At 72.9% G+C, this 57,324-nt stretch carries 54 protein-coding genes and 1 pseudogene (1 of these 55 only partly in view); 32 read left to right on the top strand and 23 right to left on the bottom strand.

What is annotated here, in order from left to right; translation table 11 throughout:
- A protein-coding gene (locus tag OP04_RS49190) for a GNAT family N-acetyltransferase (RefSeq protein WP_085066239.1) crosses the window boundary here: on the top strand, positions 1-81 show its 3' portion. The gene continues 480 nt to the left of window position 1, outside the view; only the last 81 of its 561 coding nucleotides appear in the window; its start codon lies beyond the left edge, outside the window; it ends in the stop codon at positions 79-81.
- Here the strand turns inward: OP04_RS49190 and OP04_RS05540 are convergent.
- Entirely contained in the window at positions 71-652 is a 582-nt protein-coding gene (locus OP04_RS05540; protein ID WP_051797131.1) for a DUF6000 family protein, read from the bottom strand. The genes OP04_RS49190 and OP04_RS05540 overlap by 11 nt on opposite strands.
- 625 nt (positions 653-1,277) lie before the next feature.
- Between OP04_RS05540 and OP04_RS05535 the strand changes: the two genes are divergently transcribed.
- On the top strand, positions 1,278-2,315 hold the full coding sequence (locus OP04_RS05535) for a tyrosine-type recombinase/integrase (protein ID WP_051797130.1): 1,038 nt from the start codon (positions 1,278-1,280) through the stop codon (positions 2,313-2,315).
- A gap of 58 nt (positions 2,316-2,373) precedes the next feature.
- The gene (locus OP04_RS49185) at positions 2,374-2,925 is read left to right on the top strand and encodes a hypothetical protein (RefSeq protein ID WP_157239320.1); all 552 of its coding nucleotides are present in this window, start codon (positions 2,374-2,376) and stop codon (positions 2,923-2,925) included.
- On the opposite strand, the gene OP04_RS05525 is transcribed toward OP04_RS49185, so the two are convergent.
- Entirely contained in the window at positions 2,919-3,902 is a 984-nt protein-coding gene (locus OP04_RS05525) for a tyrosine-type recombinase/integrase (RefSeq protein ID WP_051797128.1), read from the bottom strand. The genes OP04_RS49185 and OP04_RS05525 overlap by 7 nt on opposite strands.
- A gap of 63 nt (positions 3,903-3,965) precedes the next feature.
- On the opposite strand from OP04_RS05525, the gene OP04_RS05520 reads away from it, so the two are divergent.
- Positions 3,966-4,457, top strand: coding sequence for a DUF6624 domain-containing protein (locus OP04_RS05520; RefSeq protein ID WP_198153725.1), 492 nt, complete (start codon positions 3,966-3,968; stop codon positions 4,455-4,457).
- On the opposite strand, the gene OP04_RS05515 is transcribed toward OP04_RS05520, so the two are convergent.
- Entirely contained in the window at positions 4,452-5,177 is a 726-nt protein-coding gene (locus OP04_RS05515; protein ID WP_198153724.1) for a PP2C family protein-serine/threonine phosphatase, read from the bottom strand. The genes OP04_RS05520 and OP04_RS05515 overlap by 6 nt on opposite strands.
- Positions 5,178-5,314: 137 nt before the next feature.
- Entirely contained in the window at positions 5,315-5,869 is a 555-nt protein-coding gene (locus tag OP04_RS05510; protein ID WP_033338347.1) for a GNAT family N-acetyltransferase, read from the bottom strand.
- A 24-nt stretch (positions 5,870-5,893) separates the two neighbouring features.
- On the opposite strand from OP04_RS05510, the gene OP04_RS05505 reads away from it, so the two are divergent.
- Entirely contained in the window at positions 5,894-6,502 is a 609-nt protein-coding gene (locus OP04_RS05505) for a pentapeptide repeat-containing protein (protein ID WP_033338346.1), read from the top strand.
- A 5-nt stretch (positions 6,503-6,507) separates the two neighbouring features.
- On the opposite strand, the gene cydB is transcribed toward OP04_RS05505, so the two are convergent.
- Both cydB and OP04_RS05495 read right to left on the bottom strand, forming a co-directional pair.
- Complete coding sequence (gene cydB / locus OP04_RS05500) at positions 6,508-7,524, bottom strand: cytochrome d ubiquinol oxidase subunit II (RefSeq protein ID WP_033338345.1); 1,017 nt, start codon at positions 7,522-7,524, stop codon at positions 6,508-6,510.
- Positions 7,525-7,538: 14 nt separating this feature from the next.
- Positions 7,539-8,951, bottom strand: a complete 1,413-nt coding sequence (locus tag OP04_RS05495; protein WP_033338344.1) for a cytochrome ubiquinol oxidase subunit I — start codon at positions 8,949-8,951, stop codon at positions 7,539-7,541.
- A gap of 472 nt (positions 8,952-9,423) precedes the next feature.
- On the opposite strand from OP04_RS05495, the gene OP04_RS05490 reads away from it, so the two are divergent.
- A complete protein-coding gene (locus OP04_RS05490; RefSeq protein ID WP_051797127.1) occupies positions 9,424-9,699 on the top strand; it encodes a hypothetical protein in 276 nt (91 codons plus the stop codon).
- 33 nt (positions 9,700-9,732) lie between these two features.
- Positions 9,733-10,188, top strand: coding sequence for a MerR family transcriptional regulator (locus OP04_RS05485; protein WP_033338343.1), 456 nt, complete (start codon positions 9,733-9,735; stop codon positions 10,186-10,188).
- On the opposite strand, the gene OP04_RS05480 is transcribed toward OP04_RS05485, so the two are convergent.
- Positions 10,165-10,926: a lysophospholipid acyltransferase family protein gene (locus tag OP04_RS05480; RefSeq protein ID WP_033338472.1), complete on the bottom strand. Its 762-nt coding sequence runs from the start codon at positions 10,924-10,926 to the stop codon at positions 10,165-10,167. The genes OP04_RS05485 and OP04_RS05480 overlap by 24 nt on opposite strands.
- A gap of 108 nt (positions 10,927-11,034) precedes the next feature.
- Between OP04_RS05480 and OP04_RS05475 the strand changes: the two genes are divergently transcribed.
- Together OP04_RS05475 and OP04_RS05470 are read left to right on the top strand one after the other, a co-directional pair.
- The gene (locus OP04_RS05475) at positions 11,035-11,415 is read left to right on the top strand and encodes a VOC family protein (RefSeq protein ID WP_033338342.1); all 381 of its coding nucleotides are present in this window, start codon (positions 11,035-11,037) and stop codon (positions 11,413-11,415) included.
- A 28-nt stretch (positions 11,416-11,443) separates the two neighbouring features.
- Positions 11,444-12,373 (top strand): helix-turn-helix transcriptional regulator, encoded by a 930-nt coding sequence (locus OP04_RS05470; protein WP_033338341.1) that lies wholly within the window; start codon positions 11,444-11,446, stop codon positions 12,371-12,373.
- Here OP04_RS05470 and OP04_RS05465 read toward each other — a convergent pair.
- Positions 12,370-13,032, bottom strand: a complete 663-nt coding sequence (locus OP04_RS05465) for a response regulator (protein ID WP_033338340.1) — start codon at positions 13,030-13,032, stop codon at positions 12,370-12,372. The two genes, OP04_RS05470 and OP04_RS05465, sit on opposite strands and share 4 nt — an antisense overlap.
- Positions 13,017-15,548, bottom strand: coding sequence for a sensor histidine kinase (locus OP04_RS49180; protein ID WP_051797126.1), 2,532 nt, complete (start codon positions 15,546-15,548; stop codon positions 13,017-13,019). Before OP04_RS49180 ends, OP04_RS05465 begins: the two co-directional genes overlap by 16 nt.
- A gap of 96 nt (positions 15,549-15,644) precedes the next feature.
- On the opposite strand from OP04_RS49180, the gene OP04_RS05455 reads away from it, so the two are divergent.
- Positions 15,645-16,571, top strand: a complete 927-nt coding sequence (locus OP04_RS05455; protein ID WP_085066251.1) for a CPBP family intramembrane glutamic endopeptidase — start codon at positions 15,645-15,647, stop codon at positions 16,569-16,571.
- Here OP04_RS05455 and OP04_RS05450 read toward each other — a convergent pair.
- Together OP04_RS05450 and OP04_RS05445 are read right to left on the bottom strand one after the other, a co-directional pair.
- Entirely contained in the window at positions 16,550-17,077 is a 528-nt protein-coding gene (locus tag OP04_RS05450; RefSeq protein WP_033338339.1) for a helix-turn-helix transcriptional regulator, read from the bottom strand. The genes OP04_RS05455 and OP04_RS05450 overlap by 22 nt on opposite strands.
- A complete protein-coding gene (locus OP04_RS05445; protein ID WP_051797124.1) occupies positions 17,074-19,803 on the bottom strand; it encodes a helix-turn-helix transcriptional regulator in 2,730 nt (909 codons plus the stop codon). The genes OP04_RS05450 and OP04_RS05445 overlap by 4 nt, the downstream gene beginning before the upstream one ends.
- A gap of 318 nt (positions 19,804-20,121) precedes the next feature.
- Here OP04_RS05445 and OP04_RS05440 point away from each other — a divergent pair, with 318 nt between their 5' ends.
- The 5 genes from OP04_RS05440 to OP04_RS05420 all read left to right on the top strand — a co-directional run bounded on the left by OP04_RS05440 (position 20,122) and on the right by OP04_RS05420 (position 27,905).
- Positions 20,122-21,774 carry a dynamin family protein gene (locus OP04_RS05440; protein ID WP_063746545.1) on the top strand — a complete coding sequence of 551 codons (1,653 nt, stop codon included), beginning with the start codon at positions 20,122-20,124 and terminating at the stop codon, positions 21,772-21,774.
- Positions 21,771-23,696, top strand: coding sequence for a dynamin family protein (locus OP04_RS05435; protein ID WP_051797123.1), 1,926 nt, complete (start codon positions 21,771-21,773; stop codon positions 23,694-23,696). Before OP04_RS05440 ends, OP04_RS05435 begins: the two co-directional genes overlap by 4 nt.
- The gene (locus tag OP04_RS05430) at positions 23,693-25,657 is read left to right on the top strand and encodes a hypothetical protein (protein ID WP_033338338.1); all 1,965 of its coding nucleotides are present in this window, start codon (positions 23,693-23,695) and stop codon (positions 25,655-25,657) included. Before OP04_RS05435 ends, OP04_RS05430 begins: the two co-directional genes overlap by 4 nt.
- Before the next feature lie 94 nt (positions 25,658-25,751).
- Positions 25,752-26,378, top strand: coding sequence for an acyl-CoA-like ligand-binding transcription factor (locus tag OP04_RS05425; RefSeq protein WP_033338337.1), 627 nt, complete (start codon positions 25,752-25,754; stop codon positions 26,376-26,378).
- 99 nt (positions 26,379-26,477) lie between these two features.
- Positions 26,478-27,905 (top strand): FAD-dependent monooxygenase, encoded by a 1,428-nt coding sequence (locus OP04_RS05420; protein ID WP_033338336.1) that lies wholly within the window; start codon positions 26,478-26,480, stop codon positions 27,903-27,905.
- Between the two features lie 261 nt (positions 27,906-28,166).
- On the opposite strand, the gene OP04_RS05415 is transcribed toward OP04_RS05420, so the two are convergent.
- Both OP04_RS05415 and OP04_RS05410 read right to left on the bottom strand, forming a co-directional pair.
- A complete protein-coding gene (locus tag OP04_RS05415) occupies positions 28,167-28,880 on the bottom strand; it encodes a VOC family protein (RefSeq protein ID WP_033338335.1) in 714 nt (237 codons plus the stop codon).
- A gap of 88 nt (positions 28,881-28,968) precedes the next feature.
- Positions 28,969-29,325 carry a GntR family transcriptional regulator gene (locus OP04_RS05410; protein WP_051797121.1) on the bottom strand — a complete coding sequence of 119 codons (357 nt, stop codon included), beginning with the start codon at positions 29,323-29,325 and terminating at the stop codon, positions 28,969-28,971.
- A gap of 618 nt (positions 29,326-29,943) precedes the next feature.
- Here OP04_RS05410 and OP04_RS05405 point away from each other — a divergent pair.
- From OP04_RS05405 to OP04_RS52980, 3 genes are all read left to right on the top strand, one after another.
- Positions 29,944-32,232: a transglycosylase domain-containing protein gene (locus tag OP04_RS05405; RefSeq protein ID WP_051797120.1), complete on the top strand. Its 2,289-nt coding sequence runs from the start codon at positions 29,944-29,946 to the stop codon at positions 32,230-32,232.
- 283 nt (positions 32,233-32,515) lie between these two features.
- Entirely contained in the window at positions 32,516-33,130 is a 615-nt protein-coding gene (locus OP04_RS05400; protein WP_157239315.1) for a hypothetical protein, read from the top strand.
- Positions 33,127-33,264, top strand: a complete 138-nt coding sequence (locus tag OP04_RS52980; protein ID WP_157239313.1) for a hypothetical protein — start codon at positions 33,127-33,129, stop codon at positions 33,262-33,264. The genes OP04_RS05400 and OP04_RS52980 overlap by 4 nt, the downstream gene beginning before the upstream one ends.
- 41 nt (positions 33,265-33,305) lie before the next feature.
- Here the strand turns inward: OP04_RS52980 and OP04_RS49175 are convergent, their stop codons facing one another.
- Both OP04_RS49175 and OP04_RS05390 read right to left on the bottom strand, forming a co-directional pair.
- A complete protein-coding gene (locus tag OP04_RS49175) occupies positions 33,306-33,908 on the bottom strand; it encodes a glycine-rich domain-containing protein (RefSeq protein ID WP_157239311.1) in 603 nt (200 codons plus the stop codon).
- 61 nt (positions 33,909-33,969) lie between these two features.
- Entirely contained in the window at positions 33,970-34,824 is an 855-nt protein-coding gene (locus OP04_RS05390) for an EamA family transporter (RefSeq protein ID WP_033338333.1), read from the bottom strand.
- A gap of 90 nt (positions 34,825-34,914) precedes the next feature.
- Here OP04_RS05390 and OP04_RS05385 point away from each other — a divergent pair, with 90 nt between their 5' ends.
- Complete coding sequence (locus OP04_RS05385; RefSeq protein ID WP_232323487.1) at positions 34,915-35,778, top strand: LysR family transcriptional regulator; 864 nt, start codon at positions 34,915-34,917, stop codon at positions 35,776-35,778.
- Here the strand turns inward: OP04_RS05385 and OP04_RS05380 are convergent.
- Entirely contained in the window at positions 35,758-36,546 is a 789-nt protein-coding gene (locus OP04_RS05380; RefSeq protein WP_033338332.1) for an endonuclease/exonuclease/phosphatase family protein, read from the bottom strand. The genes OP04_RS05385 and OP04_RS05380 overlap by 21 nt on opposite strands.
- A 162-nt stretch (positions 36,547-36,708) precedes the next feature.
- Here OP04_RS05380 and OP04_RS05375 point away from each other — a divergent pair, with 162 nt between their 5' ends.
- Genes OP04_RS05375 through OP04_RS05355 form a run of 5 tightly spaced genes read left to right on the top strand, consistent with a single transcriptional unit; the run spans position 36,709 to position 40,237 of the window.
- The gene (locus OP04_RS05375) at positions 36,709-37,482 is read left to right on the top strand and encodes a TSUP family transporter (RefSeq protein ID WP_033338331.1); all 774 of its coding nucleotides are present in this window, start codon (positions 36,709-36,711) and stop codon (positions 37,480-37,482) included.
- A 24-nt stretch (positions 37,483-37,506) separates the two neighbouring features.
- Entirely contained in the window at positions 37,507-38,418 is a 912-nt protein-coding gene (locus tag OP04_RS05370) for a nucleoside hydrolase (RefSeq protein ID WP_033338330.1), read from the top strand.
- Positions 38,419-38,432: 14 nt separating this feature from the next.
- Positions 38,433-39,293 (top strand): oxidoreductase, encoded by an 861-nt coding sequence (locus OP04_RS05365; protein WP_033338329.1) that lies wholly within the window; start codon positions 38,433-38,435, stop codon positions 39,291-39,293.
- Between the two features lie 27 nt (positions 39,294-39,320).
- The gene (locus OP04_RS05360) at positions 39,321-39,758 is read left to right on the top strand and encodes a hypothetical protein (protein ID WP_033338328.1); all 438 of its coding nucleotides are present in this window, start codon (positions 39,321-39,323) and stop codon (positions 39,756-39,758) included.
- Entirely contained in the window at positions 39,749-40,237 is a 489-nt protein-coding gene (locus tag OP04_RS05355; RefSeq protein ID WP_232323486.1) for a GNAT family N-acetyltransferase, read from the top strand. Before OP04_RS05360 ends, OP04_RS05355 begins: the two co-directional genes overlap by 10 nt.
- Here the strand turns inward: OP04_RS05355 and OP04_RS05350 are convergent.
- Together OP04_RS05350 and OP04_RS05345 are read right to left on the bottom strand one after the other, a co-directional pair.
- Positions 40,194-41,204 (bottom strand): S66 peptidase family protein, encoded by a 1,011-nt coding sequence (locus OP04_RS05350; RefSeq protein WP_033338327.1) that lies wholly within the window; start codon positions 41,202-41,204, stop codon positions 40,194-40,196. The genes OP04_RS05355 and OP04_RS05350 overlap by 44 nt on opposite strands.
- 2 nt (positions 41,205-41,206) lie before the next feature.
- Positions 41,207-42,655: an Hsp70 family protein gene (locus OP04_RS05345; RefSeq protein WP_051797118.1), complete on the bottom strand. Its 1,449-nt coding sequence runs from the start codon at positions 42,653-42,655 to the stop codon at positions 41,207-41,209.
- Positions 42,656-42,800: 145 nt separating this feature from the next.
- Here OP04_RS05345 and OP04_RS05340 point away from each other — a divergent pair, with 145 nt between their 5' ends.
- Positions 42,801-43,562 (top strand): glycerophosphodiester phosphodiesterase, encoded by a 762-nt coding sequence (locus tag OP04_RS05340; protein ID WP_033338326.1) that lies wholly within the window; start codon positions 42,801-42,803, stop codon positions 43,560-43,562.
- Positions 43,519-44,935, top strand: a pseudogene (locus tag OP04_RS05335) (MFS transporter); the annotation flags it as partial. The gene OP04_RS05340 and the pseudogene OP04_RS05335, both read left to right, overlap by 44 nt.
- Positions 44,936-45,219: 284 nt before the next feature.
- Here OP04_RS05335 and OP04_RS05330 read toward each other — a convergent pair.
- A complete protein-coding gene (locus tag OP04_RS05330; protein ID WP_033338324.1) occupies positions 45,220-46,458 on the bottom strand; it encodes an MFS transporter in 1,239 nt (412 codons plus the stop codon).
- A gap of 231 nt (positions 46,459-46,689) precedes the next feature.
- Here OP04_RS05330 and OP04_RS05325 point away from each other — a divergent pair, with 231 nt between their 5' ends.
- The 4 genes from OP04_RS05325 (at position 46,690) to OP04_RS05310 (ending at position 52,094) form a co-directional block, all read left to right on the top strand.
- Entirely contained in the window at positions 46,690-48,312 is a 1,623-nt protein-coding gene (locus OP04_RS05325) for an IucA/IucC family protein (protein WP_033338323.1), read from the top strand.
- On the top strand, positions 48,309-49,964 hold the full coding sequence (locus tag OP04_RS05320) for an IucA/IucC family protein (protein WP_085066236.1): 1,656 nt from the start codon (positions 48,309-48,311) through the stop codon (positions 49,962-49,964). Before OP04_RS05325 ends, OP04_RS05320 begins: the two co-directional genes overlap by 4 nt.
- Positions 49,957-51,096 (top strand): type III PLP-dependent enzyme domain-containing protein, encoded by a 1,140-nt coding sequence (locus OP04_RS05315; RefSeq protein ID WP_033338322.1) that lies wholly within the window; start codon positions 49,957-49,959, stop codon positions 51,094-51,096. The genes OP04_RS05320 and OP04_RS05315 overlap by 8 nt, the downstream gene beginning before the upstream one ends.
- 278 nt (positions 51,097-51,374) lie before the next feature.
- On the top strand, positions 51,375-52,094 hold the full coding sequence (locus OP04_RS05310; protein ID WP_051797116.1) for an alpha/beta fold hydrolase: 720 nt from the start codon (positions 51,375-51,377) through the stop codon (positions 52,092-52,094).
- Between the two features lie 334 nt (positions 52,095-52,428).
- Here OP04_RS05310 and OP04_RS05305 read toward each other — a convergent pair whose 3' ends face one another.
- Positions 52,429-53,205, bottom strand: coding sequence for an SAM-dependent methyltransferase (locus OP04_RS05305; protein ID WP_033338321.1), 777 nt, complete (start codon positions 53,203-53,205; stop codon positions 52,429-52,431).
- Positions 53,206-53,321: 116 nt separating this feature from the next.
- On the opposite strand from OP04_RS05305, the gene OP04_RS05300 reads away from it, so the two are divergent.
- The gene (locus tag OP04_RS05300) at positions 53,322-54,323 is read left to right on the top strand and encodes an FAD-dependent monooxygenase (RefSeq protein WP_033338320.1); all 1,002 of its coding nucleotides are present in this window, start codon (positions 53,322-53,324) and stop codon (positions 54,321-54,323) included.
- Here the strand turns inward: OP04_RS05300 and OP04_RS05295 are convergent.
- From OP04_RS05295 to OP04_RS05285, 3 genes are all read right to left on the bottom strand, one after another.
- On the bottom strand, positions 54,307-54,606 hold the full coding sequence (locus tag OP04_RS05295; RefSeq protein ID WP_033338319.1) for a GlsB/YeaQ/YmgE family stress response membrane protein: 300 nt from the start codon (positions 54,604-54,606) through the stop codon (positions 54,307-54,309). The genes OP04_RS05300 and OP04_RS05295 overlap by 17 nt on opposite strands.
- Positions 54,607-54,636: 30 nt before the next feature.
- Positions 54,637-55,380: an MBL fold metallo-hydrolase gene (locus tag OP04_RS05290; RefSeq protein ID WP_033338458.1), complete on the bottom strand. Its 744-nt coding sequence runs from the start codon at positions 55,378-55,380 to the stop codon at positions 54,637-54,639.
- A 764-nt stretch (positions 55,381-56,144) separates the two neighbouring features.
- A complete protein-coding gene (locus OP04_RS05285) occupies positions 56,145-56,645 on the bottom strand; it encodes a peptide deformylase (RefSeq protein ID WP_033338318.1) in 501 nt (166 codons plus the stop codon).
- Between the two features lie 304 nt (positions 56,646-56,949).
- Here OP04_RS05285 and OP04_RS05280 point away from each other — a divergent pair, with 304 nt between their 5' ends.
- On the top strand, positions 56,950-57,150 hold the full coding sequence (locus tag OP04_RS05280; RefSeq protein WP_033338317.1) for a DUF5999 family protein: 201 nt from the start codon (positions 56,950-56,952) through the stop codon (positions 57,148-57,150).
- The last annotated feature ends 174 nt before the right edge of the window (positions 57,151-57,324 follow it).

Here is a 57,324-nt window from a genome sequence, read left to right as displayed (position 1 = left end):
TGGGACGGCCGCACCGCCCACGACCTCGCCGCCTTCTCCATGATCACCACGGATCTCCCGGACCTCGGCGTCACGCGGTAGGCGGCGGGGGAGTCAGGCACTCGTCGGCGAATTCGCACAAGCGTTCGATACGGGTGCGGAGGGCATCGGGGGAGTTGCGCGACGCCATGACGGATCGGTCCCACAGGCCGCCGGGCGCGGTCAGCCGGGCCGCGCGTCGCGGGTCGATCGCCAGGAGGGCGCCGAGGGCCCAGTGCTGGTCGTAGTGCAGGTTCTGCGGCAGGTAGCGCTCCAGGTAGGCGACCAGCACGTCCGCGTCGACCGGCTCGCCGAAGCGGGCGAACGCCAGGCAGTAACCCTGGCCGGCGAAGGTGCGCTCACTGGCCAGCAGCAGTCCGGCCAGCCGGTCACGGAATTGCACGCGCCGGTCCAGGGCGATCAGCCAGGCCGCGGTGAGACTCTCGCGCCAGTCGCCGGTGCGCAGCAACGCGACGAGATCATCGTCGGGCACGGTCCGCGCCTCGTCGCCCAGCGCCGCGCCGAACCGGGCACGCTCGGGCGGGTCGAGCCTGAGCAGGTTGCCGTGCAGCAGCGTCATGTAGCGCGCCTTCGGCCCGAGGCCGCCGCCCAGCACGATCTCCCTGAGACTCACGCGCCCGATTATCGCCGTTCCCGCCGCTCTCCCACATGTTCGATAAGTGACATTATGTCAACTAACTAGGTGGGCGACCGCACGGACCCGCCCCCGAAAGACCCGCGAAACCCCCAAGACCCAAAACCATGATCATCTGGGGGTACGCCGGGCCGCGCGCATCCTCCGAGGACACGGCTCCGCCGTGGATCGGGCCGCGGGACGACTAGGTGGCCCGGTGGCGCCTGCGGCGTGACCGATCGCGCGGCGGCGGTACACAACTGCACAGGGAGACCGCACGATCGGTCACGTTCGGGCCGAGGCGGGCTCGCGTGCGGAAAGGCGTGGACCGCCCAACAGGTCGCCGATGGCCGTGCGGTCGGATCGGGCACGTCACGCCCGGCCGGCCGAACGTGGCCGGATGTCGTCGGCGACCGGGCGCGACGTGCCGGCCGGCAGCAGCCGGCGCGCACACCCCCACCCCCACCGGGCGCGCGACGCCGGTGGCTCCGGAGGGCGGCCACGCACTGGGCCGGCCGGCGCCCGGGATCCGGCGGAGCCGGGAAGAAGGTCGTGGCGCGGCGGACGCGCGTACCGGTGAAAGGATTTTCTGGTATTTGTGGGTTTTTGCTGCATAATATTCCTTATGCAGCACATAGCGGACGAAACGCCCACGCGGGACGAGAAGCTCATCGTTCTCTTCGAGGACTTCCTCGGGGCGCGGGCGATCCGGAAGCCGTCGGCGCACACGCTGGCCGCCTACCGGCGGGACCTGACGGCGATCGCGCGCCTGCTCACGGACGGTGACCTCGCGCCGGATGGTGCCACTCCCCTCCCCCTGGCTACGCTGCCGATCTCCGCGGTGACCACGCGGCGGCTGCGCTACGCGTTCGGACACTTCGCGGCGCCCCGGGCGGCCGCCTCGGTGTATCGCGCCTGGTCGACCTGGAACAGCTTCTTCGCGTTCCTGGTGGCGGACGGGCGGGTGCCGGGGAACCCGATGTCCGCGGTCGACAAGCCAAAGGTCCTCGCCCCGGCGCCGAAGCCGCTGCGGGGCGAGGAGACACCGGAGCGACTGCTGGAGGCGGTTGCGGAGGGTAACGACGGGCGGCAGCGGCATCCGTGGCCGGAGCGGGATCTGGTGGTGCTGGCGCTGGCGTTGTGTGCCGGCTTGCGCCTGGCCGAGCTGCTGGATCTGCGGGTCGGATCGGTCGTGGGGCGTCCGGGCGAGCGGCGGGTGGAGGTGATCGGCAAGGGCGGGCGACCGCGGTCGGTGCCGATCGAGCCGGAGCTGGATGCGCTGGTGGAGCGCTATCTGGAGTCGCGGCGGCGCCGGTTCGGGCTGCGGACCGTGGGGCGGGAGTCCGCGTTGCTGGTGGACCGTTTTTCCGCGCCGATGCGTCGTGGTGGCCTGCAGTACCTGGTGGAGTCGTGCTATCGGCGGGCCGGGATCGTGGACCGGGTGCCGGCGGGCGCGCAGTTGCACGCGTTGCGGCACACGTTCGCGACGCGGCTGGCGGAGGACGGGGCGAGCGCATCGGAGATCATGCGGCTGCTGGGGCATGCGACGTTGACGACGAGCCAGAACTACATCGACGTGACCGCGGGTCAGCAGCGTGCGGCGATCAAGGCGAACCGGACGAATCGCGCGTTGGCGAAGCTGGCGGCGAATGATGGCGATTAGGCGTCAGGTGGGTGGGGAGCGACGCGGGGTGTGACGGGTCCGGTGCACACTGGTGGGTGTGAGTTATGACCAGGAGCCGCATGATCCCTATGCGGATACGGCGCGCCTCTCCCCCGCGACGCCGGGCGTGCCGCGCACGCCGGCCGCACCGACCGCGCAGTGGCGCGAGCCTGACCCGACGAAGCACGACCTGGAGGCGGTGAGCGCGCCGCCCGCGCCCCCGCAGCACTACCACCCGCCGGCGCCGCCGTCCTACAGCCCGCCTGCGCCGGCTCCGCACGCGTATCAGCAGGTCCAGCCGTACCAGCAGCCGTTTCAGCAGCCCTATCCCCCACGTGCCCGCCCGTTGAAGTCGACGAGCGCCGCGGTGATGCTCGAGTTGATCCTGGGCCTGTTCGGGTTGTTCGGCGTGGGGGCGCTCTACGCGGAGCGGACCGGTCTCGGTGTGACGCTGATGGTGAGCTACTGGCTGCTGTTCTGGGTGAACGTGGCGTTGGCGTTCGTGTTGATCGGCCTGGTGACCGGCCCGATCACCTGGCTGTTCTACATGATCCTGTCGCCGGTGCTGGCCGCCCGTGCGGTGGATCAGAACAACGCCACGGCCTACTGACGACCGCCTCCTCGCCGGGCCCGTGCGGCCCAGATCGCGTACGCCGGGTCCCGGTCGAGGTTGTGCCGGTCCCGGTCGTAGCGGCGGGTGGTGCGCGGGTCCGCGTGTCCCATGGCGTCCTGCACGTCCTCCAGCGGCACTCCTTCGGCGCGCGCGGTGGTGGCGAACGCGTGCCGCAGGGAGTGTGGTGAGAGCTGTTCCCAGGCCGGGATGCCGGCGTCCCGGGCGAGTTGGCGGACGAGGCGGAACACCGCGTGCCGGTCGAGGCGTCCGCCGCCGGCGGTGACGAGCAGTGGTCCGTCGAGCGGCGTGCCCCGGGACTGCAGGTAGGCGTCGACGGCTGCGGCCGTGCCCGGTGCGAGCGCGCGGCGTCGTGCCTTGCCGCCCTTGCCGGTGAACCGGACCGCCCGGTGCCCGCGTTCGTAGCCGAGGTCGGTCACGTCGAGCCCGCAGAGTTCGCTGACGCGTAGTCCGAGGTCGGCGAGGAGCGCGATCACGGCGCGGGTGCGGTCGGCCGTGGGTCCGGTGGCGGATTCTGCCGCCGCGATCAATGCGTCCACCTCGGCCGGTGTCAGTCCGACGGTGCCGGAGTGGTCGCGGTCGACGTGTGGGCGGTCCGCGCCGGAGACCGGGTTGGCCGGGACGGCCTGGAGGCGGGTGAGGAAGTCGTACCAGCTGGACATCGCGGAGAGTTTGCGTGCGACCGTGGTGTCGGCCAGCGTGGTCTCCAGCTCGCGTGCATATGCGTTGACCTGCAGGAATGTGACCGTGAGCGGTGAGATGGCGTGGGTGTCGCACCAGGCGAGCCAGCCGGTGATGTCGCGTTTGTAGGCGGCGCGGGTGTGGTCGGAGAGCCTGCGGTTGGCCAGCCAGGCGTCGGTGAACTCGGTGGCGGCGCCGCCACCGGCTTCGAGGGCGCGACGGGCGGCGGGTACGACGGTGCCGATCTCCACGTTGGTCAGACTATCGGGTGACATGGGGCGGATCGCTCCTACCTGAGGGCGATCTCTGCGCGGGTTGCAGGGCCTACCGTGGCGGTCGTGACGGACACGGAACTGCAGGCGGAGTTGATGGAGATGGGCCGCGTCGATCTGGAGGTGACGACGGCCGCGCTGGATCAGGAGGATTTCGAGGCGCAGCTGGCGTGGCGCCGGGTGACGGCGGCGCACGCGGAGCGGCTGGCGGAGATCCTGGACGCGCACGGGTGGCCGGGTGACGATCTGGTCGGGCGGCCGGCGTCGCAGGCGGCGTGGAAGGTCGCGCAGCACGCGGATCACCGGTTGGACGTGCAGCGGCTGGCGTTGGTGTTGTTGTCGGAGGCGGTGGCGGAGGGCCGGGCCGGGGCGCGGGATCTGGTCTTCCTGACCGATCGGGTCCGGGTCAACGAGGGGCGTCGGCAGGTCTACGGCACCCAGATCGCGGGGGTACGGGACGGGGTGCCGGTCCCGTGGCCGTGTGAGGAGCCGGAGCGGGTGGAGGAGTTGCGGGCGGAGGCGGGCGTGGAGTCGTTCGCCGCGCAGACCGGTCTATAGGACGCGTAGCAGGGCGGCCGTGGCGTTGTCATGGCCGCCCGCGTGCAGTGAGTCGTCGACGAGCGCGGTCGCGATCTCGGTCAGGGGTGCCGTGGACGCGAGGTGTGCGTCGATGCGGTGGTAGTCGACCTGTTCGGCGATCCCGTCCGTGCAGACGAGGTAGGTGTCGCCGGGCCGGAGTGTGACCGCGATCAGGTCGGCTTCGGGTGCGTCCGGGTGTCCGGCGTAGCGGAAGAGCTGGTATCGGGCCGAGTGTGCCTGGGGTGAGTCGTGCGGGTACCAGCCGTTGACGGCGCCGAGCCAGGCCGCGGTGTGGTCGGTGGTGAGCAGTTCGAGCAGTGTGCCGCGTCGGCGGTAGACGCGTGAGTCTCCCAGCTGGACGATCCAGGCGAGGTCGGTGCCGGTCGGCAGCAGTGCGGTGAGGGTGCAGCCGGTGAGCTCCCCGCCGAGTCGTCGTCCGGCTTCCCGCACGTCGCGTTGCACGTCCGCGACCGCGGCCCGCAGCAGTTCCGGGGTGGTCTCTCCCCCGAGCGCGGCCGTGAACGTGGCCATCGCGGTGCGGCCGGCGGCGGCGCTCCCCTCGCTCGTGCCCATGCCGTCCGCGACCGCGAGTGCCCGGTCGTCGAGGTGAAGCACGTCGAAGTTGGCCGGGTAGCGGTTGCCGACCGCGGTGGCGCCGGCGGCGTGCAGCTGCAGTGCGGGGTGCGGGATGGCGATCACCCCTCCAGCCTGCCATTGACGCCCGCCCCGCGACGATCCCGGGCCTGGCCGGGCCAGGTGGATCGTGCCGCTCGCGCTCGTCGTGTTCCCGGTCGCCACCGGCCGGTTCACGCCCCCCGGCGCCGGAAGGCCCGTCGTCAGAGGCCGGGGTGGCGCAGGATCCAGGCGTCGATGCCGCCGGCGAGGATCTGGGCGTCGACCGTCCAGCCGCTGCGCCGGTAGATGCCGACGTTGACGCTGGTGCCGGTCTCCAGGACCGCGGGCACGCCGTCGGCCGTGGCACGGCGTAGTCCCGGTTCCATGACCGCGCGCCCGAGCCGCCGTCCCGCGAACGCGGGATCGCATGCGAGCACGCCGAGGTACCAGTGCGGCTCCTCCGGCAGGTGCGGGTGGATCTCCGCGTCGTAGGCGGCGACCCGGGCCGCGGTCTCGGCCGGCAGGTAGGAGGAGGGTGGCGCCCACGGTTGGCCGGGCCCGGGTGCGTCCCACATGGCGACGGCCGCGCCGCCCTCGGCGATCCACACGGTGCCGGCCGCCACGCGCCGGTCGAACAGGTGCCCGGCGAACAGCGGGGCCTGTTCCGCGTAGCTCGGGCCGGGGAACAGGTGGCGCAGCACCGGGTCGGTGGCGAACGCGTTGACGAACGTGGTGATGACGCGGGCGCGATCGGAGGGTGTCGCGTGGGTGATCATGCGGTGACGATAACGTCAGGGACCATGGCGATCGACCCGACCCGGCTCCCCCGCACCGAGACCACGATCCGCGATGCGGACTGGGCGCTGGACGATCTGTCCGGGCAGACGCATGAGCGGACCGCGTTCACCGGCGTGGATCTGACGGAGGCGACGAGCACGGGTGCGGCGTTCGCCGACTGTGTGTTCACGCAGTGCCGGTTCAACGCGGGCGCGCACCTCCGTACCGCCATGGTGAATTGTGTCTTCGTGGGTTGTTCGTTCTTCGAGGTGCGGCTGGAGGAGTGCAAGCTGGTCGGGAGCGTCTTCGACGACTGTTCCTTCGGGCTGGTGTCGGTGACGGGCGGCGACTGGTCGTTCGTGTCGCTTGCCGGTGCCGATCTTCAGAAGGCGCAGATCACGGGGGTACGGATGCGCGAGGCCGATCTGTCCGGCGTGAGGGCGGCGCGCGCGACGATCACCGGGGTGGACCTGGGTGGCGCGTCGCTGCACCGGGCCGATTTCACCGGTGCGGACCTGCGCGGCAGTGATCTTGACTCGTTGGATCCGCTCACCGCGACGTTGAAGGGCGCCGTGATCGACACCGCCCAGGCGGTGCAGATCGCCGGCGCCCTCGGGCTCAGCGTGCGCTAGCGGCGTCAGACGGCGGCGTGCTTCTCCTCCGGGATGTGGTGGACGCCGATGCGACGGCGGAACACCCAGTAGGTCCAGCCCTGGTAGAGCAGCACGATCGGGGTGACCAGGAGCGCGACCCAGGTCATGATCTTCAGGGTGTACGGCGTGGACGACGCGTTGTCGACGGTCAGGCTGAACGCGGGGTCGGTGGTGGACGGCATCACGTTCGGGAACAGCACGGTGAACAGCGTGACCACGGCCAGCCCGATGGTGATCGCGGTGCCGACGAACGCCCAGCCCTCGCGCCCGGCCCGGTTGGCCAGCAGCGCGCCGACCAGTGCGAGCGCGGCGACGACGGCGGTGACCGCGGAGGCCGCGTTCCCGCCGTAGGACGCGAGCGTCCAGCCGAGGAACGCGACGGCGAGCACGGCGGTGGCGAGTCCGGCGCGGCCGGCGATCCGGTTGGCGCGGTCGCGGATCTCGCCCTCGGTCTTGAGCGCGAGGAAGACCGCGCCGTGGGTGAGGCAGAGCGCGACCATGGTGACGCCGCCGAGCAGCGCGTACGGGTTGAGGAGGTTGAAGAACCCGCCGGTGTAGTCGAAGTTCTCGTCGATCGGTACGCCGCGCACGATGTTGGCGAACGCGACGCCCCAGAGCAGCGCGGGCGCGTAGGAGCCGAAGATGATCGCGGCGTCCCAGTTGCGCTTCCAGCGTGCGTCGTCGCGTTTGCCGCGGTAGTCGAAGCCGGTGGCGCGCAGGATGAGCGCGACCAGGATGAGCAGCAGCGGCAGGTAGAAGCCGGAGAAGAGCGTGGCGTACCACTCGGGGTAGGCGGCGAACATGGCGCCGCCGGCGGTGATCAGCCAGACCTCGTTGCCGTCCCAGACCGGGCCGATCGTGTTGATGACGACGCGGCGTTCGCGGTCGGTGCGGCCGAGGATCGGCAGGAGCATGCCGACGCCGAAGTCGAAGCCTTCGAGGACGAAGTATCCGACGAAGAGCACGGCGATGAGGATGAACCAGAAGGTAGCGAGATCCACTGTCGTGTCTCCTCTCAGTATGCGAACGCGAGCGGGCGCTTGTCGTCGTCGCGCTCGTCGTCGGTGGGCTCGGGGTCGAGTTCGGGCAGGCCGGCCTTGGAGTACGTGAGCAGGAGTTTCACCTCGACGACCGCGAGGGCGGCGTAGAGCAGCGTGAACGTGGTGAACGAGGTGATCACCTCGAAGAGCGAGACGCTGCGGGAGACGCCGTCGCGGGTGAGCATCTCGCCGAAGACGATCCAGGGCTGGCGGCCCATCTCGGTGAAGATCCAGCCGAACGAGTTCGCCAGCAGCGGCAGGATCGGCAGGGTGAGTGCGCCCCAGAGCAGTAGTTTGCTGGTGGGGGTGCGGTTGCCGCGGGTGGCCCAGAGCGCGAGGAGCGCGACCGCGCCGGCCGCGAGCCCGAAGAAGATCATCATGCGGAAGGACCAGTAGGTCACCGGGATGATCGGGGCGTAGCTGACGCCGGCGCCGTACTGGGCGGAGTACTGCTCCTGGAGGTTGTCGATGCCCTCGATCTCCGCGTGGATGTCCCCCTTGCCGAGCCAGGACAGCAGGTCCGGGATGGTGATCGCGAAGACCTCGCGGCTGCCGTCCAGGCTGCCGATCGTCAGGATGGAGAACGGCGCGGAGCTGGTCGTCTCGTAGAGGCCCTCGGCCGCGGCCATCTTCATCGGCTGGACCTCGGTCATGATCTTGCCTTGGAAGTCCCCGGAGATCATCACACCGGCGGTGGCGATGATCGTGACCCAGCCGCCGAACGTCACCGCGGTGCGGAACGTGTCCCGCTGCGCCTCCCGCCCCCGGTACATGTGCCACAGTGCGACGGCGACGACCAGGCCGCCGGCCGTCATCAGCGCGCCGAAGAACGTGTGCGGGAACGTGGCGAGCGTGACCTTGTTGGTCAGCAGCGCGCCGATCGAGTTCAGCTCGGCGCGCCCGGAGTCCGGGTTGATGTGGAAGCCGACCGGGTTCTGCATGAACGAGTTCGCCGCGAGGATGAAGTACATGCTCAGGATCGTGCCGATCGAGGCGGCCCAGATCGTGGCGAGGTGGATGCGCTTGGGCAGCCGTTCCCACCCGAAGATCCACAGGCCGAGGAACGTCGACTCGAGGAAGAACGCCACCAGTGCCTCGATGGCCAGCAGCGAGCCGAACACGTCGCCGACGAAACGGGAGTAGTCCGACCAGTTCATGCCGAACTGGAACTCCTGCACGATGCCCGTGACGATGCCCATCGCGAAGTTGATCAGGAAGAGCTTCCCGAAGAACTTCGTCAGCCGCAGCCACTTCTCGTCGCGCGTGCGGAACCAGATCGTCTGCATGATCGCCACCAGCAGCGACATGCCGATCGTGAGCGGCACGAACAGGTAGTGGTAGACGGTCGTCACCCCGAACTGCCACCGCGCGACATCCAACGCGTCCAAAGCTCCCCCACCCTCAGATCTCTACTACACACAATCATACTACGAGTCGTAGTAGATGATACTCAGGCCCGGCCGGCGCGCGCAGGGCCGTAAGTCCCACCCCCGCAGGACCATCGCCGCCGGCCTCGCGTTTCTTCACGCCTTCGCCGGTGAGCCCCGGCGCACCGGGACCGTAGGATGGCGCGATGCCGGATCCCCGCGCCCCGATGACGCCGCGCACGACGACCGGCCGCCACGGTCGTCCCGCGGACGACCTCACCGATGGTCCGGCCGTGATCAGCCCCGACGACGACCGGCCTGCCGCCCGCCGGATAATGCGGATCATCGCCGACGTGCTCGACCGGCTGGCGGCACCCTCGGGTGATCAGGGCAGTCCGGACGCGGTCGCTCCCTGCGGCACCGCGTCGGCCAGGCGCTCTCCCGGCGTCCCGCCGCGCAGCGCGCCCGGCCCCTCACCGGGAACCCGCGGGCGGTGCTGCCGACCGTCGCCGGCATCCTCGTCGACCTGGCCTGGTGGCTGGACACCCGTGGGGACGGCACCATCGCGCCTCCGCTGGCCGCGGCGATCCTGGAGGACATCGGCGCGGATCTCCAGCGGCTCTCGCCCGCCCAGCGTGCCCGGCTGATCGAGGCGCTGACCGCGCTCGCCGGCGCGGAGGAGCACGACGGACGCCGCCACCAGCTGCTCGTCTTCCCCGCCGCCATGGGCCTCGTGGAGACGACCCCACCGGGGCGAACGCGATGTTGACCTCAAGCGCTTGAGGTGTGTGACGCTGGCCGGATGGACGTGTTCACCATTCAGACCGCGGCCCGGCGCAGCGGCATGAGCGAGCCGACGCTGCGCTACTACGAGGAGGTCGGGCTGATCGGTCCGATCGACCGGGACGCCCGCAGCGGACACCGCCGCTACCGCATCGAAGATCTTGACGCGTTGGACGTGCTGTCATGTCTGCGCGCGGTCGGCGTGGGTATCGAGGACATGCGCACCTACCAGGCCAACCGGGCCCGGGGCGGCGCCGCGGCCGAGCAGCGTGACCTGCTGCTGCGGCACGCCGCGCACATCGAGGACGAGATCGCCGCCCAGTACGCGCGCCTGGCCTACCTGCGGGAGAAGGCCGCGCTCTGGGACGCCCGTGACCGCGGCGACACCGTCGCGGAGGCCGAGATCAGCCGCCGGCTGCCGGACGTGATCGCGAATCTTGGCGTTTTCGACTCATCCCGGACCGCGTCGGTGTGACCGTGACGCATCCGCCGGCCGCGTCGGGTCGTGGTGCCGCGGCCGGTCCGGCTCGTCCGCGCGCAGCGGCGCCAGCGTCGCCGTGATCGCGTCGACGATCCGGTCCGTGGCCCGCTGCGCGTCCCCCGGTGTGTCCGCACGGAGACCGCCGAGGTCGACCGGTGCACCGAAGGCGACCTTGGCCACCGGCCGGCGCCGCAGGTCGTGCAGGAGGGCGCGCGCGTTCGCACCCAGGTCCGCGGTCTCGTAGGGGATCAGCTCGTGCCCGCCCCACTGCGCCACCGGCACGACCGGCGCCCCGGTGGCGAGCGCGAGCCGGGCCGCACCGGTCTTCCCGCGCTCCGGCCACATCCCCGGGTCGAGGCCGATCCGCCCCTCCGGATAGATCAGGATGACGGAGTTCTCCCTGAGCGCCTGTGCCGCGTCGTCGAGCGCACGGGCGACGGTCGCGGTGCGCCGGTCCACCCGGATCTGCCCGGACGCGCGCATCAGCGACCCGAGCACCGGCGTCCGGAACACCCCGCCGGTCGCCATGATCCGCGGCGCGATCCCGGCCGTGTGGCAGGCCGCCATCATGACCGCCGGATCGACCGGGCTGATGTGGTTCGCCGCCAGGATCAGCGGCCCGCGCCGCATCTCCTCCGGCACGCCTCCGACGACGCGCAGCCTGGCCGTCACGCCGATGACCCCGCGGGCCGCGAGCAGCAGTCCTCGCCAGAGCGGCGGCGCGTTCCACATGGTGGTGTCGGTCACGTCAAGATCTTGCCAGCTTCCTGCCGCACGGACGCCCAGGGCCACCCCGATGTGATTGACCTGAAGTGAGGTTCAGGTCGGAGGATCGACGGCATGATCGCTGACGCGCACCTGCGGATCGCCCGGCCGGCACGAGACCTGGAGGCGACGGCGCGGTTCTACACCGAAGGACTGGGGCTGGAGGTGCTGTTCCGGAAGGAGGGCCTGATGATGGTGGGGGCGCCGGGGGCGCGATGGCATCTGGAGCTGGTCGCGGGAGAGACCGTGCCGTCCCCGACCGAGGAGGATCTGCTGGTGCTGTACCTCGACGGGCCGGTGGACGACGCGCGGCTGGTCGCGGCCGGCGGGCGGAGGGTGGCGCAGGGCGAGTACTGGGATCGGTGGGGCGTCACGGTCGCCGACCCCGACGGGTATCGGCTGGTGCTGAGCACGCGGGCCTGGAGCAACTGCACGCGTAACCGGGGCGTGGCGTGAATCGTTGGGAACGGCGGGAGGCACGCCCATGCCGACGATCTTCGAGTCCACCGACCTCGACGCCGCCAGCGACATGATGCGGCGGACCTACGGGACGGTGCGGATAGCGGCGGCCGGGGACCGGCACGGGGTGCGAATAGACCGGGACGTCGTCGGCGCGACCGAACTGCACCTGATCGCCTTCGCGATGCGGTTCGACGCGTCCGCGCCGCCGCTGCGCACGCTCGTGGTCGGGCGGGTGGCGGCCGGAACGGTCACCTACCGGGACCGGCGGCGGTGTGACCACTACGGGACCGGCGACGTCTACCTGATGGGGCAGCCGCGCGAGGGGTACGACACGCGCGTGGACCGGGCCGGCGTCGAGTTCGCCCGGATCTCCCCCGCGCTGATCAACCTGATCGCGGAGTCGGAGAGCGCGACCCCGGTGCGGTTCACCGGGTACCGGCCGATCGACGCGGCGGCGGCACGGCTGTGGGCGCGCACCTACGCATTCGCGCGGGAGAACGCGGTCACGGCCGCGACCGAGCCGCTGCTCGCGGACAGCGTCAGTCAGCTCCTGGCCGCGACCGCCCTGTCGATCTTCCCGAGCACGGTGCTGCGCGACCCGACGATCGAGGACCGGCACGACGCGCACCCGGCCATGCTGCGGCGGGCGATCGCGTTCATCGAGTCGTACGCGGACCGGGAGATCGGGCTGGCGGACATCGCGGCGGAGGCGCGCGTGACGATCCGGGCGGTGCAGCTGGGGTTCCAGCGGCACCTGGCGACGACACCGCTGGCGTACCTGCGCCGGATCCGGCTGGCCCAGGCACACCGGGAGCTGGCACTGGCCGCACCGGGCGCGACCACGGTGGCGGCGGTCGCGGCCCGGTGGGGGTTCCTGAGCCACAGCCGGTTCACGGCCCGCTACCGGGACACGTACGGCTGCACACCCTCCCAGACGCTGCACCGACGCTAGGAGCGGCGGGGACGGACCAGGCCCACGTCGTACGCCAGGATGGTCGCCTGGACCCGGTCACGGACGCCGATCTTCGCGAGGAGCGCGTTGACGTGCGTCTTGACCGTGCCGACCCCGACGCCGAGCCGGTCGGCGATCTCCGCGTTGGACAGGCCCTCCGCGATCAGCGTCAGCACGTCGCGCTCGCGCGGGGTCAGCGCGGCCAGCTCGGCCGGCGGCGGCGTCTGCGGCACGTGCCCGGACGCGAACGCGGCGATCAGCCGGCCGGTCACCGCGGGGTCGAGCAGCGCCTCGCCGGCCGCGATCACCCGTACCGCGGCCAGCAGCTCGTCCGGGTCCGCGTCCTTGAGCAGGAAACCGGACGCGCCGGCCCGCAACGCCTCGAACACGTACGCGTCCAGGTCGAACGTGGTCAGGACCAGCACCTTCGGCGGGTTCTCGGCCGCGGTGATCAGCCGGGTCGCGGCCAGGCCGTCCAGGCCGGGCATGCGGATGTCCATGACGACCAGGTCCGGGCGCAGGCGCGCGGCGGCGTCGACCGCGGCCGCACCGTCGGCGGCGGTGCCGACCACGTCCAGGTCGGGTTCGGCGTCGATGATGGCCGCGAATCCGGCCAGCACGATCGGCTGGTCGTCGACCACGATCACACGGACGGCGATGACGGCACCTCCTGGTGTGCGGCGGTCAGCGGGAGCCAGATCTCGGTCTCGCCGGCCGGGTGGACGGTCATGGCGCCGCTGACCGCGTCGACCCGGCCACGGAGCCCGGCGGCCGTGCGGGGGTCGGTCAGCGCGGGAATCCTGTTCAGCAGGATCCGCAGCCCGCCGCTCACCCCGACGACGATCTCCAGCGGGCCGCCGGGCAGAGCCAGAGCCGCTTCGACCAGGCGGTACGCGGAGACGTCCACGCCGGGCGGGAGCGCGGGAACCGGCGTCGCGTAGCGCAGCATCACCGGACGGCCGGCGGCGCGCTGCGCCTCGCAGAGCGCGCCGATCTGGGCGGCGGTCGGCTGGGGCGAGGTCTCGGGGTCATCGGCGCTCGCGCCGCCACGAAGGCTGCCGAGCAGCTCACGCATGGCGGCGAGGGTCGCGCGCGCGGCGACCAGGACGGCGTCGAGGCGGGCGGCGGTATCCGTGGACCGGACCTCCGGCGCGCCGGCATCGGCCCGCATCCGGTCGGTGCCGGACGCGGCGGACAGCGACGGCGCGCCGCCGGTCGGCTCCTCCGCCGACCGGGCCGCGCCCACCGGTGGCCGCCCCGCGAACGACCGTTCGGACATCGCCGCGGCCTCCGAGCCAGCCGCCCCGGGCCCTGCCGCCGCCAGCACCTCGTGCGCCCGCGCCAGCACGGTCGCGCGCAGCTCCGCCGCGATCCGCCACCGTTCCGCCAGGGCCTCCCCGTCCGCCGAGGCTGCCGCGGCCGCGACCACGTCCCGCTCCCGATCCTGCAACCGGGTGCGCCGCCGTCGCCAGGAGGCGCCGAACACCCAGGCCGCGACCAGCGGCCCGACGACGAGCACCCCGGCCAGCACCGCGACGAACGCGCCCGCGAGCACCAGCTCGGCGCGGCCGTCACCGCCCGGCCCGCCGGTGGGGTCGGCCGCGGCAACCTCGGGCGCGCCGCCCAGCCCGACCGTCAGTCCGATCACCGCGGCGGTGCCGGGTGCGGCCAGCCAGGTGAGCGCGGGCAGCCCCCGGCCGTGCGCCGCGATCGCGTACACCGCGTAGATCTCGGCGAGTCCGGCGACCATCAGCGCGAGCAGCAGACCGGCCGGGAGCAGGCCGGCCACGCACAGCCCGGCCCAGCCGAGCAGCACGGTGAGCGTGGCGGCGAGGACCGCCCACGGGGCCCGGTGCGCCCAGATCAGCGGCACCGCGTGCAGCGTGAGCACGCCGCCGGTGGCCAGCAGCGCGCCGGGTCCGTGCGTCGGCTCGACCAGCAGCACGCCGATGCTGCCGATGGCGAGCAGCAGCGCGATCAGGCTGTCGGTCACGTATCCGCGGACCGACGCGGGCCGGACCTGCCACGCGCGTTTGAGCCGTGCCGCGGGCGCGGCCGGCGGGAGCCGGGCCGTGACCAGCCAGCCGCCGTCCGGGGCCGGCCCCGCGGTGAGGGTGCCGCCGAGCTGTTCCGCGCGAGCGCGGGCGCCGGCCAGGCCGCTGCCGGAGCCGACGCCGTCCGCGTCCGAGGCGCGGGTCGCGGGCCCGTTCGCGACGGACACCTCGACCGCGCCCGCGACCGCGCAGACCCGGATCGTGACGGGGCCGCCGGGGGCGTACCGGACGGTGTTGGTGAGCGCTTCGCGCACGATGGCGAACGCGGCCTCCGCGACGGGGCCGGGCACGTCGCCGAGGGTGCCGCAGTCGACGGTGACCGGTTGTCCGAGCCGCCCGGACTCGGCCGCGAGCCCGGCGACGCGGGTGGGCAGGTCACCGGTCGCGTCCGCGCCCCGCATGACCGCCACAAGATCGAAGAGCGTGTCGAGGGTACGCCGTGCCGCCTGCGCCGAGAAGCCCAGCGCATCCGCCGCCAGCTCCGGCCGGGTCGCCGCGAGCCGGGTCGCCGCGGTCACGGTGACCACGATCGCGGTGAGGTGGTGCGCGCTCACGTCGTGCAGCTCACGGGCGAGCCGGTGCCGCTCGTGCAGCGCGGCCCGCGCCCGTGCCGCCTCCGCCTCCGCCAGCCGCTGCCGGGCCCGCGCCCGCCCGCGCCGCCACACCTGCCGCCGATGCCCGAACAGCGCCACGAGCGCGGTCCCGAGCGTGTCCGCCGCGACGAGCAGCACCACCCCGATGCCGCTCTCCCCCTGGTAGTACCCGGGGGTGAACGCGTTCCCGATCCCGGTCGCCACGGTCAGCAGCACGGTCGCGGCGAGCGTGGTCCGCACGCCGGTCCAGGCCGCCACGGAGAACAGCGCGACCAGCGGCGCCGCGGTGAGCAGGTCGACGGGCGAACCACCGAGCTGCCCCGCCATGACCGCGGCCCAGACCACGGCGAGCGTGGTGACCGGCCGGACCCGCCGGAACCCGAGCGCGAGCGCCACGACCGCGGTGACGGCCAGCGCGACCGCCACGACCGCGGGCGGCTGACGGAACAGTGCCGGTCCGGGCCACACACCGAGCTGCACGGCGGCGAATGCCGGCGGCAGCAGCCAGTCGGTGCGCTTCGGGGTCATCGCCGCACATCGTAGGGCCGCTCTACCCAGCGATATAGCCAGGGTTCGTGTTCACGGCCGATGAGCCGCCCGCGCGCGGCCGGGATGCTGGAACACATGACGACGACGCTGGACAGCGAACACCGCGACAACCGTGAGATACGCGAGACAGAGGCCGTTGCCTACCACCGGATCGCGCGCACGGCACATCACCGCTGGTGGTGGCCGCTGGCCGGCACGCTGCTCGTCATGGTCGGCGCGGTGGTGGCCGCGCTGGTGCCCTACATCGTCGCGGGCGTCGCCGGCAGCCTGCTGGACCGGCCGGTGGACGCGGACGGCTGGCCGGTCCTGGGCGACGAGGCGGACCTGGCCGTGAGCCTGGCCGGGCTGGGCCTGGTGATCCCGGTGGTGCTGCTGGTCGCGCGGTGGACCCAGCGTCGCCCGGCCGGGACGGTGTCGTCGGTGGCGGGCCGGCTGCGGTGGGGCTGGCTCGGCCGGTGCGCGCTGCTCGCCGTACCCCTGGTGGCCCTGATGTATGTGATCTTGTTCTTTGTCCCCGGTGAGGACGAGGGCCTGGCCTGGGTCGGCTGGGAGCGCTTCGCCGTCGGCGTGGCCGTGGTGCTGGTCCTGGTGCCGTTCCAGGCCGCCGGCGAGGAGTACGTGTTCCGTGGCTGGCTGGTGCAGGCGTTCGGGTCGTGGACGCGCTCGCCGTGGCCGGGGATCGTCGTCTCCGCCGTGCTGTTCGGGCTGCTGCACGGCTACGGCACGCCGTGGGGCATGGCGGACCTGATCTGGTTCGGCATCGTCACGGCCGTGCTGACGATCCGCACCGGCGGTCTGGAGGCGGCGATCGTGCTGCACGCGGCCGGGAACACGGTCGCGTTCGTGGTGGCCGCCGCGGCCGGGATGCTGGCCTCGGAGGAGACCGCCACGGACGCGGGCGCGCTGCTCACGATCGCGGACGTGACGATGGTGACGCTGTACGCGGCCGCGGTCCTGTGGCTGGCCCGCCGTCGCCGCGTTCAGTCCTTGCTCTCCAGGTAGGCCATGACGGCCTCGCGGGTGCTGCGGACGCCGAGGAGCTTGCGGGCCTCGGCGATCCGCCGGTTCGCGGTCCGCAGCGACATGAACTCGGAGGCGGCCGCGGCCGCGATCGTCTCGCCGTTCGCGAGGCGTTCCAGCAGCGCGCGCTGCTCGGGCGCGAGCTGTTCGACGGTGCCGGTCTCGGGGACGGCCGGGGTCTCGGTGTCGCGGCGGACCGGGCCGAGCCGGGACAGGTCGCCGATGAGCGCGTGGCCGGTCTCCCCGGTCGCGTCCGCGATCGCGACCACGCCGGCGCCGCGCGCGGCCGCGAGCACGACCAGCTGCACCGTGTCCAGGTCGGGGACGCGGCCGAACAGCACGAGGTTGTTTCCGGTGACGTCCCAGCCGGCCTCGGGCAGCGCGAAGCCCTCCCGCGTGGTCCAGCCGTCGCGGGCGAGCCGCCGCAGCACCACCGTGGCGTCGGTGGCGCTGGGCAGCACGTACCGGGGCGTCTCCGGAAAACTCACGACGCCAGCGCCTCTCGGACGCGCACCGCCGCCTCGGTCCGTGTTCGGGCGCCGAGCTTACGCATCGCGGACCGGATGTGGGTCTCGACCGTCTCCGCGGACACGCCGAGCTGCCCGGCGATCCGGCGGGTCGGGTCACCGGCCGCGACCAGGCGCATGACCTGCTGCTCGCGGGCGGTCAGCTCGTCGCCGGCCCGGGGACCGCGGATGTCGCGGCGCACGGAGTGGCGGCGCAGCGCCCGCTGGGCCCGGCCGCGCAGCACGACCAGCCCGGCGCGTTCGGCCAGGTCCTCGGCGGCGAGCAGCGCCCGGACCGCGAGGTCGGACTCGTCCTCGTGCAGCCCCTGCGCGATCAGGCAGCGGACCTGCTCGCGCAGCACCACGCTGGACCAGGCGGACGCGGACGCGGCGAACGCGGACGGCGCGGCGGACGGCGACGCGGCCCACGCGGACAGCGTCTGATGGATCGCGGTCGGGCCGCCGGCCGCGGACTCCAGACCGGTGGTGTCGATCGGGGCGCCGTCGAGCGCGGCCCAGCGGGCGGTGATCCGGTGCAGGCCGGACAGCAGCGGGATCCGGTCGGTCTCCGGGTCCCAGTCGCCGGCCCGGTCCGGCTGCCCGTCCAGCCAGGCGATCTCCGCGGCGACCCAGGCCGCGACCGGCGTACCCGGGGCGGCCTGGAGGCGGGCGCGGGCGGCACCGAGCAGCCCGGCGTCCGCCTCGACCAGGCCGGCCGCGGACGCGGCGTAGGCACGGGCGAGCGCGGGCAGCGACCGGTCCATCAGGTCCGCGGCGCGGTGCACGACCAGGTCGGCCAGGACCGGCTCGATCTGCGCGGGTACGGGCGGCGCGACCGGGACGGTGGCGACGCCGCGGACCGCGTGGCCGGGCTGCGGGAGCCCGGCGCCGAACGCGGGGATGGCCGGCATGATCGGCGGGGCGGCCTGCACCTGGCTGGGGACGGCCGCGACCGCGTGCCCGCGCAGCGCCGCGCACCACAGGCCGGCCGCGATGAACCGGGTCTGCCAGCTGTACGCGAGGTCGGTCTGGCAGGCGCCGGCCGCGACCTGTGCCAGGTGCGAGGCCTCGGGCAGCCGCCCGTCCGCCGCGAGCGTCTCGACGAGCACCCATGCGGACCAGCGGGCGGTGAGCGCGTCCCCGGCGTCCCCGGCGGCGGCGGTGGCGGACGCGAGCGCGTTCTCCCAGCCGTAGGCGCGCCGGGCCGCCTGGACCGCGGCGAGCGCGGCCCGCAGGCCGGTGTGGGCGGGCTGGTCGCCGTGCCGGGCGACGACGGACGCGGCCGTGCCGACCGCGAGCGACGGGTCGTCCGCGAGGTCGGTGAGCAGCAGCACCCGGTCGCGGGCCGCGGACAGTTCCGGGGCGAGCGCGGTGGGGACCGCGGCCGCGCTGTGCCGGGCGCCGTCGAGGTCGCCGGCCTGCAGCAACGCCTCCGCGCGCAGCACCATCGCCTCGACGACGGTGGGCCCGGACGCGATCGTGTGGGCGAGTGGCGCGAGGACGTCCGCGGCCGCGGCGGGCTGGCCGGCGGCGAGCGCGGCGCGGGCGGCGGAGACCCGCACGTCCGGCTCCGGGACCGCGCCGGGCAGCCGGCAGGCGAGCAGCAGCAGCTCGGCGCGCTCGCCGGTCCGGGACGTGGTCCGGGCGGCGGAGACCGCCATCCGGTACGCCTCCGCGGGTTCGCCGGCCGCGGCCAGGTGCCGGACCGCCTCCCGCGGCGGGACGAGCCGGGCCAGGCGTCGGTGCAGTCCGGTGCGGGCGTCGGCGTCGAGCATGCCGGCGGCGACCTCGGCCACGTACGGCGAGACGGCCGCGACCATGCCCAGGTCGGACCGGGTCGGCCGGGTTGTCGCGGATACGACAGAAAGCGTGCCGGTGATCGACTCGACCGGGTCGCCGGCCGGGATCGCGGACGGCAGCGACACGATCAGCCCGTTGTCGGCGAGCTCCGCCGCGCCGGAGCCGAGCAGCCGGGCCGGGGCCGGGCGGCCGAGCAGGCCGAGGGCGGCCATGGCGGTGCGGGCCGGCCGGTTCAGGTCCGCGAGCGCGTTCGCGACGGCGTAGCGCAGGTCACCGGCCTCGTCCGGGCTGCCGGGCGTGCCGGTCTGCTGGCTGCGGCGGGCGAGCGCCTGGCAGGCCAGCGGCGATCCGCCGGCCTGGGCGACGACGGCGGCGACCGCGGCCGCGTCCAGGCCGGGGGCGACCTGGGAGACGATCGCGGTGGCCTCGGCCGAGGTCAGCGGCGGCAGCGGCAGCCAGGCCGCGGACGCCTCGCGCAGCGCGGACGCGACCGGGCCGGGGATGCGGTGCGGGGTCCGGACCGCGATCACGACGCGGGTGTGCGCGGCGATCAGCGGCAGCGCGGCGAGCGTGGCCGGGTCGGCCCACTGCATGTCGTCCAGGACCAGCAGGCCGCCGCGGACGCGGGCGCGCACGGCCTCGGCCAGCAGCGGCGCGTCGTGGCCGGGCAGCCGCACCCGGACGGCGCGGGTCAGCGCGAACGCGGGCGAGTCGGCCAGCACGGCGAGGCCGCCGCCGGTGAAGACCGGTCCGGCGAACGCGTCGCCGAGCAGTTTCAGCAGGCGGCTGCGGCCGCTGCCGGGCCCGCCGGTGACCACGACCAGGCCGGGCTCGCTGAGCGCTTCCTGTGCGCGGGTCAGGACATCGGGTGTCCCGGTTACCGCGCGTGGATCGTCCGGTGGCAGCATCAAGTGCGTGCTGGCCCGCTGTGATGACTCTGTCTCGTGCAAGGGTCCTCCCCCACCAGGCTCGCTGCCGCCGCGCCCATGCTGCCGGTTGCACGGTGGCACGAACATGGGATCCTGCGCCGGCAGGATATTCGTACCGTAGGGCCTAATAGTCTTGGGCCACGCAACTAGAGGGTGTCACAGACGCTCTTCACCGTTTCGCCGGGAGGGATTGACCAAACGATGGTTAGCAGTGCCATTGTGGCCGAGAAGACGGGCGGCTGACCAATCGTGGTGCAAGGTCCCCTCACCCAACGCGTCGCCGCTCTCTGTGACGAAGTGGGTCCTCGTCTGTCACCGGCCAGCGCTCAGCAGGTTCTCGCGGTCCGCCGCCGTCTCGACGAGGCGCTGCGGGTCGCGGTCGCCGGCCGCCTCAAGGCCGGCAAGTCCACGCTCGTGAACGCGCTCGTCGGCCGCCGCGTCGCACCGACCGCGGTCGGTGAGTGCACGCGCGTCGTCACCCAGTTCCGGTACGGCACCGCCGACCGGCTGGACGTGGTCCGCCGCGACGGCTCGCGCGTGTCCCGGCCGCTGGAGGAGTCGGGCATGATCCCGATGCAGCTCGGCGTGCCCCGCGAGGAGATCGCGTTCGTCGACGTGACGCTGACCAGCGACCGGCTGCGCGACCTGACCGTGGTCGACACGCCCGGTCTGTCGTCGACGAACGAGTCGATCTCGGCCGCGTCCGAGAAGTACCTGACACCCGAACAGGTGACACCGCACGATCCGGCCGCGCCGCTCGACGACGACCTCGACGACGACTCCGTCGCCGCGGTCTCCGGCGCGGAGGCGGTCCTCTACGTGTTCACGCAGGCCGTGCGCGCGGACGACATCGCGGCGCTGTCGACGTTCCAGTCGATCTCGGCGCGGCTGTCCGGCAACCCGATCAACTCGATCGGCCTGTTCAACAAGGTCGACAAGCTGGTCGTCGGCGGCGCGGACCCGTGGCCGGTCGCCGGGCCGCTCGCCTCCGACCAGGCCGGCGTGCTGCGCCGGGTCGTGTCCGAGGTCGTGCCGATCGCGGGCCTGCTCGCGGAGACCACCGAGGCGGGCCGGCTCACCGCGGCGGACTGCGAGGCGCTGCGTACCCTCGCGGGCCTGTCGCAGACCGAACGCATGGTGCTGATGGCCTCGGTCGACCTGTTCATCAACCGCGACTGCCCGGTGCCGAAGAATCAGCGGGAGCGGCTGCTGAGCCTGCTCGACCTGTACGGGATCGGGTTCGCGCTCGCCCAGTTCGCCACCCGCCCCGACCTCGGCTCCGGCGAGCTGGTCCGGCTGCTGCTGCAGGCGTCCGGGTTCGCCCGGCTGCGCAACACGCTCGACCAGGCGTTCCGGTGGCGCACCGACGCGATCAAGGCCGCGTGGGCGCTGTCGAGCCTGGAGCGCCTGGCCGGTCACGCCGCCGCCCAGCAGGACCGTGAGCTGCTGCGCGACGCGATCGAGCGGGTGCTGCAGCAGCCGGAGTACCACCGGCTGCGCCTGCTCGAGGCCGCCCAGTCGGTCACGTCCGGCGCGGTCGCGCTGCCCGAGCAGATGGAGCGCGAGCTGACCCGCCTGGCGCTGACCACGGACGCGGCCTGGATCCTGGAGATGCCGCAGGCGCACGTGGAGCAGCTGGCCCAGGCCGCGCTGTCGGCCGCGAACCGGTGGCGGGTGTTCGCCGTCGCCGGCGCCAGCCCCGCCCAGGCGCGCGTCGCCCAGGTCGCGCACCGCGGCTTCTTCCTGCTCGCCCAGCAGATCCGTGGCCAGAACTCGGCGCACCCGGTCTCCGGCGCCGCCGCCGGCCTCGGCTGGCAACAGCAACCCCCACCCCCACAGCCACCGGGGTACGGGCGAGCGCCCGGCCCCTACACTCCCGGCTACCCCGGGGCACCCCATAATCACGACGGCCGGGGAGGCTACCCCGCAGGCCACGGAGGCTACCGATGACGGCACCCGCGAAGTCCACCGCGGCAGAGGCGGTGCAGGCGCTCGCCCGGCAGCTCAACGCGACCGCGGACGGCGCGCTGGCCTACCTGCGCTCCGTCGAGCCGGACGCCGCCGCGGACCTGGACGTCCTGGCCCGCCGCGAGTCGGACAAGCCCGCGATCGTCATCGTCGGCGAGACCAAGCGCGGCAAGTCGTCCCTGGTCAACGCGCTGATAGGCGCGCCGGGCCTGTCCCCGGTCGACGTCGCGGTCTCCACCTCCGCCTACCTGGAGATGACCCACGCGCCGACGCCGCAGGCCCGCGCCTGGCAGCCCGGTCACGAGAACCCGGTCGAGATCGGCATCGAAGGCCTGATCAACTGGGGTACGGCCGGTGGGCGCCTGCCCGAGGGCGCCCGGCCGCCGCGCCGGATCCAGATCGGCTACCCGTCGCCGCTGCTGGAGCACCTGACGCTGATCGACACGCCCGGCACCGGCGGCCTCGACCCGAACCACGCCGAGGTCGCGCTGGCCGCGGCCGAGCAGGCCACCGCGCTGCTGTTCGTCGTGGACGCGTCCTCGCCGCTGTCAAAGCCGGAGCTGGACTTCCTCATCCAGGCGTCCAAGCGCGTCAACCTGGTCATGTTCGCGCTGACCAAGACGGACGCGTACCCGGGCTGGCGCACGATCCTGGCCGACGACAAGGCGCACCTGAAGACGCACGCGCCCCGGTTCGGCGCCGCGCCCTGGTTCCCGGTCTCCGCCCGGCTGGCCGAGACCGCGGCGCAGATGCCGGCCGAGGTCGCGGCCGAGCTGGCCAAGGAGGCGCGCATCGACGAGCTCGCCAAGGCGCTCAAGCAGGTCGCCGGCCGCCGCGGCCTGCTCGACCGGGCGAACCTGTTGCGGGCGATCCGCTCCGAGATGGTCCGCCGTGACCTGACGCTCGGCGAGCAGATGACCTCCACCGACCCGGACCCTGCGGACGCGGCCAAGGCCAAGGAGCAGCGGCAGCAGCTGGCGGCCCGGAAGCGTACCGACTCCCGGCAGTGGTCCCTGGCGCTGAACACGCACGTGCAGCGGGCCCGGGTGGAGTCCACCGGCGGGCTGCGCACCGCGCTGTCCGAGCTCCAGGAGGACTACCTGGGCAAGATGGACAAGTACAAGCGCAACGAGCTGGAGGCGCTCCCGCAGAGCGTCGACACCGCGCTGCACGCCGTGTCGGTCAAGCTGTCCGCGGACATGCAGCGCCGGTTCCGGCAGGTCGGCGAGGAGGTTCTCTCGCACGCGTTCCCGCCCCGGGAGCTGCAGCACGTCCTCGGCCGTCTCAACGCCCAGCTCGGCCACGCGCTGAACACCAAGCCGCAGCGCGACGCCGGCACCGACAACGTGATGGTCGCGCTGTCCGCCGGCGGTATCGCGATGATGGCCGGCCGGGGCGCGATGGCCGGTGCGTCCGCGCTCGGCGCCGGCGCGGTCATCGGCGGCGGCCTGCTCCTGCCGGTCGTCGGCGTCGGCATCGGCCTCGCCGCGGGCGCGTTCATCCTCTACAAGCGCCGCGTCGCCGGCGACCGTCAGCAGGCCAAGGTGTGGCTGCGCGAGGTCATCGGCGAGTCCCGGGCCGCGCTCACCGACGAGATCGCGCACCGCTTCACCGACCTGCAGTACGCGCTCACGCTCGCGCTCGACGACGCCATCGAGCGCCGCCTCAAGGAACTCGACGAGCACATCGGCAAGATCGACCAGGCGCTCGCGACCGACAAGGCCACCCGCGCCAAGAAGAAGGCCGCGCTGACCGCCGAACGTGACGCGCTCCGCGCCCGCGTGAAGCAGGTCGACGAGGTGCTCGCGAAGACCCGCGGCCTGGCACCCAGCTCCGGCAGCGCCGCGGTCAAGCCCGGCGCCAAGGCCCCCGCCACCGCACCCGCCTCTGGAGGGACCGCATGACCGACCAGGACTGGCCCGGCGGCGAACCGCCGGAGGACGACACCACCGGCGACGTCACGGGTCCCGGCGGTCCGCTGTTCTCGCACTCGCCGTTCGAGTCGGACGGGCCCGCGTTCGAGGAGCCGCCCGCGTTCCCGTACGACGACGATGCCGTGTCGCCGCCGTCGGCGTCCTCGTCCTCGCCGGAGGCGGACGGGGACGCGGTGCCGGCGGAGGAGGGTTTCGGGGCCGCGCCCGCCTACAGCGAGGACGACCCGTTCGCGGCGTCGGCCGGCTCCGGCGCGGGCGAGTCCTACGAGTACACGGAGGGCTTCGGCGCGGCCGATCCGTCCGACGACGCCACGGACATCCCGGGCCCTTCCGGCGCCGACGGTGCCGGGGTTCCGGCGGCCGAGGGTCTCGGCGACGCGCAGGACCCGGCCGGGGAGACGCCGCCGGTCGACGGCGACGCGACGGACGCGGGCGACACACGTCCCGGGCTCGGCGACCAGATCGGCTCGTGGGCGTCCACGCCCGGCGATCCGTCGCTCGCGGACTCCGGCGACGAAGGCCTGGGCACGCCGCCGGCCGAGCCGGTCGTCCCGGCTGAGCCGTCGCTCGACGCCGACGGGAGCGCCGCGGAGGCGGCTCCCGGCACGCCTGACCTGACTGAGCCGTCGGCCGGTGACGGCGACGACGCGAGCGACGCCGACCCGTCACTCGACGCCGGGGACGGTACCGGCGACGAGGTTCCGGATGCGGCCGCTCCGGTCGACTCGGCTGTCCCGCCGCCCGCTGGTGAGCCCGTGGCTTCCGAGCCGTTCGACGCCGACGTGGACTCCTCCGGCGCCGGAGGCGGCGCGGCGGCCCCGGGCGCGACCGAGGGCTTCGGTGATGCCGGCACAGGCGACACCACGAGTGCCGCAGACGCAGCCGACGCGGGCGACACCACGGACGCGGCCGGCTCCGCGGCTGCACCCGATGCCGCTGACAAGGGCGCCACGGACGCGGGCACCGAGGGTGCGAACGCCGACGGTGCGGGCGCCGGTGGCGAGGCCGTCGGTGACCTGATCCAGGGCGTCGGCGACAGCCGCGCGAGCGAGGACGCCGCCGCGGGCACGGATTCCGGCGACGGGGCCGGTCCCCTCGACGCGGACGCCGGTAACGAGGGTGCCTACGCGGGCCAGCCGGCCGACGCCGCCGAGCCGGCCGTTCCCGCGGAGCCCGTTCTTCCCGCGGAGCCCGTCGAGCCGGTCGCTCCTCCCGCGGGTGCCGACGACGACGTGACCGATCCTGCCGCTCAGGTTGATGTGCCGGCCGCGCCCGGCCCGGATGCCGCCGGCGAGCCGGACTCGGTTCCCGGGACCGCCGTCTTCCCCGGCATCCCGTCGTTCCTGGGCGGCTCCACCGGCCCGGACGACGCACCGGATCCTGACGACGCGACGGATCCCGTGGATTCCGGCTCCGGCCCTGTTGGCGACGCCGACGCGGTGCCGGCCCCCGGCGAGCCCGTCGTCCCGGAGCCGGAGACCGGCCTCGGCGAGGCCGACGCTGACGCTCAGGCTGACGACGACGCCGGTTTCGACGCGGATGAGGAGCCGCCGCTGTCGGAGGAGGACTTCGGGGCCACGCCGCCGGTCGGTGTGGATCCGGATCTGTCGGATCACGGGAGCGGGGCGGAGTGGGATCTGTTCCCGCCTGAGCTGGGCCTGGAGATGCCGGATCCGGTCGACGGCTGGCCGTGGGTCGACCCGGACCTGCTCGGTGACCTCACGGTCGCGGATCTGACCGGCGTGCTGTCCCCGGCCGACCTGTCCGCCTGGATGGACCCGGTCTCCGGCCCCGATGACACGGTTCCGGCCGGTGACCTGCTCGACTACGCGGGCGCGGGCGACTCCGCCGACCCGTGGACCACGTTGCAGTCCTCCGAGGACCCGGCCACGTCCGCGCTCGCCCGCTGGTGGGCGCCGCCGTCGCTGTGACACCCGCGCCCGCGCCGCCAAAAAACTTGCGCGTCCCGCATCTTTGCGGGGCGCGCAGTTTTGCGGGGCGCGCAGTTTTGTGTACCGTGGTGGCATGGGGTTGCGGGAGCAGAAGAAGCGGGAGACGCGGGCGGCGCTGAGTTGGGCGGCGATCCGGTTGATCGTGGAGCGCGGCGCCGAGAACGTGCTGGTCGAGGACATCGCGGCCGCGGCCGGCGTGTCGCCGCGGACGTTCAACAACTACTTCTCCAGCAAGGGCGAGGCGGTCGCGGCCCGGCATCTCGACCGCGGCCTGCGCCTGGCGGAGGATCTGCGGGACCGGCCCGCGGACGAGCCGTTGTGGACCGCGGTGCTGCAGTCCGCGCTGGCGCGCCTGGAGCCGGGGCCGGAGGTGGCCGCACACCCGGCCGAGCCCGGTCCGGAGCAGTGGGCGGCCGGCGTGAAGGCGATGATGGCCTCGCCGTCGCTGCAGGCGGAGATGCTGCGTGCGGGCGTGCGGGCCGAGGCCGAGATCGCGGTGGCGGTCGCGTCCCGGACCGGCACCGACGCGGCCCGTGATCTCTATCCGAACCTGGTCGCGGGCGCCATCACCGCGGCGATCAACGTGTGCCAGCAGCAGTTCATCGCGCGTGGCGCGTCCGCGTCGCTGCGGGACCTGCTGACCGAGGCGCTGGCCCTGACCGCGGCCGGCTTCCCGGAGCCCGGCACTCAAAGGCGATAAGCAACCGCCGCCACGGTACGCCCGAGGCGTCATCCACCACTGTCGTGCACCCGGCCGGAACGTCGGGCGATCACCCGTACCCTGAAAAGGGGATTTGTCATGAATTTTGATGTTGTCGTGGTGGGCGCGGGCCCAAACGGGCTCATGGCCGCCTGCGAACTCGCGCTGGCCGGCGTGCGCCCGCTCGTCGTCGAGCGCGACCTCACGCCGCGTACGGAGCAGCGGGCCAACGGCATGGTCGGCCAGATAGTCCGGCTGCTGCACCGGCGAGGCCTGCTGGAGCGGCTGACCGGCGACCCGAATCCCCCGCGGCCGGCGCCGGGGTTCATGTTCGCCGCGTTCCCGATGCCGTTCGGGCGGCTCGGCACGGACAATCCGGTCTACACCGTGCTCGTCCCCCAACATCGGGTCGAGGAGGTCCTCGCGGAGCGGGCGGTCGAGCTGGGTGTGCAGATACGCCGGGGCGTAACGGTCACCGGACTGGATCAGGACGCTTCCGGGGTCACGCTGGCCTGTGCGGACGGTGCCCGGATCACCGCCGGGTGGGTGATCGGCGCGGACGGTGGCAGGAGCGCGGTGCGGAAGCTGGCCGGCATCGGTTTCCCCGGCGTCACCCACGACCGCACGGTGTCCCGGAACGCGCACGTCGCCCTGGACGACGCCTTCCGGACCGCCGACGGGATGCGTGTCCCCGGATACGGGGTGATCCCGGCGTTCCTGCACACCCGGCTGGAGCGGGGCATGGTGTCGTTCGCGCCGTTCCCGGACGGCCGGGTGATGGTCAACGTGTCCGAGCACGCGGACGTCGACGAGGACGTGCCGATGAGTTTCGCGGAACTGGCGGACGCGTTCACGCGCGTGGTCGGCGCGCCCGCCCCGTTCACGGAGCTGCGGCCGGCCGGGATGATGCGCCGGCTGACGGGCGGGAACACCCGGCTGGCGGACCGTTATCGCGACGGCCGGGTATTTCTGGTCGGCGATGCCGCGCACGTGCACTCCGCGATCGGCGGGAACGGCCTGAACCTGGGCCTGCAGGACGCGGTGAACCTGTCCTGGAAGCTGGCCGGGGCCGTGCACGGGTGGGCGCCGGACGGGCTGCTGGACACCTATGAGGCGGAGCGGCGTCCCGCCGGTGAGCGGGTGACGATGCAGACGACCGCGCAGGGGGTGCTGGTCGGCCCCGGCCCGGAGATCACCGCGCTGCGGTCGCTGGTGGGTGCGCTGCTGGAGGACGAGTCGGCGCTGCGCCGGATCGCGGGGCTGATCTCGGGCGCGGACGTGGTGTACCCGGGCACGTCGCGATGGTCGCCGGAGGGGGTGCGATCGGACGCGCGGCCGGTGCTGATCGACGCGTCGGCGGACGGCCGGTTCGCGAGGGTGGCGGCGCCGTGGGCGGATCGGGTGCCGGTGGTGGCCGCGGGCGGCGGCGGGGTGAGCATGCTGGCCCGCCCGGACGGGTACGTGGCCTGGGAAGGCACGGAAGGGGAGCTGGTGCCGGCCCTGACGCGCTGGTTCGGCCCGGCCTGACCGCCGCTACCCGCCCTTGGTGATCCGGGCGTCGTTCACGTCGTTCCAGCGACTCGGATGACGCCTGGATCACGCGTCCTCGCCCTCTCCCGGTCGGGGCTGTCTCCCGATGTTGACCGAGTGGGCCGTCCACGAACGATCACCGGCACCCTGCCGGTGATCGGGGACGCCTTGATCCTGGAGGGTGCGGCACCCGTCGAACGGCGGCGGACACCCCACCGGCCACTCCCGATCATGGCGTCCGGGCGGCGTCGACGTGCCTTACGCCTGCGGGCCGGGGCCGGTCGACAGCCACGGGGTGAGCAGGGCCGGGTCGGCGACCTCGGCGCGGACCCGGTCGCGTTCCTCCGGGGTCAGCGCGAGGCCCGCGAGCCGGGTCCCCCAGCCGGTGGTGTCCTCGCCGAGCGCGGCCGACAGTTCGATCAGCGCGGCGAGCGCCGCACCGATCTCGGCCGGGGTCGCGCCGTCGGCGTGGCGGCGCAGCCCGGAGTTGAGCGCGCGCCAGGCCGACAGGTCGTCGAGCCGGGATTCGCGCAGCGTGCGGGCGTTGTCGAGCACCTTGGCGAGCCCGTGCAGATGTGCGGCGCCGCCGTACTCCACCTCGGGCGCGTCGCGCTGGATGAAGATGAGCGAGTTCCCGTCCGGGTCGGTGAGCGTGAACCGGCTCGCGCCCGGCCGGAAGCGGGTGATCCGCGGCTGCCCGGTCGCCGGCACCGTGCCGTAGCCCTCGCGCATCCGGGTCGCGAACGCGGCGTGGTAGTCCGCGACGGTGTCGACCATGACGAGGCAGGTGCCGGTCCCGCCGTGTGACGCGCCGTAGTGCACGTCGAGGCCGCCGAGCCGGAACGCGAGGTAGGGGTAGGGCTTGGCCTGCTCGTACTCGACGGTGGCGCCGAGCGCGCGCCAGAATCGCAGGGTCTGTTCCGGTGCCGCGCAGGGCAGCACCGGCACGACGGTCTCGTTGGCCTCGATCATGTGCGGCGCCCTTCGTCGTTGCGGGTGTGTGCGCAGTCTCGCGCAGTCACCGCCCGTGACGCACATGAAAATCCGCTATGCCCGATTTTCAGAGGCCGAGCGCGGCCCTTGCAAGATCAAGAGCTTGGTCCGGGGGTACGCCGATGGCGCGCATCGCGGTCGCGTACTGCCCCGCGAGCCGCAGCGCCTCCGTGGAGACTCCTGCCGCCCGCGCCGTGATCACGGTCCCGTGCCGGCCGCGCGTCTCGACCAGCCCGGACTGCTCCATCTCCCGGTAGGCGCGCGCGACCGTGTTGACGGCGAGCCCCAGTTCCCCCGCGAGCGCCCGGACCGCCGGCAGCCGGGTCCCGGCCGGGAGGGTGCCGTCGCGGGCCTGGGCGGCCACCTGGTCGCGGATCTGCGCGTACGGGGGTGTGTCCACGTCGGTCTCGATCACAATGCGCACCCGGTCGACCTTACGGCCCGGGAAACCGGTGCCGTGCCGACGGCAACCTTTCCGGGGGTGCGTCCGTCCTTCCCGGAACATGTCCGACCGTGGCGGCACCGGTGTCCGGTGCGCGCCACCACGACCGGCAAGGGTTGACGAATGAGTGCGTACGGCGATCCCAGTCCTCCGCATGGCAGGGAACCGGGTCCGGGCGGTGGTGGCCGGGTGCCGGGCTCCGGCGATCAGGGACGTGGCGGGGAGGGTCCGCGGGCCTCGGGCAGCGCACGGGTGCCGGACGCACCCACCGGCGGTGCCGCCGTCGGCGGGGCCCGGGTGCCGGGCACGGGTCCGGCCGCCGGTGGGGCGCGCGTGCCGGGCGCACCAGGTCCCGGCCGGGGTACAGGCCCGGCGGTCGGCGGCGCGCGGGTGCCGGACGCGCCGGGCGGTGCGGGGCGCGCGTCCGTGGGCGGCGGGGCACGGGTGCCGGGCACGCAAGGTCCCGCGCAGGGTCCGGCGGTCGGTGGGGCGCGGGTGCCGGGTGCGCCGGGGCGGGCGTCCGTGGGTGCGGCAGCCCCGGGTCGTGCATCGGTTGACGGCGCCGGTGTCCGTCCGGTCACGCCACCGGATCTTGCAGGCGTGTCCGGGCCGGGCCGCCGTCATCGTGGCGCCGCGTCCGCGGATCCGGTGCTGGCGAAGCGGGTGCGGCGCCGGCGGATCGCGAACTGGTCGATCGCCGCGTTCGCCGTGGTCATCATGGCCGCCGGTGTCGGCATTGTCGGTGTCACCTACGCCTTCGACGACATCCCGGACATCAACACGTTCGAGCCGGAGACGTCGACGGTGCTGTATGCGGACGGGTCGGAGTTGACCACGCTCGGGAAGCAGAACCGCACGGTCGTACCGCGGGAGAAGATCTCCGAGGTCGTCAAGCATGCGGTGGTGGCCGCGGAGGACAACAAGTTCGAGAGCCACCACGGGATCGACATGAAGGGCATCGCGCGGGCGGCCTGGAACAACATCACCGACGGTGATACGCAGGGTGCGTCGACGATCACGCAGCAGTATGCGCGGCATGCGGCGGATCTGACCGGGATCAACTACAACCGGAAGATCCGTGAGGCGTTGCTGGCGCGGAAGATCGAGGACACGTACAGCAAGGACGAGATCCTGTCGTTCTACCTGAACGCGATCTACTTCGGGCGGGGCGCGCACGGCATCGAGGCGGCCGCGCGGGCGTACTTCAACAAGTCGGTCACGGTCGCGCCCGGTCAGGAGGGTGCGATCACGCCGGCCGAGGCCGCGGTGCTGGCGGCCGTGATCAAGCAACCGGAGCCGGAGAAGAACGGCCATCAGGGGTACGACCCGCACTACAACGAGCCGGCCTCGCGGGAGCGCTGGGGTTACACGCTCAACAACATGGTGGAGCTGGGCTGGTTGTCCGCGGCGGACCGGGCGGCGGCGGAGTATCCGAAGACGATCGACTACGACCCGGACGCCTGCCAGTTGCAGTGTGTGGGTGACAAGCCGATCGGGCACGCGATGGCGTACGTGCGCGCGGAGCTGAAGGCGATGGGGATCACGGACGCGAACCAGAAGCCGTACCGGATCACCGTGTCGATCAACAAGGCGGCGCAGAAGGCGGCCGAGGACGCGGCGTCGCGGCTGAGCGCGTCCTCCCCGATGCACGGTCTGGGGGAGAACCATCAGGCCGCGCTGGTCGCGATCGATCCGTCGAACGGTCGGGTGCTGGCCTACTACGGCGGGGACAAGGGGTCGGAGTTCGACTTCGCGGGCCTGAACGGCGGCCATTCGCCGGGCTCGACGTTCAAGATGTATACCCTGGCCGCGGGTCTGCGGGAGGGCATGTCGATGGAGTCGCGGTGGGACGCGACGATCGTCGAGGACGCCGAGCGGGGCCGGTCGATCTCGAACGCGGGCCGTGCGGTGCCGGCGTGCAAGCAGTGGTGCTCGCTGGAGGAGATGACGATCAAGTCGTGGAACAGCCCGTTCTATCTGATGACGAAGGCGATGGGCCCGGAGAAGGTCGTCGCGGTCGCGCGTGACGCCGGGGTGCGCAGCATGTGGACCAACGACGACAAGGAGATCGATCTGAGCACGGTGGAGCCGTCCGCGGTCGCGCCGAGCAAGTTCGACGTGGAGGTCGGGTTCGGGCAGTACCGGGTGAAGGTGCTCGAGCACGTCAACGGCCTGGCGACGCTGGCGGCGCGGGGCACGTACAACGCGGCGCATTTCGTGGTCGGGGTGGAGAAGAAGAACGCGGCGACGGGTGAGTGGTCGCGGGTCAACGGTGAGCAGTTGAAGCCGGACCGGCGGTTCGACACGGAGCAGATCGACAGCATGCTGGAGGTGCTGCAGAAGATCCCGGCGTCCAGTGACGGCAACAACGTGGCGCTGGCCGGTGGCCGGCCGGCGTTCGCGAAGTCCGGCACGTGGGAGCTCGGCCCGGACGATCCGGCCGCGAACGGTGACGCCTGGTACCTGGGTGCGACGCCGCAGATCGCGACCGGTGTGTGGGTCGGCACGATCGGCGCGCGGAAGCCGTTGCAGGACGCGGACGGCAATCCGATCTTCGGTGGTCAGGAGCCGGCCAGTATCTGGAAGATGTTCATGGACACGGTCGGCAAGGAGCTGAAGCTGCCGGTGAAGCAGTTCCCGGAGGGCAGTGCCGTCGGTGATCCGTCGGTGCTGGCCAACGGTGTCTCCCCGTCGCCGAAGCCGGCCCCGAGCAGCCCGAAGCCCGGCCCGAGCTGTGCCGTCGGCGATTTCGACTGCCTGTTCGGCTCCCCCGGCGGCGGTGTCCCGGGCGGCGGCAATCCCGGCGGCGGGAACCCTGGTGGTGGGACGTCCCCGGAAGTGACCTCCCCGCCGCCGAGCCCGTCCCGCCCGCCGGGCGGCGACGACTGAGCCACCTGGCCGGGTGCGGAGCGCTCCGCACCCGGCCGCGGAGCGCTCCGCTGTGCGGGTGTGACTCGGCGCCCGTGCCCGCCGACGCGGGATCGCCGCGCCGTCGCCGTGACCGACAACAGCGCCGGGGACGTGGTGACCACGGAGCTCGGTGACGTGAGGGTGAGGCGATGCTGCGCCGGTCGGGACGCGCGGCCCGTGACTCCGGCCGGACGGGAGGCCCGGCTGAGGCAGCGATCGCCGGCCGGGCCCTGCTGAGGCGGTGAGCGCTACCGTGGAGGTCGTGACTGTGGCCGGGCACGGTGGTCGGGGCGCCGCCGAGGCCGGCGCGTGTCCGGCGGAGCTGGGCCAGGCGATCCTGGCCGGCGCGCTCGTCCTCGCGGGCCGGGTGCTCAGTTACGACGCGGACCCGGTGCGCCGGTGGTCCGCTGATCGGGCCGATTGCAGCAGTTTCGTGCAGCGGGTGCTGTGCGGGGCCGGGGTCGTGGCGTGCGAGCCCGGCCCCGGGCACCGCAATGCCTGGAGCGCCCGCGCGTTCGCGACCAGGGACGACGTCTTCGTCACCGTCGGTGCGGCCGAGGCCTGTCCGGGCGACGTCCTCGTCCAGGGCGGCTTCGTGACCGCTGCCGACGGCGTCACCCGGTGGAAGGCGCATTGCGGGGTGTTCCGGCAGCGGGCGCATCCGGGGCTGCTCCATGGGGTGTCGATGGGCCGTCGCGGACCTGTCGTGAACGGTGTGTGGGGGGCTGCCCCGCCCCGCGGGCATTACCCGTTCGGCGCGGGACTTCTGGTCCGCCGGCTCCGGTCCTGTGAGCCGACGGCCGCCGAGGCTGGGCCGACCTTGCCGCCGTCCGCGTCGAGGGGGCGGGGAGAGCGGCAGCGGGCGGTGACCTGGTGAGCGTGCCTGTCCGGCCCGGACCGGCACGTTCACGATTCAGCCGCCGGTCGTTGACCGGTCCGCGCGCGGACGACGGCCTGGCCGCGATGCCGGCCGGCGACGTTCGCGCGCCGCACGTGCCGGCCCGCTGGTGATCGGGCTGGCCTGCCCGGTGATCGGGGCGTCCCTCATGTCGTCAGAACGACTTCGGGGACGCCCCGATCTTGGAGGGTGTGGCACCCGTGGCACGTTGGTGGACGGCCCGGTAGCGGTGGGTCGATTCGCCGGTCCACAGGTCTGCGCCGGCGCCGGTGTGCCGCATGGCGGCGACGGTGGCGGCGGTATCCCCGCCGCCGTCCTCGGTGCCGCAGCTGCACTCGGCCGCGCCCGGGGCCGTCTCCGTGGCGTCGTCGGCAAGGCTGTCGCCAGGACGGACGTCGCTGGGGAAGTGGTGCAGGTAGCGGCCGGCTATCGCGTGGCAGAACGCCGTGTACTCCGGGGTGTAGGTCATGAAGGTGTGCCAGCCGAGGTCCGGCATCGGTGCCGGGCTGTGGCCGGGGTGCGCGGCGGCGAAGGCGAGGAACCCGAGGGCGTCGTTGAGGATGCGCCGGGCGAGCGTGTCGTCGATCGCCAGGTGGGTGTGGTCCTTGACGATGCGCCGGGTGAGCCGCGCTTCGAGCTGGTCGATCATTGCCGTGGCCCGGTCCGGTGCGATGCGGATGTGTCGTACCAGATGGTCGATCATCGCTTCTCGGTGCGTCGTCAGCAGGCGCAGGTGCGGTAGGTCGTGTGGATGCATGTTGGCCGCCTTTCAGCAGCTGGTGCCCGATGGGGGATGCTCCGGAACCTAAATTGTCTAGTCAATATAGCCCGACGGTGCGCTCCGGGTGAACGGCGATCGGCACGGGCGCGTCCTCGTGCCGGTCGCCGGTGCGGGCCGCGCCGATCCCGGCCGTGACGACCAGGGCCACCCCCGCGAGCGGCCCCCAGCCCGGCGTCTGGGAGATGAGCGCCCACCCCGCGAGCAGCGCGATCGCCGGTTCAAGGGCCATGAGCACGCCGAACGCGGTCGCGGTCAACCGGCGCAGGGCGAGCAGTTCGAGCGTGAACGGGACGACCGTGACCAGGACCGCGAGCCCGGCACCCCCGATCAGCAGCACCGCATCCAGTTCCCCGTAGACGGACAACGGCGTGAACGCGGTCGCGACCAGCGCCGCCACCGGGATCGACACGGCCAGGGGTGCGAGCCCGGTCGCCTGGTCGCCGGCGCGCTGGGTGAGCAGGATGTAGCCGGCCCAGCAGGCCGCCGCCGCGAGCGCGAACCCGATCCCGGCGAGCGGTGCCGCCTGCCACGGCCAGGTCAGCAGCGCCACCCCGCCCGCGGCGAGCAGCGCCCACAGCAGCCGTCCTCGCCCGCGTCCTCGGCACACCGCGACGCCGAGCGGCCCGAGGAACTCGATGGCGGCGGCGGTGCCGAGCGGCATGCGCGCGGCCGCGGCCATGAACGTGAGCAGCAGCGCGCCGGTGACCACCCCGAGCGCCACCGTCGTCGGCGTGACGTGGCGCCGTCCCGGCCGGGCGATCGCGAGCAGGATCAGCGCGGACCAGGCGAGCCGCAGCCAGACGACGCCGGCGGTGCCGAGGGGGTCGAGGAGGTGGACGGAGAGGGCGAGCCCGATCTGGATGCAGACCATGGCGGTGACCGCGTAGCGCATGCCGGTATTCAACGGACCCGGGACTGTTCACGTCCACGTGAAGATCATGGACGGATTGTTCGTAAGATCTGGATGGTGGAGACGCGGCGGTTGCGGTTTCTGACGGAGCTGGCCCGGCGGGGTTCGATGCGTGCGGTCGCGGACGTGCTGCACACGACGACGAGCACGGTGTCGCAGCAGATCGCGGCGCTGGCCCGGGAGGTCGGCACGCCGCTGGTCGAGCCGGACGGCCGCCGTGTGCGGCTGACGCCGGCCGGTCGACGGCTGGCCGGTCACGCGGACGGGATTCTCGCCGCGGTGGAGGCCGCCCGCCTGGATCTGGATCCGGCCGCGGTCCCGGCCGGTGTGGTGCGGGTGGCGGGGTTCGCGACCGGCATCCAGGCGTCGCTGCTGGCGGTCGCGCGCACGCTCGCCGCCGATCATCCCCAGGTCCGGTTGCGGATCCTGGAGCACGAGCCGGACGAGGCCCTCGCGCTGCTGAGCACGGACGGCTGTGACCTGGTCCTCGCCTACGACTTCACGCTCGCGCCCGCGTTCGTGGGCGCGCCGCAGCAGGTGACGCCGCTCTGGGCCCGCCCGTGGGGCCTGGCCTTCCCGCGGTCCGCGCCGGTCCCGGCCGGCGACGCCGTCACGATCTTCAGGGCTTTCCGGGGGTACGAGTGGATCGTCAACTCCCGCGGTGCCGCCGACGAGCAGGTCGTCCGCACGATCGCGTCGATGGCCGGATTCCTGCCGGACGTGACGCACCGCGCCGACAGCCTCGACCTGCTCCAGGACCTGATCGCGGCCGGTCTGGGCGTGGGCCTGCTCCCGGTCGGCCTGCCGCTGCGCGACGGCGTGCGGTTCGTGCCCCTGCACGGCCCGGAGGTGGTGATGCGCGCGTACACGATCACCCGGGGCGGCCGGGACGTGTGGGCGCCGCTCGCGCTGGTCCTAGACCTGTTGCACGGGTGAGGCGAGCGTGACGACGAGCGGCCGGTGGTCGGACACCGGCACCTGCGGCGTGTCCGCGACCAGCACGGTGCCGAACCCGCCGGCGCCGCGCGGGTCGAGCAGCACGTGGTCGAGCTGCAGCTGCGGTGCCGGGCTGGGGTAGGTGGCGGCGCGGGCGAGGATCCGCCACCGGGAGATCCGTCCGGCGACCGCGGCGGGCAGGTTGAGGTCGCCGGTGAGCAGCCGTGGCGCGGGCATGGCCCGCAGCGCCCGGATCGCGGTGCGCAGCTGGACGAGGTTCCAGCCGGGGACGAACGACAGGTGGGTGGTGGCCACGGTCAGGGTCCCGCCCCACGGCGGTTCCACGATCGCGGCGAGGAGCACGCGGGGTTCGTCGCGGACGAGGACCGGCCGTGGGGTGAGGATCGGCGCGCGGACCGGGGCGGCGGGCAGCCGGACGATGCGCCACTGCCGGACCGGCCAGCGGGAGACGAGCCCGATGCCGTAGTTGGGTTCGTCCGCGCCGTCGTCGTCGTGCGTGAGCGCCCGGAACCCTTCCCCGGGGGTGCCGACGACCGCGGCCGCGAACCGGTGGTGGGCGGCGCCCATGGCGTCGGCGGCGAGCGCGGTGAGGTCGAGGTGGTGGCTGCGGGCCTGGGCGCGGTCGACCTCCTGGAGCCCGAGGATGTCCGCGTCGAGCGTCGTGACGGCGTCGGCGAGCCGTCCGGCGTCGACGGTGCCGTCCCGCAGGGACCGGCCGTGCAGGAGGTTGAACGTGGCGAGGCGCACCCTGTCACGGTAAGGGGTGTGCCGTCCCGGTCCGGCCCGTAACCGCGACCGGACGGCGGGTACGGTGGCGTCCGTGCTGGCTAAAGCCCTGTTGTGTCTCGCTCTGGTGTTCGTCGCGGGTGCCGCGGCCGGTTTCTGGCTGCGTAACCGGCGGGGGCTGTAGTGGATCCGTCCCAGATCGGAATCCTGCTGGTCGCCGCCGCCGCGGCCGGCTGGGTCGACGCCGTCGTCGGTGGCGGTGGCCTGTTGCTGCTGCCCGCGTTGATGATCGCGGCGCCCGGGGTGCCGCTGGCGACCGCGCTGGGCACGAACAAGCTCGCCGCGATCGCCGGCACGGCCACGGCCGCGGTGACCTACGCCCGCCGGACGAAGATCGACTGGTGGGTGGCGGGCCCGGCCGCGGCGTGTGCGGTGGTGCTGTCCGGGGTCGGCGCGGTCCTGGCCGGCAGCGTGCCCGCGGGCGCGTACCGGCCGGTGGTCCTGGGGGTGCTCGCCGGGGTGGCGTTGTTCGTGACGTTCCGGCCGCAGATGGGCGTCACCGCGCTGCCGGAGAAGCGGACCCGGACGCGGGCGGCCGTCGTGATCGCGATCGCGGGCGGCCTGATCGCGTTCTACGACGGCATGATCGGCCCGGGTACGGGCACGTTCCTGGTGCTGGCGTTCACGACCGTGATCGGCGCGGACTTCGTGCACGCCTCCGCGATGGCGAAGATGGTCAACGCGGGCACGAACCTGGGCGCGCTGATCGTGTTCGGCGCGGGCGGGCACGTCTTCTGGACGCTGGGCGCGGCGATGGCGGTCTGCAACATCGTCGGGGCGGCGTTCGGGGCGCGGATGGCGTTGCGGCGCGGGTCCGGTTTCGTCCGGATCGTCCTGCTGGTGGTGGTGCTGGCCCTGCTGGTGAAGTTGTCCTGGGACCAGTGGTTCGCGGCCTGACCGCGTGTTGCGAGGATCGTGCGGATGAGACCTCTGCTGATCGACTGTGATCCCGGTATCGACGACATGGTGGCGTTGTTCCTGGCCTGCGCCAGCCCCGAGACGGACCTGATCGGGGTGACGACCGTCGCCGGGAACGTCGGCGGCCTCCTGACCACCCGCAACGCCCTCGACGTGCTCGCGTTCGCCGGCCACCCGGACGTCCCGGTCGTGGCCGGCGCGGCACGCCCGCTGGTCGCGGAGAACCTGCGCGGCCACCGCGGCGCGCACGGCGACCTCGGCCTCGGCGGGGCGCGGCTGCCGCAGTCGCCGTCGCAGGCACGCGACGGGCACGCGGTGACGTTCCTGGCCGAGGCGATCTCCCGTTCCGCGGCACCGGTGACGCTGGTCGCGACCGGCCCGCTGACCAACGTCGCGCTGCTGTTCGCGCTCCACCCGGAGGCCGCCGGCCGGCTGGAGCGGCTGGTGGTGATGGGTGGCGCGATCGCGACCGGGAACATCACGCCGGCCGCGGAGTTCAACATCTGGGCCGACCCGGAGGCCGCGCACCGGGTGCTGACCGCGCCGGGCGTGGACGTGCTGACGACCATGGTCGGCCTGGACGTGACCCTGCGGACGCTCATCACCCCGGACCGCGCCGCCGCGCTCGCGCAGACCGGCCGGGCCGGGCGGGCGGTCGCGGACGGGATCGCCGAATACCTGGCCGGCACGGACGGCGGCATGCCGATGCACGACGCGGTCGCGGTCGCGGAGGCGATCACACCGGGGATCCTGGACTGCCGGCCGTGCACGATCGAGGTCGACTACGGGCCGGGGCCGTCCCGGGGGAACACGCTGGTGTCGTTCCTGGGCGCGGGCACGACCACGGTCGCGGTCGGCGCGGACCACCCGGCACTGACCGAGTTCGTCCTGGAGCGGGTCGCGACGCTCGGCTGACCTATGCTCGGCGAATGACGTGGCGGGCAGCGGACATTCCGGATCTCAGCGGGCGTACGGCGGTCGTGACCGGCACCAACAGCGGCCTCGGCAAGGCCACCGCACACCTGCTGACCGCCCGCGGCGCCCACGTCATCCACGCCGTCCGCAACCTGGACAAGGGACGCGCCGCAGCCGGGCCCGGCGCGGACGTACGCCACCTCGACCTCGCCGACCTGCGCACCGTCCGCGACTTCGCCGCCACCGTCGACGCCTTCGACCTGCTCATCAACAACGCCGGCGTGATGTGGCCACCCCTCACCCGTACCCACGACGGGTTCGAACTGCAATTCGGGGCCAACCACCTGGGCCACTTCGCGCTCACCGCACTGCTCTGGCCACGACGCCGGCCACGGGCCCGGGTCGTCACCGTCTCCTCGTTCCTGCACCGCCAGGGACACATCGACCTGACCGATCCGAACTGGGTACGCCGCCGCTACTCCCCCGAGGCCGCCTACGCCCAGTCGAAGTACGCCAACCTCGTCTTCATGCACGAACTCGACCGGCGCACCGGCCCGGACGCGGCCAGCCTCGCCGCCCACCCCGGATACGCCCGCACCCACCTGCAGTCCAGCGGCCCGACCGGACTCCGCGCCCTCGGCCTGCGCCTGCTCACCCCGCTCGTCGCCCGCCCGGCCACGACCGGCGCCCTGCCGACCCTGTTCGCCGCCACCGCCCCGGACGCGATCTCCGGCACGTTCATCGGCCCGGCCCTGCTCGACCTCCTCGGCGGCCCCGCCGTCGTCCCGCCCGCACCCGGCACCCGCTCACCGGAGCTCGGCGCCGCCCTGTGGACCCTCTCGGAAGAGCTGACCGGGGTCCCGTTTCTCACATAGTTTTCACCTTCCGGCAAGATCGACGTCGTGACTGACAACGCCACCGACACGGTACGCACCCACCTGCGCCGCGTCCTGCTGCACAACAAAGACCGCAAACAGAGCCGACTCGACCGGATCGCCGCCGAAGAAGCGGCCGGCCACCGCATCATCAGCGGCGGCCAGACCCACGGCGCCCACTGGAGCCTGCACGACTGGCGCTCCGGCGACGTCATCGCCACCGGCGACCAGGGCATCGACGAATTCGACGAGGTCCGCGAACGCCTCGACCCCGACGACACCTGGCTGCACATCGACCACATCCCGTTCTCCGACGACGCCCCCGCGTTCCTCCCCGCCGAGGCCGGCCTGCCCGGCGACCTCGGCGTCGTCCTCCAGCAATGGGTCTCCGGCACCGGAACCAGCTCGGAGGCGCTCGGCGTGTTCGTCGGCTGGACCACCGCCCAGGTCGACGAGTGCCGCTGACCCACTGGACGCTGCGCCCGGCCACCCCCGCCGACGTAGCACTGCTGGCCGAGATCCGCGCCGACGTCATGCGCGCGGATCTCGTACGCCTCGGCCGCTACGACCCGGTCCACGTCCGCCGGCGGTTCCGGGACGCGTTCCGGGCCGCCGACACCCAGGTCATCGAGATCGGCGGGGTGCCGGCCGGCTGCGTCGCACTGCGCCCCGCCGACGGCACCTACTGGCTGGAACACTTCTACCTGGCCCGGCACGCCCAAGGCACCGGGATCGGATCCGCGGTCCTGACCGGGCTCCTCGCCCGCGCCGACACGGCCGGGCTACCGGTACGGCTCACCGTGCTCCGCGGCAGCCCGGCCCGCCGCCTCTACGCACGGCACGGATTCGTACTGGAATCCGACGACGACCCGATCGACGTGCTCCTGGTCCGCCCGCCGCTCACCAGTGGGCGATCAGGCGCCGACCCGGGCCGTCGACCGTGACCCGGCCACCGTAGGGCAGCACGTACTGCGGGTCGGTGTGCCCGACCGGCACGTCGAACACCACACACGCCTCCGGCGCGTACTCACCCACGGCCCGCAGGACCGCCGCCCGCTGCCCCGCCCGGTAGGCCGCCCTGGCCTCCGGGCCACGGGGCGCATCCAGACTCGTCGCCTTCGCCAGCCCCACGATGATCGCCGGGAACTGCGCGAGCAGCCCGCGCTCACCCATGGTCCGCAGAATCCGGTAGACCTCCGTCGCGGACGGCATCTCCTGCGACGTCTCCACCAGCAGCACACACCCGGCGTAATCCTCCACCGGACGCACGAACCGCGACACGGCCAGCGTCCAGGACAGGATCTCCAGATTCCCGCCCCACAACCGGCCCGTCACCACCCGCTCCGGCCGATGCCACGTCCACGCCGGCGCCGGCAGCGTCACCGCCGGCGCCCGCACCGGATCCGCCCAGTCCCGCTCGTCCTCGGAGAACACACCGACCGGCGCCAGCTCCACATCCCCGCCCGCACCGGACAGCGCATGACGCAACGAGCCCAGCGACACCGGGTGCGGGCCACCGGGACGGCCCAGATGGACCTGCGTCGCACCGCCGTGGACCGCCGGGAGACCATGGAACCACAACCAGTTCAGCAGGTTCGTGTTGTCGCTGAACCCGGCGAACGGCTTCCACGCCGCCGCGGCGAACACACCCGGATCAAGGTGACCCAACACCGTGATCTGGTCGTTCCCGCCGGTCACCGCCATGATCGCGGCAATCGACGGGTCCGTCCACGCCGCCGTCAGATCCGCCGCCCGCACCTGCGGCGACGCCCCGACCAGACGCGTGGACGGATACTCCACCGGCTCCAGGCCCAACTCCTCGCGCACCACCCGCATCGCCGTCTCGTGCACGTGCGGGAACGCGCCGGCCGCCGCGAACGACAACGACAGCACCGCCACCCGGGCACCCACGGCTAATACGTCTGCGTCACGCGCGTCGTCGGCGTCGGGTTCGTGTCCGGATCCGTCTCCGAGTCCGCCCACACGTTCAGGCACACACAGCACAGAATCCAGATAATGTTGATCAACGCGATCGCCCAGATCCACCGCGGATCCTTGTACCAGACCCGCTTCGGACTCCCACCGGTCATCACCGGCGGCCGCGGCGGACCCTTCTGCACCATCGGCGGATGCATCACCGGCTGCTGCCTCAAAGGCTGCTGCTGATACACCGGCGGCGGAGGCGGAGGCTGCTGCATCTGCGGCGGCCCCGACGTCGGATACGCCGGACTACCGGACGCCACCGGCCGATACGGCGGCACCGACACCGGCGCCGGACGCTGCGCCGGAGTAGGCGCCGGACCACCGTGATAGGCCGCACCCTCCGCCACCACCGTCTCCGGCTGCTCCAACGTCGTCGGCGCCACCCCGATCCGGTTGTGCAGCAACGACGCCACCAACGGAATCCGCGACGAACCACCCACCAGGAACACCCCGGCCAGATGCGTCGGCGCCAGCCGGGCCGCCGCCACCGTCTCCAGCAACGTGTCCACCGTCCGCGCCAGATGCGGCCGCAGCAGACCGTCGAGCTCCTCCCGCGTCACATGCGCGGAGATGTCCATCTGCGGCACGTGCACATCCGCACTGTTCGCCCGCGACAACGACTCCTTCGCACCACGCACGTCGTCGTACAACACCGTCCGCTGCCGCCGCTGCGCCGCATCCCGCGGCGCGATCAACCCCTGCCACGACGGATTCGAAGTCGCGTTGTACGCCCGCCCCAGGTGATCCACCAGCAACTGGTCGAAGTCCAGACCACCCAGATCATGCAGACCACGCTGCGCCAGCACCTCGAACCCGGCCGGCCCCGCATGCCGCACCACGGCCGCGTCGAACGTTCCGCCACCCAGGTCATAGATCGCCAGCGCCCGGCCCGGCGCCAGATGCGCACCCAGCACCGCCGTGTAGTACGACGCCGCCGCCACCGGCTCCGCGATCAACCGCGGCTGCGGCAACCCGGCCAACCGCGCCGCCTCGAACAACGCCGCACGACGACGCTCACCCCACTGCGCCGGATGCGTCATCCGCAACTCGTCCGGCACACCACCCAGATGACGCGCCGCCTCCTCGCCCACCCGCCGCAGCACCGCCGCGATCAACTGCGCGACCGGCACCTCACCACCACCGAGCAGCACCGCACCATCATCGATACGACGCTTCGGATTCGGCTCGAACCGCGACGGATCATGCAACGCGGACCGCTCCGCATCCCGCCCGGTACGAATCTGACCCGACGGATCCAGATACACCGCCGACGGCAGCAACGGAGACGAGTCGAACACCAGCGCGCGCGCCGGGCCGTTGTTCGCCCGCACCACGGCCACGGTATTGGAGGTGCCGAAATCGATCGCCAGGACGCGCATCGGGACACCCTAAAGCACCGGCGATCATGACGGCACGCCGGGAAGGCGCGGCGGCACCGTCGGCTTCCCGACGTAGCCGAACGGACGACACCGAGTTCACCGTCCGGACGCCTGTACGACGACGAACAACCGGCATACTGCGCGGGTGGATCACCCCTACCTCGACGCACCCGTACCGCTCGCGTTCGCGCACCGCGGCGGCGCCGCCGACGGACTGGAGAACACCGCCGAAGCCTTCAGCCGCGCCATCACCCTCGGCTACCGCTACGTCGAGACCGACGTCCACACCACCGCCGACGGCATCCCGGTCATCTTCCACGACCCGGACCTGCGCCGCCTCACCGGCCACCCCGCACGCATCTCCCAGCTCACCTGGGCAGACCTCGCCGCCGTCCGCGTCGAAGGCGCCGCCGCCGTACCCCGCCTCGACGAGATCCTCCACGCCTGGCCCCAGGTCCGCTTCAACATCGACGTCAAGGCCGACGGCGGCGAGGAACCGACCGTCCGCACGGTCATCTCCGCAAAAGCCGAGGACCGCGTCCTCCTCGCCAGCTTCTCCGACGCCCGCCTCCACCGCATCCGCACCCTCGGCGGCCCCCGCATCGCCACCTCCATGGGCCTGCGCGCCGTCGCCCGCCTCCGCCTCGCCTCCCTCACCGGCCACCGCCTGCGCCTGCCCCCGTCCGTCGTCGCCGCCCAGGTCCCCGTCCGCCACGGCAGAATCCCCGTCGTCGACGCCCGATTCGTCCGACACGCCCACGCACAGGGCTTGCAGGTACACGTCTGGACCATCGATGATCCCGCACAGATGCACGCCCTGCTCGACCTCGGCGTCGACGGGATCATGACCGACCGCGTCGACGTCCTCCGCGACGTCTACACCCAGCGCGGCGCCTGGCCCTCCTGAAGGAACCCGCCATGACGACAACCGTGACCCGCCGCGAACGCACCGGCTGGTACTTCTACGACTGGGCCATGTCCGCGTTCTCCACCACGGTGATCACGGTCTTCCTCGGCCCGTTCCTCACCAGCGTCACCAAACTCGCCGCCGGCTGCCAACTCGGCGCCGACACCTGCGACGGCGACGTCCACCCCCTCGGCCTCACCATCGCACCCGGCTCCTACTACCCGTACCTGGTCTCACTCTCCGTCCTGCTCACCGTCTTCGTCCTGCCCGTCACCGGCGCCATCGCCGACCGCTCCCCCCGCAAGAAGACCATGCTCGCCACCACCGCCTTCCTCGGCTCCGGCGCCACCATCGCCATGGCCTTCGTCACCGGCGACCGATACCTGCTCGGCGGCGCACTCTTCGTCATCGCCAACGTCGCACTCGGCGCCTCCGTCGTCGTCTACAACTCGTTCCTGCCCCAACTCGGCGGACCCGACGAACGCGACGCCATCTCCAGCCGCGGCTGGGCCCTCGGCTACCTCGGCGGCGGACTGCTCCTCGCACTCAACCTCGTCGCGCTCACCATGTTCGAGAACCCGGACGACCCGCAGAGCACGCTCGACATCGCCCGCTGGTGCATCGTCTCCGCCGGCGTCTGGTGGGCAGCGTTCACCCTGGTCCCGCTCATCTGGCTCAAGCAACACCCCGTCACTACCGACGACGCCGCCCCCGCCCGCGCCAACGTGCTCACCGACGGGTTCGTACAGCTCGGACGCACCATCAAGCAGATGCGGAAATACCCGCTCACGCTGTACTTCCTCGGCGCGTTCCTCATCTACAACGACGGCATCCAGACCGTCATCAACCTCGCCAGCCAATACGGCACCGAAGAACTCCGGCTCCCCCAGTCCACGCTCATCATCACCATCCTGATCGTGCAATTCCTCGCATTCGGCGGGGCCCTGCTGCTCGGACGCGTGGCCGCCGTCATCGGCGCATGGAAGACCGTGCTGGCCAGCCTCGTGCTGTGGACCTTCGTCATCCTCGCCGCGTTCTGGCTACCGCCGGAGGCACCGGTCCCGTTCATGATCCTGGGAGCCTGCATCGGACTGGTCCTGGGCGGCAGCCAGGCACTGTCCCGCTCACTGTTCAGCCAGCTCATCCCGGCCGGCAAGGAAGGCGAGTACTACGGCTTCTACGAGATCAGCGACAAGGGAACGAGCTGGCTCGGACCGCTGCTGTTCGGCCTGGTCTTCCAACTGACCAGCAGCTACCGGATCGGACTGGTATCGCTCCTGATCTTCTTCGTGGTCGGCTTCGCACTGCTGCTGTTCGTACCGGTCCGGCGGGCGATCATCGCAGCGGGGAACACGCCACCACGGCTGCTCTGAGACCTCTCGTTTCTGCGGCCCGGCCACGAGCGCGGGCCGCAGAAACCTTCAAAGCAGATTTCCCGCTTCCGGCGTGGTCCGGCAGCGTTGCTCCCGCGGGCACCGGTCGTCGCTGGCGCTCCTCCCTGCCGGTGCCGCCGTGGCCCGGAAAAACCCGCCCGGGAGTCATCGGACCTTCGGCACCGGCCTTTGCATCGGAGGCGGCTGGCCTGCCTTCGCGCTGGGAGCAAATTTCGGGCGCCGCGCGCCCGAAATTTCAGGAAATAGCGGGGCCAGAGGCGGCGTCAGGAAGCGGGCATGGGCTCGGAAGGGGGTGAGGTGTGGGCGATGAGGGGCATCTGGCGCCAGAGGAGGGCTACGAAGAGGGCAGAGCCGGCAAAGGCGAACCAGAAGGGCGCCAGGACGCCGAAGTGGGTGGCCAGAACGCCGCCGAGGGCGGAGCCGATGACCAGGCCGCCGTACAGGCCCATGACGTAGACGGCGTTCACACGGCCCTGGAAGGAGAGAGGGACGGCGCGCTGACGGATGGCGGTGGAGGTGGTGCCCCAGATGAAGGCGTGGGCGCCCATGACGAACAGGATGACGAGCGCCGGCCAGAGGGATGTCGTCAGCGCCAGGGCCAGGTGGGTGAAGGTTTCGATGAGGAGGCCGGCGCGCATGATCGTGCCGAGGGAGACGCGGGCGGTGATACGGCCGTAGGCGGCGGTACCGGCCAGGCCGCCGAGCGCACCGGCGGTGCTGAGCAGGCCGAAACCGGCGGGGCCGACGTGGAGGCGCTCGGTGGCGTAGAGGACCAGGATGGACCAGGCGGCGCCGTACGTCAGGTTGAAGATCAGGATTGTCAGGGCCAGCGTGCGGACGGCGGGGTGCGCCCAGGTCCAGCGGAGGCCCTCGGCCACGTCGGACCAGGTCCGTGACGGCGGGCGGCGCGACAGCGGCGGCAGGTGCAGGCGGGAGATCAGCAGGACGCCGGCCAGCACCAGGACAGCCTGGGTGACGACGGGCCAGACGCGACCTGCGGCGAACAACAGCGCCCCCAGCGCGGGGCCGGCCATGTTGTTGAGCGTGATGGAGCCGAAGCGCAGGCGCGCGTTCGCGGTGAGCAGGTCCCCGGGGGCGACCAGCATCGGGAGCAGCGTGGCCTGGGTGTTGTCGACGAAGACCTCGGCGACGGCCAGCAGCGCCAGGGATATCAGGACCGACGTCACCGTGGCCAGGCCGGTGGCCAGCAGCGTGACGAGCGCGGCCAGGACCGCCAGGCGGACGACGTTGCCGGTCAGCATGATGCGGCGGCGGTCGACGCGGTCGGACAGGACGCCGGCCCACAGGCTCAGGATCAGCGGCGGCGCCCAGGCCAGCAGCGCGGCGCCGGAGACGGCCAGCGGGTTCGACGTCAGCGACGCGACCAGCAGCGGGCCGGCGGACGCGGCTATCCCGTCCCCCAGGTTCGTCGACCAGGACGAGGCCATCAGCCAGCGGAAACCGGGACCGAAGCGGGTGGGGGCGAACCTGTCGACGATCACAAGCGGGAAACCCTAGGCGAACGCGACCGGCGGCGTCGCGCCTATTTAGGCAGGCCCAGAAACAAAGACCTGGGGGTCGTCGGCGCTTTGTGCCGTCCTCTCAGGTGTGGAACGTGGCCAGACGCACACCGCGTAGCGCATCCTAGGACGCTAGGTTTGGGGGTGGGAAGCCGTCGCGGACCGGCACGGGACGAAAATGGCGACGGCACAGCTGAAAGGGGCCACCAGGCGATGACAAGCGCGCACACGACCGCGCCGGACGCGGACCAGACCCGCGACGACCTCACCCGGCTCCGCCCAGACCTGCTCGACCGCTACGACGCGGCGCTACCGGGAGCGCGTGCGGCGATCCTCACCCGGCTGTGGGGAGCGATCGGCCGCGAACCGATCCGGGGAATCGGGGCACGCCACGCGCACCGGGACCGGCTGACCGTCACGCTGGCCGACGGCAGCGAACTCCACGGACCGAGCGCCGCACCGTTCACACCGGAGAGCACCGAAAACGCCGGCAACCCCGGCACCACCAAGAGCGCCGAGACCACCGCCATCCGGAACGCGGACGCGGTGATCACCGACCCGGTCCACCTCGCACAGCTCACCGGCATGCACGACAGCTTCCGGGCAGAGCTGGCAAACTCCGTCGCCAACCTCGCGCTGGCCAGGGCGGACGCACACCCGACGCCCACACTCGACCAGCTCGCGAACGACCCGGAAGGGCCGGCCACGGCGGAACAGGCGGTCATCGACGGACACCCGATCCACCCGGGATGCCGCACCCGCATCGGGCTCTCCACCGAAGAAGTCCTCGCCTACGCGCCGGAGCACCGCACCATCGTGGAACTCGCCGAGGTCCGCGTGCCCGCCGACCGCTGGTACGGCGAAGGACCACCCATCCTCATGGTCCACCCCTGGCAGCGCGACCACATCCTCGACCAGCACCCGGCCCTCCAGCCCACCGGACGCACCCGCGCGGCCCGACCGCTCATGTCACTGCGCACGCTCGCCCCGGTCGGACGCCGCAGCCAGCACATCAAGACCGCGGTCGACGTGCAGATGACCTCCGCGGTCCGCACCGTCTCCCCCGCCGCGGTCCGCAACGGGCCGGTCCTGTCCGTGCTGCTCCACACGCTCGCCACCGACCTGCCCGGACTCACCGTCCTCCGCGAGACGTTCGCCGGCGCGGTCCTCGTCGACGGCGAGCCCAGCCGCAGCCTCGCCTACCTCGCCCGTGAGGCACCCCGCCAGGCGCCGGGCGAGGTCATCCTGCCGCTCGCCGCCCTCGCGCTGCCCGCGATCCAGAAGGAGGCGGTCGGGAAGAGCGACGCCGAGACGTTCCTCAAGACGCTGGCCGGCGTCGTGCTCCCACCGCTGCTCGTCATGCTGCACCGCGGCGCCGCGCTCGAGGCCCACGGGCAGAACACGCTGGTCGCGCTGCGCGACGGCGTGCCCACCCGCGTCCTCTACCGCGACCTCGGCGGGATCAGGATCAGCCCGGCACGACTGCGCCGCAACGGATTCACGCTCGGCGTGCCGGAGATCCACGGCGACCTCGCCACCGACGACCCGCGCACGCTGCAGACGAAACTGCTCGCCTCCGCGATCTCCGGCGCGCTCGCCGAACAGATCGCCGTGCTCTCCCGTACCCACGACATCGCTCTTGATCTGCTCTGGAAGCACGTCGCCACCGTCGCCCGGGACACCTACGCACGGCTCGGCACCACCGCGGACGACGACGCCGCACGATTCTTCGACGCCCCGCTCCCGCTCAAGGCCACCACCGCCATGCGCCTCGCGGCGAACCCGCTCGACGACATCTGGACCCACCTCGACAACCCGATGGCAGGACTGCGATGACCACCGCCCAGCGCGCCCACGACCACCGCTGCGCCCTCGCGCCCGTCACGCTCGCCGACGCGGTCACCCACGCCGCCACCGGCCTCGACGCGGCCGCACCGGACCTGCTCCCCGCGTTCCGCGACCACGTCCCCACCGCGGCCCGCGTCGTCGGCGCACGACTGCTCGGCGCGCTGCTGCGCGAGGACATCGGCGACGCCCGCCGCCGCTACACCGGGCACGGCACCCGGCACGCCTTCGACCGCGTCGAGGTCGCACCGGACGAGATCCCGGCCGACCCGGTCACGCTCCTGCCCCCGGCACTGCTCGACACCGGCGGCTGGGCCCTCGCGGCCGAACTCGCCAACGCGGCCACGAACCTCGCCATCGCCTACGCCCGCGACCCGGCACCGCGCGAGGACCCCCGCGACGCGGACGACCAGGCACTCGACTACGAACGGCTCGCCGTCACCGGCCACAACCTGCACCCCTGCGGCCGCACCCGGCTCGGCTGGGACGTCCCGGACGTCCTCGCCCACGACCTGGAGACCCCGGCCACCACCATGCGGTTCGTCGCGGTCCGCCGCGACCTGCTCACCGGCGACCCGATCCACCTGCCGCACCCCGAGATACCCACGGCCCCCAGCGGGTACGCCGTCCAGCCGGTCCACGCCTGGCAGTGGGACGCGGTCGTCCGCCACCGCTACGCCGGCCTGCCCATCCTGCCCCTCGACGGCGCGCTCACCGTCCACCCCACGGCCGCACTCCGCACCGTCCTGCTCCCGCCCGCACCCGACGGCAGCCGGCACTACCTCAAGGTCTCGCTCGACATCCAGGTCACCTCCACCCGCCGCAGCATCTCCGTCGCCAGCACCCAGAACGGGCCCGCGCTCTCCCGCCTGCTCCACACGCTCACCGCGGACGACCCGGACGGCCACCGCCTGCTCCTGCTCGCCGAGACCGCCGGCACCGCCGTCCCGGACGCCGGACGCGACCTCGCCGCCATCCTCCGCCGCGGCATCGACGGCCGGCTCACCGACGGCGAAACCGTCGTCCCGGGCAGCGCACTCGCCGCCGTCGACCCGCGCACCGGGCGCACCGTCCTGGCCGGGCTCGCGGACGCGTACCCCGGAAACGCCCTGGACTTCGTCGAGGACTACGCGCGGCTGCTGCTCCCGCCGCTGCTGCGGCTCGCGGCCCGGCACGGCATCGCGCTCGAGGCCCACCTGCAGAACTGCCTGCCCACGTTCCTCGACGGGCGCCCGCACCGGCTCGTCCTGCGCGACTTCGCCGGACTCCGCCTGCACCGGCCCCGGCTCGCCGCGTCCGGCATCGACCTGCCGCTCTGGCCCGGCTCGGTCACGGCCACGGACGACGAGGGCGAGCTGCGCGCCAAGATCGGATACACCGCGTTCCAGGCCCACCTCGGCGAGATCATCGTGCAGCTGACCAGATCGCACGCGCTCGACGAACCACGCGCCTGGCAGCGGGTCCGTGCGGTCGTCGACGAGACCTACGAGGGGCTGCTCACCGGGCCCCGGCCGGTGGCGGGCGCGGCCGCGGACCTCGCCGCGTTCACCGCACCGACCGTGGCGCACAAGGCGCTCGTGCGCATGCGGCTCGCCGGCGCCGGCGACGTCCACCACCCGGTCCGGAACCCGCTCCATGGATGAGCTCCTGTCCCGGGCGCAGCGGCCGGTCAGCGCCTACGTCTACTCCCGCGCGGCGCTGGTGGCCTCGGCGGATCGCGTCCGCGCCGCACTCCCCCACGGCGCCACGCTGCTCTACGCGGTCAAGGCCAACGGGCACCCCGACGTGGTCCGCACGCTGGCCGGGGCCACGGACGGCCTCGAGGTCGCCTCCGGCGGGGAACTCGCGCTCGCGGTGGCCGCGGGCGCCCGCCGGATCGCGTTCGGCGGGCCGGCGAAAACAGATCAAGAACTGGCCGCGGGGGTACGGGCGGGAGCGCTCGTCCACGTGGAGAGCGTCCTGGAGCTGCGCCGCCTGGACGCGATCGCGGACTCGCTGGGGTCGCGGGTCACGGCGGCGCTGCGGGTCAACCGGGACGTCGCCGGGCCGGACGGCAGCCACCGGATGACCGGCGTGCCGACCCCGTTCGGGATCGCGGAATCGGGGCTCCCGGAAGCGTTCGCGGTGGAGCTGCACGCGGTCGACCTCGCCGGCTTCCACCTGCACGCGGTCTCGAACTCGCTGGACGCGGCCGCCTACGCGACCTTCGTGACGGACGCGCTGGACTGGTCTTTCTCGACGGCGGCCGCATACGGGGTCCCCCTGCGGTACGTCAACGTCGGCGGCGGGCTCGGCGTCTCCTACACCGACCACGCCGTCAGCATCGACCTGGCAGAGCTGGGCGCGCGCCTCCCGGCCGTACCCCCGGGCGTGGATCTGGTCTTCGAACCCGGCCGTCTCCTCGCGGCGGACGCGGGCTGGTACGCGGCCGAGGTCATCGACCTCAAGCAGACGCACGGGCGCTGGTTCGCGGTGCTGCGCGGCGGCACCCACCACTTCCGGCTGCCGGCGGCCTGGGGGTACAGCCACCCGTTCACGGTGCTGCCGGTCGACGACGCGTGGCCGTGGGCGTTCGCGCGGCCGGAGGTGTCGGACGTGCCGGTGGACGCGGTGGGCGAGCTGTGCACGCCGCGGGACGTGCTGGCCAGGGACGTGCACGTGGCGCGGCTGCGCGTGGGTGATGTCCTGGTGTTCGCGCGTACCGGCGCCTACGGCTGGGACATCTCCCACCACGACTTCCTCCGCCATCCCCACCCGCAGTTCATCGTGCTCTGAGCGGTGTTTTCGGGGCTGGGTGCCGTAGGCACGTCGTTCGCCCTTGACCCCGGTCACGTCCGCTCAGGGCTTCCTAGGAGGCTGGGCTGAAGCCTTAAGCCTCAGGTCCGCCTGCCGCCCGCCGACAGTGGTTCACCGACAGGCGTTTCTCCCCGCGGCTCTCCCGGAGCGACGCCGTCCGGCTTGCGAAGGCCGGTCGCTCCGGGAGAGTGGGACGTGGACCTCAATCACGGACCCGCAGGCGAACCGATCACCCTACGCGCCGGTAATCTGCCGCCGTGGAGAAGATCCTGTACACCCGTGAATGGGGAGCGGGCGATCGCGTCGCCGTGCTGATCCACGGGATGATCACTGATTCGACGAGCTGGCACGAGGTCGGGCCCGCGCTGGCCGGCAAGGGCTACCGCGTGATCGCGGTGGACCTGCCCGGCCACGGCCACTCCCCCGCCCCGGAACGCGACCTCACGCTCGAGGACACCGTCGGCCTGCTGCTGCGCACCGTACCGGCCACCCCGGACCTGGCCATCGGCCACTCGCTCGGCGGCGCCGTCCTCGCGGCCGCGGTGGACCGTCTCCGCCCGGCCCGCGCCGTCTACGTCGACTCGCCGCAGCGCCTGGACGACGGCGGGCACGGCCTCGAGGCCGCCGTCGCCTACCTGAACACACGCCGCAAGTCCCGCGAACCGGACACGCTGCTGCGCGACCGCCCCTGGTGGCCGGAGCAGGACCGGCTCAACGAGACCGAGGCCGCGCTGCGCTGGAACACCACGTCCACCGCGCACCTGCTGGCCGGCATGGTCGACCGCGACCTCACACCGGCCGCCGTGGTCCCGTCGCTGCTGATCAGAGCCGACCCCAGCGAGTACGTCCCGGACGACGCCGCGGTCGACCGCCTCACCGACGCCGGCATCACGGTCCGCACGGTCCCCGGCGCCGGCCACACCGTCTGGTACGGCCGCGTCCCCGACTTCCTGGACGCCCTCGACGGCTGGATCTGAACCGCAGGTGCCTGAGCAGCCGGGGTCTGAGCAGCCGATGGACGCGCTGCCGCAGGTCCACTCCGTGGGTGTCGCCTGTCTGGGGCACACCGCCTAAGGCATCCTAGGAGGCTAGTCTCCCGCACTGCTCAGGTCCGCGCAGGGCAACAGCAGTCGCGTGGCGGTCGTGAGCAGTCGCGGAAGTCGCGGCTCTTCCCGGACCACGGCGGAACCGGCTCCGATCGGGGGCCGGAAGCGGAGCGCCAGCGGAGTCTTCCGGCCCCCGGAGGTTTGCCCGCGGGAGCATGCGGGCCGCACCACGCCGGAAGCGGGAATATCCGCCTTTAGAGGGTTTTCAGGGTTTGCGGGCCAGCCCGCAATAGCCGTGCATCGCCGGTGGGGACGCGCCGGGCTCGGGGCGCCAGTGCGGGATGGAGACGACGCCGGGCGGGACCGGGTCCAGGCCGTCGAGGTAGGCGGCGATCTGGGCGGGGCTGCGCAGGTGATACGGGTGGCCGGCGGCGTTGGCGCGGCGGACGGCCTCGACGAATCCCGGGTCCGTGTCCGTGCCGTCGGAGACCGCCAGGTAGCTGCCGGACGGTACGCCGTCGCGGAGCGCGGCCGTGATCTCGACGGCGCGGGAGTGATCGGTCACGTTGCCGAGCAGACCGCACATGATGATCGCGACCGGCGCGGTGAGGTCGAGCGTGCGGGCGGCCTCGCGGAGCAGCGCGTCCGGCTGCTCCGCATCGCAGTGCACGTAGTCGGTGGTGCCGGCCGGGCCGGACGCGAGCAGTGCGCGGGCGTGCGCGCGGACCAGCGGATCCTTGTCCACGTAGACCACGCGCGCCTCCGGGGCCAGACGCCGGGCCACCTCGTGCGTGCTGTTCGCGGCCGGGAGACCGGCGCCGATGTCCAGGAACTGGCGGACGCCGGCCTCGGCCACCAGGTACGTCACCAGCCGCACCAGGAGTTTGCGCTGCTCACGGGCGAGCACGACGATGCCGGGGAACGAGGCGACGACCCGATCGCCGACCACGCGGTCGATCTCGAAGTTCTCCGTGCCGCCGAGGATGTAGTTCCACATGCGGGCGCTGCTCACCACGGTGGCGTCGGGCTGCGACTCGGCCATACGCCTGACGCTACTCGTCGACGGCGCGGCCGGACACGCGTATCAATGCATATCGGAACGCCCGCTACGCCGCGCGGAACGTCTACGTGGGACGGACGCACCACTAGGATCGGCGCATGACGAACGTGATCATCGCCGGTGGTGGCGTGGCCGGCGCGGCCACCGCGCTCGCCCTGCACAAGGCCGGGATTCCCGCCGCCGTCTACGAGGCGCACGCCTCCGGCGGCGAGGACGCGGGCGCGTTCCTGACCGTGATGGCGAACGGCATGGCCGCGCTCGACACGATCGGCGCCACCGAGGCCGTCCTCGAGGTGTCCTACCCGGCGCGCACGGTGGCGCTCTACGACGCGCAGGGCGTAGCGCTGGGCGAGCGCCCGATCGCCGGGCCCGCACGCACGATGCGGCGGGCCGCGCTCTACCGGGCGCTGCAGGAACTGGCCGTCGCCCGCGGCATCCCGGTGCACCACGGCAAGCGGCTGACCGGCGCGTTCACGTTCGAGGACGGCACGCGCGCGGACGGAGACGTCCTGGTCGGCGCGGACGGCATCCACTCCCGCACCCGGCGGCTCATCGACCCGTCCGCGCCGGAACCGCGCTACACCGGGCAGCACGTGATCTACGGATACGCGGACGGGAACGTCGCCGGCGTCACCGACGACGGCTACCACATGATCCGCGGCGAGCGTGCGGCGTTCGGCTTCACGGCACCGGGCGACGGGCACACGTGGTGGTTCGCCCGGATCGCCGGAGAGCCGGGCACCGGCGCGAACTGGCGTGAGCTCGCCCTCGCCGCGGTCCGGGACGACACCACGCAGGCCGCCGCGATCGTCACCGCCACCGCACCGGAGCAGGTGGTCGGCGGCGACTCCTACGACATCCCGACCACGCCGCGCTGGCACGACGGCACCATGGTCCTGACCGGCGACGCAGCGCACGCCGCCTCACCCGCGACCGCCCAGGGCGCGTCCATGGCGCTCGCGGACGCGGTCGCGCTCGCCGAGGCGCTCAGTGCCCACCCGGACGACGTACAGACGGCCTTCACCACCTACGAGACACGCCGCCGGGCCGAGACGGAGGAGAACGTCGCCGCAAGCGCCGCGCTCAATCGTCGTCCGTAGAGAACGCCTTCGACAGCACCGCCGCGATCGCCACACCGACCACCGCGATGCCGACCTGCACGCCCACCACCAGCCAGTCGAACCCACGCCCGAACAGCTCGAACGTGTAGTGGCTGTGCAACTCGTACCGGTCCGACACCCAGGTGCCGCCGACCGCCGCGCCCACACCGATCAGCACGGTCAGGATCACGCCGATGCTCTGCCGGCCGGGCAGCACGATCCGGGCCACGACACCGATCACCGCGCCGAACACGATCGCCGAGACATAGTCCTCGATACCCATGAGCTGATCATGCCCAACGGGCGCAAATCGCTAACCGGGCATTCGTTGACCGGGCAGCAGCGCCGGGTCGTGCGCGCTCACGATCGTCAGGTCCGGGTCCGCGCGGCGGTGCAGCGCGGCCAGCCGCCGATGGTTGTCCCGCACCAACGCCCGGTCGATCGCCACCGCCCGCTCCTGCAGCCGCAGCGCCAGCGGCTCCCGCCCGACGCCGGTCAGCACGCTCCCGTCGTAGAACGCGTCCCCGGCGTGCAGGATCCACCGCTCTCCCGCGTCGACCGCCACCGCCGCATGCCCGCGCGTATGCCCCGGCAGCGGGATCAGCACCACGCCGGCCACCTCGCGCGCGCCCGCGAACCCGCGCCACTCCTCGCCGCCCGGCCCGTGCGTCACCACCCGCGGCCCGTGCTCCCACTGGGCCGCGCGGTACCGGGCCCGCTCCCCCGCGGTCGCCGGATGCCGGGCCGCCTGCCACTCACCCTCGGTCAGGTGCACGCGCGCGTCCGGGAAGTCCGCCAGCCCGCCGGCATGGTCCGCGTCCAGGTGCGTGAGCACGATGTCCCGCACGTCCGCCGGGTCGATCCCCGCGGCGCGTACCTGCGCGATCGCGGTCTCCGCCGGATCCAGCACCGGCCGGCTCACGTGCCGGTAGGCTCCCAGCCGCCGCCCCGGCTCCGCCACGTCGGCCGTGCCGTAGCCGGTGTCGACCAGCGTGAACCCGTCCCCGTTCTCCACGAGCAGCACGTGACAGACGATGGTCGCGCCCGGCATCCGCATGGTCCCGCAGTTCAGGTGCCGGACCCGCGTCTTCTCGCCCACGACCACTCCCAAGATCGACGCCGATGCCTCCCGGCACCCTACTGGAGCCGTCCTGGGGACGACCCCAGACCCCGATCCCGCTCACGCGACGGTCCGGCCCGTTCGCATCCGCGGGTGCGCGCAACTGCCCTGGGAGACGAACCAAGATCCAGATATTCCCGCTTCCGGCGTGGTGGCGGTCCGCATGCTCCCGCGGGCCAACCTCCGGCGTCGGGAAGACTCCGCTGGCGCTCCGCTTCCCGGCGCCGATCGGAGCCGGTTCCGCCGTGCTCAGGAAAGAGCCGCGACCCTCGTCGCCGGTCCCGGCCGCCGCGCCGCGCCGGTCTTGGTCGCCGCGCCGGGCCCATCGAGCCGGTACCGAGGGCATCTGATCGGGCGCTCCGCACCCGATATTTCGGCATTTACTGCCCGCCGCGCGGCGGCGGCCTTGCCGACCTGGCTGCGGAGATCGGCCGCCCGGAGTCGGGCGAATAAAGGGTGATATTTCGGGCGCGGCAGCGCCCGGGGCTCGACGCACGCGGGCGGTCGGCGGCAGCGGGTCAGCGGGCTGGACGCGACGCGCGCGACCGGGTCCGCCGCCGCGTGCCGCGCCGGCCGGCAGCCGACATGGGCCGCGCATGGCCCGGTTGTCGGCCGGCGCAGGCCGCGCGTCGCCCGGTTGTCGGCCGGCTCCGACGAGGCAGCCGGCACCGGGAACGGCGCCGGCGCTGGGAAAGCAGTGGTCAGGAGCGGGACCAGGCGGCGGCGCGGATCTCGCGGAGGGCGGTGCGGCGGGTGTCGCCGCGGAGGGTGTCGACGTAGAGGCGGCCGGAGAGGTGGTCGGTCTCGTGCTGGAGGATGCGGGCCAGGAAGCCGGAGCCGGAGACCGTCAGCGGGGTGCCGTCCTGGTCGAAGCCGTGGACGGTGGCGGTGGTGGCGCGGATCGTCGGGAAGAAGAGGCCGGGGACGGAGAGGCAGCCCTCGTCGTCCACCTCCGTGTCGGGGCCCAGCGAAAGCGTCGGGTTGACGACATGACCCCGGTGACCCTCGTCATCGTCGTAGACGAACACGGCGGCGCTCACCCCGATCTGCGGCGCGGCGACGCCGACCCGGCCGGGTTTGCCCGTCAGCGTGTCCATCAGGTCGGTCACCAGCGTGCGGAGGCCGGCGTCGAAGGTCGTCACGGGATCGGCCGGGCTGCGCAGGACCGCGTCGCCGAGCACTCGGATGGGCCGGATCGTCATGACCGACAGGCTAGCGGAGTCCTTACCACGGGAAGGAGCGACATGCAGGGTGTCGGACAATAGGTGTGGCACGTGTGGCGGGCGAGAGTCACACTCGGAGCGTGACAGCGATGACGATCTCCGTAACGCTGGGGTCACCCCCAGTGGGAGCGATCCCAACCATCCGGACTGATGTAGATCAGCCGAACGGAGGATTCATGTTCATTCGCGCACCGCACGCTCGGAGGTGCCGTACCGCCTTGGTAATGTGCATCACCGGGCATGTGAAACATGCCACAGCAATCCCCCCGACCGGAGAAAACTGATGTGTCAGCACCAAAGTCCCTGTCCGACCTCTGATGCCACCGATCGGGAGGCCGCGAAGGTGATCGCGTCCTTCCCGGAGCAGGGCTGGAGCCTGCTCTGCAACGGTGTCATCGTCTTCGAGGACACGGGCGAACTGCTGCCGGACGGCAGCTGCATCGAGCCCCACCGCGGTCCCGCGCGGCACGCGCTGGCGGCTTGATCCACCCAGCCGGACGTCAACGACGCCACTCCGGCGGTGGCCTCACCTAGGCCACTCATGTAACGCACCGTACAGGTGCGGCTCAGCGTCGAGCTATCTCTCCGTAACCAAACGGTCGTCTTCCGACGGCCGGTCCGCCAATGCCCGCCGGCCGCTTTCCTGAGGCCTGCCGGC

The sequence above is a fragment of the Catenuloplanes japonicus genome, from assembly GCF_000717135.1.
GTDB classification, from domain to species: Bacteria; Actinomycetota; Actinomycetes; order Mycobacteriales; family Micromonosporaceae; genus Catenuloplanes; species Catenuloplanes japonicus.
Note: the sequence above shows the minus strand (reverse complement) of the source record. Positions and strands in the feature narration are given on the sequence as shown.

Coding starts and splice junctions, on each gene's coding strand:
- OP04_RS05535 (WP_051797130.1), top strand. CDS start 1,278: ATGCAGCACATAGCGGACGAAACGCCCACGCGGGACGAGAAGCTCATC.
- OP04_RS05525 (WP_051797128.1), bottom strand. CDS start 3,902: ATGTCACCCGATAGTCTGACCAACGTGGAGATCGGCACCGTCGTACCC.
- OP04_RS05510 (WP_033338347.1), bottom strand. CDS start 5,869: ATGATCACCCACGCGACACCCTCCGATCGCGCCCGCGTCATCACCACG.
- OP04_RS05505 (WP_033338346.1), top strand. CDS start 5,894: ATGGCGATCGACCCGACCCGGCTCCCCCGCACCGAGACCACGATCCGC.
- OP04_RS05485 (WP_033338343.1), top strand. CDS start 9,733: ATGGACGTGTTCACCATTCAGACCGCGGCCCGGCGCAGCGGCATGAGC.
- OP04_RS05480 (WP_033338472.1), bottom strand. CDS start 10,926: ATGTGGAACGCGCCGCCGCTCTGGCGAGGACTGCTGCTCGCGGCCCGC.
- OP04_RS05475 (WP_033338342.1), top strand. CDS start 11,035: ATGATCGCTGACGCGCACCTGCGGATCGCCCGGCCGGCACGAGACCTG.
- OP04_RS05470 (WP_033338341.1), top strand. CDS start 11,444: ATGCCGACGATCTTCGAGTCCACCGACCTCGACGCCGCCAGCGACATG.
- OP04_RS49180 (WP_051797126.1), bottom strand. CDS start 15,548: ATGACCCCGAAGCGCACCGACTGGCTGCTGCCGCCGGCATTCGCCGCC.
- OP04_RS05455 (WP_085066251.1), top strand. CDS start 15,645: ATGACGACGACGCTGGACAGCGAACACCGCGACAACCGTGAGATACGC.
- OP04_RS05445 (WP_051797124.1), bottom strand. CDS start 19,803: ATGCTGCCACCGGACGATCCACGCGCGGTAACCGGGACACCCGATGTC.
- OP04_RS05435 (WP_051797123.1), top strand. CDS start 21,771: ATGACGGCACCCGCGAAGTCCACCGCGGCAGAGGCGGTGCAGGCGCTC.
- OP04_RS05430 (WP_033338338.1), top strand. CDS start 23,693: ATGACCGACCAGGACTGGCCCGGCGGCGAACCGCCGGAGGACGACACC.
- OP04_RS05425 (WP_033338337.1), top strand. CDS start 25,752: ATGGGGTTGCGGGAGCAGAAGAAGCGGGAGACGCGGGCGGCGCTGAGT.
- OP04_RS05420 (WP_033338336.1), top strand. CDS start 26,478: ATGAATTTTGATGTTGTCGTGGTGGGCGCGGGCCCAAACGGGCTCATG.
- OP04_RS05415 (WP_033338335.1), bottom strand. CDS start 28,880: ATGATCGAGGCCAACGAGACCGTCGTGCCGGTGCTGCCCTGCGCGGCA.
- OP04_RS49175 (WP_157239311.1), bottom strand. CDS start 33,908: ATGCATCCACACGACCTACCGCACCTGCGCCTGCTGACGACGCACCGA.
- OP04_RS05390 (WP_033338333.1), bottom strand. CDS start 34,824: ATGCGCTACGCGGTCACCGCCATGGTCTGCATCCAGATCGGGCTCGCC.
- OP04_RS05370 (WP_033338330.1), top strand. CDS start 37,507: ATGAGACCTCTGCTGATCGACTGTGATCCCGGTATCGACGACATGGTG.
- OP04_RS05365 (WP_033338329.1), top strand. CDS start 38,433: ATGACGTGGCGGGCAGCGGACATTCCGGATCTCAGCGGGCGTACGGCG.
- OP04_RS05345 (WP_051797118.1), bottom strand. CDS start 42,655: ATGCGCGTCCTGGCGATCGATTTCGGCACCTCCAATACCGTGGCCGTG.
- OP04_RS05325 (WP_033338323.1), top strand. CDS start 46,690: ATGACAAGCGCGCACACGACCGCGCCGGACGCGGACCAGACCCGCGAC.
- OP04_RS05320 (WP_085066236.1), top strand. CDS start 48,309: ATGACCACCGCCCAGCGCGCCCACGACCACCGCTGCGCCCTCGCGCCC.
- OP04_RS05315 (WP_033338322.1), top strand. CDS start 49,957: ATGGATGAGCTCCTGTCCCGGGCGCAGCGGCCGGTCAGCGCCTACGTC.
- OP04_RS05305 (WP_033338321.1), bottom strand. CDS start 53,205: ATGGCCGAGTCGCAGCCCGACGCCACCGTGGTGAGCAGCGCCCGCATG.
- OP04_RS05300 (WP_033338320.1), top strand. CDS start 53,322: ATGACGAACGTGATCATCGCCGGTGGTGGCGTGGCCGGCGCGGCCACC.
- OP04_RS05295 (WP_033338319.1), bottom strand. CDS start 54,606: ATGGGTATCGAGGACTATGTCTCGGCGATCGTGTTCGGCGCGGTGATC.
- OP04_RS05290 (WP_033338458.1), bottom strand. CDS start 55,380: ATGCGGATGCCGGGCGCGACCATCGTCTGTCACGTGCTGCTCGTGGAG.
- OP04_RS05285 (WP_033338318.1), bottom strand. CDS start 56,645: ATGACGATCCGGCCCATCCGAGTGCTCGGCGACGCGGTCCTGCGCAGC.
- OP04_RS05280 (WP_033338317.1), top strand. CDS start 56,950: ATGTGTCAGCACCAAAGTCCCTGTCCGACCTCTGATGCCACCGATCGG.